This is a genomic window from Nonomuraea sp. NPDC050022 (genome assembly GCF_044460705.1).
Taxonomy (GTDB): domain Bacteria; phylum Actinomycetota; class Actinomycetes; order Streptosporangiales; family Streptosporangiaceae; genus Nonomuraea.
This window is the reverse complement of sequence record NZ_JBITKE010000011.1, coordinates 171,872-226,948: the sequence shown is the minus strand read 5'-3', so window position 1 is coordinate 226,948 and position 55,077 is coordinate 171,872. Positions and strand designations below refer to the sequence as shown.

The 55,077-nt window shown below is 69.2% G+C and carries 55 protein-coding genes (2 of these 55 only partly in view); 28 read left to right on the top strand and 27 right to left on the bottom strand.

Annotated features, from left to right (window positions below):
• Window positions 1–2,792, bottom strand: the 5' portion of a protein-coding gene (locus ACIBO2_RS41625; RefSeq protein WP_358546227.1) for a BTAD domain-containing putative transcriptional regulator. 403 nt of this gene lie to the left of the window's left edge; only the first 2,792 of its 3,195 coding nucleotides appear in the window; it begins with the start codon at window positions 2,790–2,792; the stop codon falls past the left edge of the window.
• A gap of 617 nt (window positions 2,793–3,409) precedes the next feature.
• On the opposite strand from ACIBO2_RS41625, the gene ACIBO2_RS41620 reads away from it, so the two are divergent.
• A complete protein-coding gene (locus ACIBO2_RS41620) occupies window positions 3,410–3,610 on the top strand; it encodes a hypothetical protein (RefSeq protein ID WP_397303943.1) in 201 nt (66 codons plus the stop codon).
• A gap of 160 nt (window positions 3,611–3,770) precedes the next feature.
• Here the strand turns inward: ACIBO2_RS41620 and ACIBO2_RS41615 are convergent, their stop codons facing one another.
• Entirely contained in the window at window positions 3,771–3,995 is a 225-nt protein-coding gene (locus ACIBO2_RS41615; RefSeq protein WP_397303942.1) for a DUF397 domain-containing protein, read from the bottom strand.
• Complete coding sequence (locus ACIBO2_RS41610) at window positions 3,977–4,813, bottom strand: Scr1 family TA system antitoxin-like transcriptional regulator (protein WP_397303941.1); 837 nt, start codon at window positions 4,811–4,813, stop codon at window positions 3,977–3,979. Before ACIBO2_RS41610 ends, ACIBO2_RS41615 begins: the two co-directional genes overlap by 19 nt.
• A 330-nt stretch (window positions 4,814–5,143) precedes the next feature.
• Here ACIBO2_RS41610 and ACIBO2_RS41605 point away from each other — a divergent pair, with 330 nt between their 5' ends.
• From ACIBO2_RS41605 to ACIBO2_RS41590, 4 genes are all read left to right on the top strand, one after another.
• Window positions 5,144–5,641: an ATP-binding protein gene (locus tag ACIBO2_RS41605; protein WP_397303940.1), complete on the top strand. Its 498-nt coding sequence runs from the start codon at window positions 5,144–5,146 to the stop codon at window positions 5,639–5,641.
• 140 nt (window positions 5,642–5,781) lie between these two features.
• Window positions 5,782–5,925 (top strand): hypothetical protein, encoded by a 144-nt coding sequence (locus ACIBO2_RS41600; protein WP_397303939.1) that lies wholly within the window; start codon window positions 5,782–5,784, stop codon window positions 5,923–5,925.
• Between the two features lie 427 nt (window positions 5,926–6,352).
• Window positions 6,353–7,879, top strand: coding sequence for a hypothetical protein (locus tag ACIBO2_RS41595; RefSeq protein WP_397303938.1), 1,527 nt, complete (start codon window positions 6,353–6,355; stop codon window positions 7,877–7,879).
• 215 nt (window positions 7,880–8,094) lie between these two features.
• Window positions 8,095–9,366 (top strand): pentapeptide repeat-containing protein, encoded by a 1,272-nt coding sequence (locus ACIBO2_RS41590; RefSeq protein ID WP_397303937.1) that lies wholly within the window; start codon window positions 8,095–8,097, stop codon window positions 9,364–9,366.
• Between the two features lie 180 nt (window positions 9,367–9,546).
• Here ACIBO2_RS41590 and ACIBO2_RS41585 read toward each other — a convergent pair whose 3' ends face one another.
• The 7 genes from ACIBO2_RS41585 to ACIBO2_RS41555 form a co-directional block, all read right to left on the bottom strand.
• Entirely contained in the window at window positions 9,547–10,080 is a 534-nt protein-coding gene (locus ACIBO2_RS41585) for a 2'-5' RNA ligase family protein (RefSeq protein ID WP_397303936.1), read from the bottom strand.
• The gene (locus ACIBO2_RS41580; RefSeq protein WP_397303935.1) at window positions 10,077–10,754 is read right to left on the bottom strand and encodes a type 1 glutamine amidotransferase; all 678 of its coding nucleotides are present in this window, start codon (window positions 10,752–10,754) and stop codon (window positions 10,077–10,079) included. Before ACIBO2_RS41580 ends, ACIBO2_RS41585 begins: the two co-directional genes overlap by 4 nt.
• Window positions 10,755–10,822: 68 nt before the next feature.
• Window positions 10,823–11,650: a bifunctional 5,10-methylenetetrahydrofolate dehydrogenase/5,10-methenyltetrahydrofolate cyclohydrolase gene (locus ACIBO2_RS41575; protein ID WP_397303934.1), complete on the bottom strand. Its 828-nt coding sequence runs from the start codon at window positions 11,648–11,650 to the stop codon at window positions 10,823–10,825.
• Between the two features lie 70 nt (window positions 11,651–11,720).
• Window positions 11,721–12,329, bottom strand: a complete 609-nt coding sequence (locus ACIBO2_RS41570; protein ID WP_397303933.1) for a cyclodeaminase/cyclohydrolase family protein — start codon at window positions 12,327–12,329, stop codon at window positions 11,721–11,723.
• A gap of 34 nt (window positions 12,330–12,363) precedes the next feature.
• Window positions 12,364–12,858 carry a hypothetical protein gene (locus tag ACIBO2_RS41565; protein WP_358546208.1) on the bottom strand — a complete coding sequence of 165 codons (495 nt, stop codon included), beginning with the start codon at window positions 12,856–12,858 and terminating at the stop codon, window positions 12,364–12,366.
• Window positions 12,859–12,891: 33 nt separating this feature from the next.
• A complete protein-coding gene (locus tag ACIBO2_RS41560; protein WP_358546205.1) occupies window positions 12,892–13,896 on the bottom strand; it encodes a LacI family DNA-binding transcriptional regulator in 1,005 nt (334 codons plus the stop codon).
• Between the two features lie 55 nt (window positions 13,897–13,951).
• Complete coding sequence (locus ACIBO2_RS41555) at window positions 13,952–15,253, bottom strand: rhamnulokinase family protein (protein WP_397304030.1); 1,302 nt, start codon at window positions 15,251–15,253, stop codon at window positions 13,952–13,954.
• Window positions 15,254–15,421: 168 nt separating this feature from the next.
• Here ACIBO2_RS41555 and ACIBO2_RS41550 point away from each other — a divergent pair, with 168 nt between their 5' ends.
• The 9 genes from ACIBO2_RS41550 (at window position 15,422) to ACIBO2_RS41510 (ending at window position 26,223) form a co-directional block, all read left to right on the top strand.
• A complete protein-coding gene (locus tag ACIBO2_RS41550; protein WP_358546199.1) occupies window positions 15,422–16,918 on the top strand; it encodes a sugar ABC transporter ATP-binding protein in 1,497 nt (498 codons plus the stop codon).
• 13 nt (window positions 16,919–16,931) lie between these two features.
• The gene (locus ACIBO2_RS41545) at window positions 16,932–17,963 is read left to right on the top strand and encodes an ABC transporter permease (RefSeq protein WP_358546196.1); all 1,032 of its coding nucleotides are present in this window, start codon (window positions 16,932–16,934) and stop codon (window positions 17,961–17,963) included.
• Window positions 17,956–18,912 carry an ABC transporter permease gene (locus tag ACIBO2_RS41540; protein ID WP_358546193.1) on the top strand — a complete coding sequence of 319 codons (957 nt, stop codon included), beginning with the start codon at window positions 17,956–17,958 and terminating at the stop codon, window positions 18,910–18,912. Before ACIBO2_RS41545 ends, ACIBO2_RS41540 begins: the two co-directional genes overlap by 8 nt.
• On the top strand, window positions 18,909–19,982 hold the full coding sequence (gene rhaS / locus ACIBO2_RS41535) for a rhamnose ABC transporter substrate-binding protein (RefSeq protein WP_358546190.1): 1,074 nt from the start codon (window positions 18,909–18,911) through the stop codon (window positions 19,980–19,982). Before ACIBO2_RS41540 ends, rhaS begins: the two co-directional genes overlap by 4 nt.
• Before the next feature lie 97 nt (window positions 19,983–20,079).
• Window positions 20,080–20,391 carry an L-rhamnose mutarotase gene (locus ACIBO2_RS41530; protein WP_358546187.1) on the top strand — a complete coding sequence of 104 codons (312 nt, stop codon included), beginning with the start codon at window positions 20,080–20,082 and terminating at the stop codon, window positions 20,389–20,391.
• A gap of 15 nt (window positions 20,392–20,406) precedes the next feature.
• On the top strand, window positions 20,407–21,552 hold the full coding sequence (gene rhaI, locus ACIBO2_RS41525; RefSeq protein ID WP_358546184.1) for an L-rhamnose isomerase: 1,146 nt from the start codon (window positions 20,407–20,409) through the stop codon (window positions 21,550–21,552).
• On the top strand, window positions 21,552–23,594 hold the full coding sequence (locus ACIBO2_RS41520) for a bifunctional aldolase/short-chain dehydrogenase (protein WP_358546181.1): 2,043 nt from the start codon (window positions 21,552–21,554) through the stop codon (window positions 23,592–23,594). Before rhaI ends, ACIBO2_RS41520 begins: the two co-directional genes overlap by 1 nt.
• A 123-nt stretch (window positions 23,595–23,717) precedes the next feature.
• A complete protein-coding gene (locus ACIBO2_RS41515) occupies window positions 23,718–25,133 on the top strand; it encodes an L-fucose/L-arabinose isomerase family protein (RefSeq protein WP_225297993.1) in 1,416 nt (471 codons plus the stop codon).
• Between the two features lie 85 nt (window positions 25,134–25,218).
• A complete protein-coding gene (locus tag ACIBO2_RS41510; RefSeq protein WP_397303932.1) occupies window positions 25,219–26,223 on the top strand; it encodes a superoxide dismutase in 1,005 nt (334 codons plus the stop codon).
• Here the strand turns inward: ACIBO2_RS41510 and ACIBO2_RS41505 are convergent.
• On the bottom strand, window positions 26,201–27,232 hold the full coding sequence (locus ACIBO2_RS41505; RefSeq protein ID WP_397303931.1) for a 5'-nucleotidase C-terminal domain-containing protein: 1,032 nt from the start codon (window positions 27,230–27,232) through the stop codon (window positions 26,201–26,203). The genes ACIBO2_RS41510 and ACIBO2_RS41505 overlap by 23 nt on opposite strands.
• Window positions 27,233–27,665: 433 nt before the next feature.
• Here ACIBO2_RS41505 and ACIBO2_RS41500 point away from each other — a divergent pair, with 433 nt between their 5' ends.
• From ACIBO2_RS41500 to ACIBO2_RS41490, 3 genes are read left to right on the top strand one after another with little or no spacing between them, the layout of a single operon-like run.
• Window positions 27,666–28,469 carry an SAM-dependent methyltransferase gene (locus tag ACIBO2_RS41500; RefSeq protein WP_397303930.1) on the top strand — a complete coding sequence of 268 codons (804 nt, stop codon included), beginning with the start codon at window positions 27,666–27,668 and terminating at the stop codon, window positions 28,467–28,469.
• A gap of 42 nt (window positions 28,470–28,511) precedes the next feature.
• On the top strand, window positions 28,512–29,006 hold the full coding sequence (locus tag ACIBO2_RS41495; protein WP_397304029.1) for a hypothetical protein: 495 nt from the start codon (window positions 28,512–28,514) through the stop codon (window positions 29,004–29,006).
• A 27-nt stretch (window positions 29,007–29,033) separates the two neighbouring features.
• Window positions 29,034–29,537 carry a glycoside hydrolase domain-containing protein gene (locus ACIBO2_RS41490; protein WP_358546413.1) on the top strand — a complete coding sequence of 168 codons (504 nt, stop codon included), beginning with the start codon at window positions 29,034–29,036 and terminating at the stop codon, window positions 29,535–29,537.
• 177 nt (window positions 29,538–29,714) lie between these two features.
• On the opposite strand, the gene ACIBO2_RS41485 is transcribed toward ACIBO2_RS41490, so the two are convergent.
• Both ACIBO2_RS41485 and ACIBO2_RS41480 read right to left on the bottom strand, forming a co-directional pair.
• Window positions 29,715–30,080 carry a hypothetical protein gene (locus ACIBO2_RS41485; protein WP_397303929.1) on the bottom strand — a complete coding sequence of 122 codons (366 nt, stop codon included), beginning with the start codon at window positions 30,078–30,080 and terminating at the stop codon, window positions 29,715–29,717.
• A 103-nt stretch (window positions 30,081–30,183) separates the two neighbouring features.
• A complete protein-coding gene (locus ACIBO2_RS41480; protein WP_397303928.1) occupies window positions 30,184–30,693 on the bottom strand; it encodes a TetR/AcrR family transcriptional regulator in 510 nt (169 codons plus the stop codon).
• Between the two features lie 77 nt (window positions 30,694–30,770).
• On the opposite strand from ACIBO2_RS41480, the gene ACIBO2_RS41475 reads away from it, so the two are divergent.
• Window positions 30,771–31,568 (top strand): NAD(P)H-binding protein, encoded by a 798-nt coding sequence (locus tag ACIBO2_RS41475; RefSeq protein WP_397303927.1) that lies wholly within the window; start codon window positions 30,771–30,773, stop codon window positions 31,566–31,568.
• A gap of 21 nt (window positions 31,569–31,589) precedes the next feature.
• Here the strand turns inward: ACIBO2_RS41475 and ACIBO2_RS41470 are convergent, their stop codons facing one another.
• The gene (locus tag ACIBO2_RS41470; protein WP_397303926.1) at window positions 31,590–32,096 is read right to left on the bottom strand and encodes a DoxX family protein; all 507 of its coding nucleotides are present in this window, start codon (window positions 32,094–32,096) and stop codon (window positions 31,590–31,592) included.
• Between the two features lie 321 nt (window positions 32,097–32,417).
• On the opposite strand from ACIBO2_RS41470, the gene ACIBO2_RS41465 reads away from it, so the two are divergent.
• Window positions 32,418–32,747, top strand: a complete 330-nt coding sequence (locus ACIBO2_RS41465) for a helix-turn-helix transcriptional regulator (RefSeq protein WP_358546156.1) — start codon at window positions 32,418–32,420, stop codon at window positions 32,745–32,747.
• A complete protein-coding gene (locus ACIBO2_RS41460) occupies window positions 32,744–33,712 on the top strand; it encodes an HD domain-containing protein (protein WP_397303925.1) in 969 nt (322 codons plus the stop codon). Before ACIBO2_RS41465 ends, ACIBO2_RS41460 begins: the two co-directional genes overlap by 4 nt.
• Window positions 33,713–33,755: 43 nt before the next feature.
• On the opposite strand, the gene ACIBO2_RS41455 is transcribed toward ACIBO2_RS41460, so the two are convergent.
• A complete protein-coding gene (locus ACIBO2_RS41455; protein WP_358546150.1) occupies window positions 33,756–34,481 on the bottom strand; it encodes an alpha/beta fold hydrolase in 726 nt (241 codons plus the stop codon).
• A gap of 160 nt (window positions 34,482–34,641) precedes the next feature.
• Between ACIBO2_RS41455 and ACIBO2_RS41450 the strand changes: the two genes are divergently transcribed.
• The 3 genes from ACIBO2_RS41450 (at window position 34,642) to ACIBO2_RS41440 (ending at window position 38,054) form a co-directional block, all read left to right on the top strand.
• On the top strand, window positions 34,642–35,463 hold the full coding sequence (locus ACIBO2_RS41450; RefSeq protein WP_358546148.1) for a helix-turn-helix transcriptional regulator: 822 nt from the start codon (window positions 34,642–34,644) through the stop codon (window positions 35,461–35,463).
• Between the two features lie 297 nt (window positions 35,464–35,760).
• Window positions 35,761–37,251, top strand: a complete 1,491-nt coding sequence (locus ACIBO2_RS41445) for a hypothetical protein (RefSeq protein ID WP_358546146.1) — start codon at window positions 35,761–35,763, stop codon at window positions 37,249–37,251.
• A gap of 98 nt (window positions 37,252–37,349) precedes the next feature.
• Entirely contained in the window at window positions 37,350–38,054 is a 705-nt protein-coding gene (locus ACIBO2_RS41440) for a hypothetical protein (protein ID WP_358546143.1), read from the top strand.
• A gap of 244 nt (window positions 38,055–38,298) precedes the next feature.
• Here ACIBO2_RS41440 and ACIBO2_RS41435 read toward each other — a convergent pair whose 3' ends face one another.
• Window positions 38,299–39,753: a carboxylesterase family protein gene (locus tag ACIBO2_RS41435; protein ID WP_358546141.1), complete on the bottom strand. Its 1,455-nt coding sequence runs from the start codon at window positions 39,751–39,753 to the stop codon at window positions 38,299–38,301.
• Between the two features lie 126 nt (window positions 39,754–39,879).
• On the opposite strand from ACIBO2_RS41435, the gene ACIBO2_RS41430 reads away from it, so the two are divergent.
• From ACIBO2_RS41430 to ACIBO2_RS41420, 3 genes are all read left to right on the top strand, one after another.
• Window positions 39,880–40,314 (top strand): SRPBCC domain-containing protein, encoded by a 435-nt coding sequence (locus ACIBO2_RS41430; protein WP_358546138.1) that lies wholly within the window; start codon window positions 39,880–39,882, stop codon window positions 40,312–40,314.
• Window positions 40,301–40,633, top strand: a complete 333-nt coding sequence (locus tag ACIBO2_RS41425) for a metalloregulator ArsR/SmtB family transcription factor (RefSeq protein WP_358187549.1) — start codon at window positions 40,301–40,303, stop codon at window positions 40,631–40,633. Before ACIBO2_RS41430 ends, ACIBO2_RS41425 begins: the two co-directional genes overlap by 14 nt.
• A gap of 88 nt (window positions 40,634–40,721) precedes the next feature.
• Window positions 40,722–41,489 carry a DUF899 domain-containing protein gene (locus ACIBO2_RS41420; RefSeq protein WP_397303924.1) on the top strand — a complete coding sequence of 256 codons (768 nt, stop codon included), beginning with the start codon at window positions 40,722–40,724 and terminating at the stop codon, window positions 41,487–41,489.
• Here the strand turns inward: ACIBO2_RS41420 and ACIBO2_RS41415 are convergent, their stop codons facing one another.
• The 6 genes from ACIBO2_RS41415 to ACIBO2_RS41390 all read right to left on the bottom strand — a co-directional run bounded on the left by ACIBO2_RS41415 (window position 41,490) and on the right by ACIBO2_RS41390 (window position 47,018).
• Complete coding sequence (locus tag ACIBO2_RS41415) at window positions 41,490–42,350, bottom strand: hypothetical protein (RefSeq protein WP_358546134.1); 861 nt, start codon at window positions 42,348–42,350, stop codon at window positions 41,490–41,492.
• Entirely contained in the window at window positions 42,347–42,670 is a 324-nt protein-coding gene (locus ACIBO2_RS41410) for a PadR family transcriptional regulator (RefSeq protein WP_358546131.1), read from the bottom strand. Before ACIBO2_RS41410 ends, ACIBO2_RS41415 begins: the two co-directional genes overlap by 4 nt.
• 217 nt (window positions 42,671–42,887) lie before the next feature.
• Window positions 42,888–43,757, bottom strand: a complete 870-nt coding sequence (locus tag ACIBO2_RS41405) for a carbohydrate ABC transporter permease (protein ID WP_358546128.1) — start codon at window positions 43,755–43,757, stop codon at window positions 42,888–42,890.
• Complete coding sequence (locus tag ACIBO2_RS41400; protein ID WP_397304028.1) at window positions 43,754–44,761, bottom strand: carbohydrate ABC transporter permease; 1,008 nt, start codon at window positions 44,759–44,761, stop codon at window positions 43,754–43,756. The genes ACIBO2_RS41405 and ACIBO2_RS41400 overlap by 4 nt, the downstream gene beginning before the upstream one ends.
• The gene (locus tag ACIBO2_RS41395; protein ID WP_397303923.1) at window positions 44,761–45,987 is read right to left on the bottom strand and encodes an extracellular solute-binding protein; all 1,227 of its coding nucleotides are present in this window, start codon (window positions 45,985–45,987) and stop codon (window positions 44,761–44,763) included. Before ACIBO2_RS41395 ends, ACIBO2_RS41400 begins: the two co-directional genes overlap by 1 nt.
• Window positions 45,988–45,998: 11 nt before the next feature.
• Window positions 45,999–47,018: a LacI family DNA-binding transcriptional regulator gene (locus ACIBO2_RS41390; RefSeq protein WP_397303922.1), complete on the bottom strand. Its 1,020-nt coding sequence runs from the start codon at window positions 47,016–47,018 to the stop codon at window positions 45,999–46,001.
• Between the two features lie 123 nt (window positions 47,019–47,141).
• Between ACIBO2_RS41390 and ACIBO2_RS41385 the strand changes: the two genes are divergently transcribed.
• Window positions 47,142–49,373 (top strand): glycogen debranching N-terminal domain-containing protein, encoded by a 2,232-nt coding sequence (locus ACIBO2_RS41385; RefSeq protein ID WP_397303921.1) that lies wholly within the window; start codon window positions 47,142–47,144, stop codon window positions 49,371–49,373.
• A gap of 120 nt (window positions 49,374–49,493) precedes the next feature.
• Here the strand turns inward: ACIBO2_RS41385 and ACIBO2_RS41380 are convergent, their stop codons facing one another.
• The 5 genes from ACIBO2_RS41380 to ACIBO2_RS41360 form a co-directional block, all read right to left on the bottom strand.
• A complete protein-coding gene (locus ACIBO2_RS41380) occupies window positions 49,494–50,528 on the bottom strand; it encodes an SDR family NAD(P)-dependent oxidoreductase (RefSeq protein WP_397303920.1) in 1,035 nt (344 codons plus the stop codon).
• Between the two features lie 36 nt (window positions 50,529–50,564).
• A complete protein-coding gene (locus ACIBO2_RS41375) occupies window positions 50,565–51,350 on the bottom strand; it encodes a chitosanase (protein WP_358546116.1) in 786 nt (261 codons plus the stop codon).
• A gap of 91 nt (window positions 51,351–51,441) precedes the next feature.
• The gene (locus ACIBO2_RS41370) at window positions 51,442–52,140 is read right to left on the bottom strand and encodes an FMN reductase (RefSeq protein WP_397303919.1); all 699 of its coding nucleotides are present in this window, start codon (window positions 52,138–52,140) and stop codon (window positions 51,442–51,444) included.
• A 25-nt stretch (window positions 52,141–52,165) separates the two neighbouring features.
• Entirely contained in the window at window positions 52,166–53,239 is a 1,074-nt protein-coding gene (locus tag ACIBO2_RS41365) for an LLM class flavin-dependent oxidoreductase (RefSeq protein WP_397304027.1), read from the bottom strand.
• A gap of 76 nt (window positions 53,240–53,315) precedes the next feature.
• Window positions 53,316–53,972 (bottom strand): NAD-dependent epimerase/dehydratase family protein, encoded by a 657-nt coding sequence (locus ACIBO2_RS41360; RefSeq protein ID WP_358546111.1) that lies wholly within the window; start codon window positions 53,970–53,972, stop codon window positions 53,316–53,318.
• Between the two features lie 315 nt (window positions 53,973–54,287).
• Here ACIBO2_RS41360 and ACIBO2_RS41355 point away from each other — a divergent pair, with 315 nt between their 5' ends.
• A protein-coding gene (locus ACIBO2_RS41355; protein ID WP_397303918.1) for a helix-turn-helix domain-containing protein crosses the window boundary here: on the top strand, window positions 54,288–55,077 show its 5' portion. It continues 53 nt past the right edge of the window; the window shows 790 of its 843 coding nt (coding positions 1–790); its start codon is at window positions 54,288–54,290; its stop codon lies off the right edge, out of view.

The following is a 55,077-nucleotide window of genomic DNA, read 5'->3' as shown; positions in this document are numbered from 1 at the left end:
ACCAGCCGTTGGTAGGTGCCGAGGAACACGAAGGAGAAGTGAGGATCCGCGGCGATCCCACGTTCCGCCGCGCGCAGGGCTCGGACCGGGTCGCCGATGAACGCTTCCGTCCTCGAGGTGTGGGCGGCCCACACAGCGACCGTGAAGGGGGCGTCGCCTGCGGCCTCCAGCATGTCGAGCAACGATCGCGCCCCGTCGACGTCCCCGTGCAGCGCGGTCGTCTCAGCGAGCTTTCCGATCATCAGCAGTTTCAGGTCGTACCAGACGGGGTCCTGCTCGCGCGGGCCGCTGCGGGTCATCAGGATGCGGCCCGCCTCGCTCAGGCAGCGGAAGGCATCCTCGTTATCTCCCTCAGTGAATTGCTGCAGTCCCCACGTCTGCAGGCCGTAGGCGCGCACGAGCGGATCGGAGGACGTCTCGCCCTGCTCCAGCATCCGTCGCGCCAGCGGTCTGCTGTGATCGCGCTCGAGGCCTTGGGCATGCGCCGCCCAGCGGGAGTAGAGGAAGACGGTGGCGTCGAGTTCCCGCCCAAGACCCCTGGCCAGGTGCTCCGCTCGTTCCAGCAGATCGACCGCCGAGGTGCCGTACATCGTGAGCATTCCCCTGATCGCGATCAGCTGGGACAGGGCGGACAACTCCAGCTCGGCCAGACTCGCCGCCCGCGCGACCTGCACGGCGGTCCGCAACTGCCGCTCGGCGGCCTCGAACGCCAACTTGGTCGCGGCCCGGCGGCCCGCGCGCACCAGCGCCGTCACGGTCCGGTGCGGATCGGCGAGCGGGCCGGCCGACCACAGATGGTGGGCGACTCGCTCGGCGGCGTGGTCGCCAAGCGCGTCGGTGCGCTCGAGCGCGTCGGCGACGTGTAGGTGCAGCCGGGATGTGCGCGACTGCGGGGTCGTCCTGGCGACTGCTTCGCGGACCAGGTCGTGCGAGAAGCGCAGGGAGAACGGGTTCCCGGGCGCGGGTTCGAGCAGGCCCAGCGCTTCCCCAGGCCCCAGATGGTCAAGAGAGACCTGGACGTCGAGGCCGGCGACATCGGCCAGCAGGCGGAGGTCGATGTCGCGGCCGATGAGCGCGGCGACCTGCAGCAGCCCCCGGGCGCCGTCGTCGAGGTCGGCCAGCCGGTCGCGCACCACGTCAAGGACGGTGGACGGCACTCCGGCCCGAGCCGATGCCTGGTTCTCGCCGAGCATGCCGCCGGTGCTGAGGAGCAGCGACAGTTCGCGGACGAAGAACGGGTTGCCCGCGGTTCGGGCGTGGATGTCGCGGGCGGTGTCCGGGCTGGGCGCCTGGCCTGTCTCCTCGTGGACGAGTTCGGCCACCTCGGCCTGGCTGAGCGGGCCCAGGCGGAGACGGCGCTGGCCGGAGACCCTGCTGACCGCGGCGAGCATCCGCGACAACTCCGTACCTGGCACGGGCGCACGGTCACGCAGCGCGCCGATGACTGTCGCGCCGGTCGGCAACCGTGCCGCCAGGTGGCTGAACAACTGCAGCGAGGTGACGTCGGCCCATTGCAGGTCGTCGATGACGAGCAGGACCGGCCGCAGCGCGGAGACCTCGCCGATCGCGGCCGCGACCTGTTCGAACAGCCGGAACTGGGCCCTGCCGTCCGGCAGGGCCCGTGGGGCGACGGCTTCGTCGCCCGGGTCGAGCAGGCGGCCGAGTTCGGTGGTCAGCCAGTTCTGCCGTGCTGTGACGGGCAGCGCGTCAAGCACCGTGCCGGCCGCCTGCACCCAGGGCCACATCGAGGGCGTGCCGTCGCCCTCCAGACAGCGGCCCCACACGACGAGCGCACCGCGCCGTTCCGCTTCCGCGGTGTTCTCTTCCAGCAGGCGGGTCTTGCCCACCCCGGGCTCACCCTCGATGATGATGAGCCCTTTGCCGCCGGCCAGTGCCGTCTCGGTCGCCTGCCGCAGCACGGTGAGCTCCGCGGCGCGGCCGACCAGACCCACAGCGGGCGGCTTGCCGGGTGTTCGCCCCCAAGGGGCGGGTGGTTGTCCGTCGGTCATCCGCACCGGCGGGGCCGGGGTGTTGTTCAGTACGCGCTGGTGCGCGGCCCGCAGTGCCGGGCCGGGATCGATGCCGAGTTCCTCGGCCAGGCGGGCTCGGACCGTCTGATACACCGACAGGGCCTGTGCCTGCTGCCCGGTGGCGCCCAGGGTGGTGATCAGGCTCGCCAGTACGGGCTCGTGCAATGGCGACATCGTGGCGGCCAGCTGCAACGGCGGTAGCACGCGCTCAGGCCGGCCGAGCGAGATGGCGAGTTCGGCAGCCGCCACGCACGTGGACAGGAACTCGCTGTCCAGCCCCGCGAAAACCGGCATCGCGGCCGGTCCGTAGGCCAGGCCCTCGCCCGTGGAGCCCTGCCACAATCCCAGCCCCTTCACATAGCACTCCAGCGCCGCCTCACGCTGCTGCCGCGCGACGGCCTGTCCGGCGGCTTGTACGGACTGCCGGAAGACGGCCAGATCCAAGATGCCGTCCCTGGCCACGAACATGTAGCCGTTACTTCGGCGGTGCAGGTAGGAGCCGCCGCCGCGCACCGGCAGCGGGGGCTCCAGCAGGCGCCGCAGCGTGCCGACGTACTTGTGGATGACGTTGACCGCGCTGGCGGGAGCGTCATCGTCCCAGATCAGATCAACCAGCTCGGCCGTGCTGATCAGCCGCCCTTCCCGGGCCAGCAGCAGCGCGAGTAAGAAGGCCTGCTGCCGCGGACCCGCATCGAGCTCCTCATCGCCCCGCCACAGCCGTAACGGACCTAGAATCTGCAGCCGTAGGCCGTTGCCGACCACCGATGCGACCTCGCCACTCCCTGAATGAACTGGCACAGTCACGCCGACCGACCTCCTGGGCTGCTGAAACGGATCGTCACTGTGCGGGCCAGGTCGCACTACCCGCCCTGAGTGAGAGAGTGTACGACTTCGTTGCCTCTGACGAATCCGTTGCTCGTGCGGGCGGCAGACGGTTTCGAGTGCCCAGCCCGACCGGCATTCCACCATCCACCCTCCACCAGGCCGCGGCCCGTGTCGTCATCGAGAGTGGGGGAGCGCACTGCGGGGGCGCACGGCTGTCCCTGTGACAGCCTGAAGACCCGATCTACCGTGTCCTTGGCGAACTCCTGCCCGGTCGCCTGGGTGCGCGGCCGATGCCGACTTCCAGCTCGCCTATCTGGCGACGCAACTCCAAGAGCCGCACGTCGTCCTCGGGGAAGCGGCTCATCTCATTTGCCAGCAGCTCGCGCATGATGTGGAGCGCGAACTCGGGCTCGTCCGCGTGGTGGTGACAGGTAGCTTCCTGCAGCCTGCATTGGGATATGTGCTCGTGGTCAGACTCTGGCTGTCGCGGGATCCGCGGAGCCCAGATCCTCACCCGCTCAGGCCCGGACGGCGCCGACGGCGTCCTGGCGGAGATGGCCGTACGCGACCGCATCGATCTGCGCCTCGAATGGGTCGTTATCGGCTCGGGAGGTGGCTACTTCGCCGGCCTCGTCCCCTGGCTCACCGCCGCCGGCGTCCACGTCACCGTAGTGACGCGCCACCATGTGCTTTGCTCGCGCCTGTACGTGGCGGCCAGCGACATCACTTACCTGGATGCGGCTCTCGCGGCTTGAGAGCCCGCGTCTCGACCTATGCCTTTGACGCCTGGTCCATGACGTAGCAAGCGCCTGATCGGATCATCGGAAGCGGTCAGGCGTTTGCGAATGCGATATGAAAACGGCCAATACCCCTCAAAGGGGATGACAAGAGTCTTGCTGCCTGAAAGCGGTCAGACTATGCGTCGAACTCTCCGAGCTTGACGCCGCCGAGGAAGGCTCGCCACTCGCTCGGGGTGAAGACGAGCGCGGGGCCATTCGGGTTCTTGCTGTCGCGGACGGCGATGATTCCGGGGAGATTGGCGGCGACCTCGACGCAGTTTCCGCCGTTGTTGCCGCTACGGGAACTCTTCTTCCACACGGCCTCGGTGAGGTCTGTGGCGGTCAGGTCTTTCGGCTCCATTGTTCCGCTGCTTCCTTGATCATTATCAGGGATTCGCCTGGGCGGTACGCCTCTGCCCTCAGTCTGTCATAACGGCCCCAGATCAGCGAGACGAGATCATGTTCCGCCGATACTTCGCCTTTGCCCGCGGAGTCTACGGAAACCGTGGTCGGTGCGTTGGGGAGTTCTGCGATGACGAATCCGGACATCAAGCCGTCGGTACAGGGACTGTCGGCGGCCACGATCTGCACTGTCACGCTTTGACGCGCGGCGACGGCGGCCAGGTGGCTGAGTTGGTCGGCCATGACGCGCGGTTCGCCGATGGACCGGCGAAGGACCCATTCATCGATCAGCACCCATAGGACAGGGGGATCGTCTCTTGTCAGGATCAATTGCCGCTGCAGGCGTGCGGTGACCTGCTCCTGCACCTCTGGTTCGAGCATGGCGAGGTGGCCACGGAACACCGCTCGGGCGTAGTCCTCGGTCTGCAGCAAGCCGGGCACGAGAAGGGGGTCCCAGGTGCGGAGCATTATCGCGTTCGGCTCGATCTCGTCCAGCCACCGCATATACCACCCTGGGCCGGAGGGGGACTGATGGATGCGGCGACATAGCCGGATGAAGTAGTCCTTTTCCGGGAGTTCGAAGAATTGGTCGCACCTCTCCGCGAAGTCGAGTTGCGGATTGCGGGTACCGTTTTCGATGTGGCCCACCAAGGATGGTGAGCAGCGTAGGCGGTCGGCCAATCGTCGTTGAGACAGTCCTTTCTCCTTGCGGCATCGTGCCAGCTCACGGCCGAAACGCTCGGCGGGGGACAGGCGGGGATCGAGGTTATTCGCCATAGCGGACTCCAATGCGTCGGGGGGACGCTGGCGAGGTGCGCTGACAATATAACCACACGCGTGTACAGCCGGTGAAGTCTTCTGTGTTCGGACTGTCCGGCAATCTGACGTGCGCCGGAGGCCCATTCACCGGCACTCTGGAGTCGCCCGTGAACAGGCGTTGGGATGGCAATCCGACATTGCGAACAAATCGCTGGAGTGAAATTACAGCCGCGATCTTGGCTGTATTCACTCGCTCCGTCTCCTGCAAATGGCCCAGGTTTTAGTGCATTTCGGGCTGGCTGATGCCTGTGACACGGGATCGACTACGTGGATCTGGGAGGTGGCGTAATGGACAAGCTCTTGTTCGGCGAGATCACATCGGGAGCCGCCCAATCGGTGGAGGCCGCTGTGGCGGCGGAGCACTCAAGCTCTGTTGGGCAGAGCATGGTCTGGCGGCTTCGTGATGACGCTCGGGCGGTGGGTGATGCCCGTGACCTCGTCCAGCGCGCGCTTCTGCTGGTCGGTCTGCGGCGGAATCTGGTTGATGACGCCGTGCTGATGGTCAGCGAGCTGGTCACCAACGCGGTTCTGTACGGTGACGCGCCGTACGAGCTGGTGGTGCGGGTCGATCCGGTCGAAGTGGTCTGCATGGTGGTCGACGCCGGAGCCGCTCGCCCGATGCCGCGGCGTATGGACACTCAAGCCGAGAACGGCCGGGGGCTGCTGATCGTGGCGGAGCTGTCGGCCGGGCTGTATGGCTGCATCCCGTACGGGTTCGCCACGTGCCCTGGACCGGCGGGCAAGGCGACCTGGTTCGCGCTACCTCGTACGGGGGGTCGGCGATGAGCGGGGCACAGGACCCGCTGGAGGAGTATCACGGCCTCCACGTGGCGCCTCTCCGGAGGGATCACGAGCAGCTCACATGGATGAGCCCGGACGCTCGGTGCGGGTGGGTTCGGGTGCGCCGACACACGTGTAGTCATTGCGTGCCCTGGTACGAGTTCTGCGTCGCGGGTGGGCTGGCGTTCGTCCGGCGTTCCACCGATGGCGTGATCCACGAGACGGCGTGGACGATGGCGGCCGAGGCGGAGCGGGTCTGGGGGGCGCTGCTCAGAGGTGCAGCCCGGTGAGTTCGTCTGTGCCTGGGGTGGTGCCAGCCTTGCCAGCGGGGCAGGGGCGGCGAAACCCGCTTGCGCGGGACATCCGGCTCAGTCTTGCAGGCGTCTCATTAACGGGGCACGTGCTTCTCTAGTACCCGTCGGCGAGGGCGGCGCTACCGGCGTTCAGCATGAGCTGGAGGTGGGCTCCTCAGACACTGGACGCCGGGTGACGGCGTACTCCATCGACAAGATCACGAACATGATCCCAGGTGACCCGGACCAGCCATTCGGCGCTCCGGAACCCTTCCTCACGCCGGACGAAGGGCTCTGCGTTGAAGTACTCGAGTTCTTGAGCCCTGCACCCGCTCCCGAGGCCAACCGAATAGCTCTCACTGGGACCGGCCTGCAATCCCATACCCGGCGCCGGAAGCGCTCCAACCGTGCCAGAGTGATCCACATGATCCCCGCACACGTCCCCGACGAGGCACCGCTCACCTACGCCGACAGCTTCGACGTGCCGGTCCTTTTCCGTAACGGGCCTGCGAAGAAGCCTAGGAGGCAGTGGCGGACGGCCAAGGCCGAGCCGTGGACGGGGTTGGGTGGGTTCCCGACGACCGACGGCTGGTACGTCTCGACCACCACCTGGCGGGAGATCATCAAGGCCGCCATTGAAGTCGGCCGCGACGTCACCCCGCACTTGCAGAATCAGCCGCGGTATGCGCATGGGGAACTCGTCGCCCGGGTTTCTCCGCTGTACGCCTATCTCGGCATGCACCCCGTCACGCCTCAGTACCCCGTACCAGGCACCAAGGGCCGGCGCCTGACCCTGAACCCGGTGTACGCGTACGGCACCGAGCGCAGCGCGAAGAACGCAGCCGCCTACCGGCTGGGCATGACGATGACGGAGTGGGCCTGCCGCTCACTGCTGGGCCTCGGTCAGACCGAGCACCTCGAACTTGGTGGCCCGATCCCCGCCCTGCTCAACACGTTCAAGGATCCGAAGGAGAAGCTGCCCGACCTATGGGGGCAGCATCAGGCAGAGGACCTGTACTGGCTGATTGAGGCTAAGGGGGGCGACGTGGGCCTCAGCACGCTCCGCAAGGGGTGGACGCAACTGGCCGCCGGCAGCAAGATTCTCGGCTCGTACTCCCATCGCACCGTCCTGGTCGGAGCGTCCGTGCGGCCTGGAGACGACCTTTTCCTCACCATCGACCACGACCTGCACTTCGGACAGCCGCCGCTCACCCCAGCCGGATTCGACATCGACGACGAGTCAGCGGTCGGCCCAGGCAACCTCGAAGACCGTCTCGGCGACAGCGACGACGCGCTCATCGGCGCGGCCCGCGCCCAAATGCTCGCCTACCTGGCGCTGCGATCCGCTCCCGCCTCCCAACTGCGCACGGTGCCCGTTCTCGCCGATCGCGCGTCCCGTTATCGGCGCTCCGGGCTGACCACGCCCTTGGAAGGCGACGACTTCACCCGCGTCATGCGGGCCGAAGTCCGCGGAGTAGCGCCCCACACCGAGCGGCACACCCTGCGCGCCAGGATCCGTTCCATGGGTCTCGACGACTTCCTCACCTGCCGCATCCCCGGAACCGAGGTTCACCTCGGCATGTCCCGGAAGCTGTTCGCCGCCTGCGAGCGCCTCCACGAGGAAGACCTGGCTATCGCCCAGCGCACCCCGGGGCTGCGCGCGGAGGATCAGCCGGCCGATGTCCGGGAACTCAGCGACGACGCTCAGGAAGAACAGCGACTCACTCAGCGGCGGATCTTCCGCGAGCAGCAGGAGGAAGCCCGACCTCGGCTGCGCCCCCGGCTCCGCGATGCCTATGAGCGGGGAGCGACAAGCGACTGGAGCGATTTGCTGCGCCGTCCCCAGGAGCCAGAACTCGATCTGGAAGGCGATGAGGGGCTCCTCGAAGCGGCGACGCCGGAGACGTACCTGGCCGTCAGCCGCTACGGCCTGCCCCCGGCACGCGCCTAGCTATTAGAGCTCGCATTCGATCAGGGTGCCCTCAGGTTAAGTGCCCGGAGCACGGGAAAGCTCAGGTGAAGCTGCCCGGCGGAAAGCGAGCAGAGACTCGTGCGCCGACGGCCGGCGGAAACTGCGCGCCGGAATTGCGCGGCGTTCGCGGTCGGGTCATCATGCGATGACAGATTCTCGTCCCAACCCCCACGGCCGCGCGCTCCAATGAGGATATGACGGCCACAATCTCCAGGGTGCTGCGTGCGGCTGCGCCACCGGTTGCGCTCATCGCATCCGCCGCCGTTGCGGCCCTGGCATGCGCCCGCCTCTCACCACCTGCCGCGCTGGCAGGTACACCGCCGGGGCCCGCGCACGACCCGCCACCGGATCACCAGCCAACTTCTTCGGCGCCGCCACGACGCACGCGTCGATTATTCCGCTCGCTCGGCCTCATCCTGTTCCTGGCCGTCATCGCCGCGGCAACCTGGAGCGCTCTCAACCCTCTTCTCCCGGCCTGGGGGCGCTGGACGGCCGGCGGTCTGGCTATGGCCGCCACGACTTGTCTTGTGATCGGGCTGCTGATCGGCCCCGCCGCCCGCTACCTGTCCGGCGAACGCACCCCGATCACTGACACTGAGCGCCAGCAGATGACTGCCACCGAGCGCATCGAAGCACTCAACGCCGCCCGCCATACCCTGATCCAGGCGGCCACCGGCCTCGTCGTCATCGGCGGTGTCGCCTTCACCGCCCTCGGCCTGTGGTACACCGCCCGTACGGTCGAGACCGCCCAGGAAGGCCAGATCACAGACCGCTACACCAAAGCCGTGGAACAACTGGGCCACGCCCGACAGGACGTGCGCCTGGGCGGCATTTACGCGCTCCAGCGTCTGGCCGACGACTCCCCCCGTGACAAAGACACCATCCGCAATGTGCTGTCGGCGTACGTCCGCAGCCATGATTCCTGCACCGTGCGACCTGAGCAGAAGAAGCCTCCTCGGGTGTGTGCTTCAGAGGTTGAGGAACTGCGCCTACCTGAAGCGAGTATCACGCCGGGAGCGGACGTCATTGCAGCGCTCTCCATCGCCTCAGATTTGGGTTCTCGCGCAGCTGCCGCTGATCTCTCCAGGGTGCGATTCCCCACCACAATCCTGAGATCCGCACACATGCCCCATGCGTACCTGGTCAGCGCGGACCTACGTGGCGCGGACCTGGTCGACGCAGACCTACGCGGCGTGAATCTGCGCGGCGCGGACCTGCGTAGCGCAGGCCTGGCCAGCGCGGACCTGCGTGGCGCGGATCTGCGCGCCGCCTACCTGAGGCACGCGGACCTGGGCGGCGCGGACCTGCGGGGCGCGAACCTTCGTGGTGCGAATCTGAGCGGTGCGGCCCTGGGCAGGGCGGACCTACGGGGCGCGGACCTGCGGGCTATTCTTGGCAAGACTGTGCAGGAAATACGCGAGGCAGCCGTAGTGGATTCGAACACGCTGATTGATCCCCTGCTGTGACATGACGGGCGCTCTTGCTGACCACGGGTGCATCGCGGTGATGACCAGACGCGCTAGGGCGGGTGGGACTTGAACCCCCGACCCAAGGATTATGAGTCCGTAGGTGGGCTGGTGGGTCAGGGAGCGCGAGGCCGTACGTGAGCTGACGCGCCTGTGCGGTGTCGGTGGCCTGATATGTGCCTAGGGAGGCGAGCTCGCCGCCGTCAATGGGAAGTCCTCGACCACCTGCCAGGCCGTGCCGTCGTACGCCACCAGTTGGACCGCTCCCACCCGTGCCGTGACGGGCAGCTCTCGCTCGATCGCCGTCTCCGCTTTGTCGAGGGCGGCGCCGTCGCTCTCGTACCCGACCGAGAGGTGCGGCAGCACCGCGCCGTACTTCCCTCCGTACGGCCGGGCCTCGGGCCAGCGCCCGGTCACCGCGTGCGCGAGCTGGACGAACGGCTCGCCGGGCGCCGGCTCCAGATACAGCAACTCGGGCAGCCGCCCACACCTGGCGAACACCACCTCGAAAGGCGCATACCCGGCGAAGAGCTCAGCCAGCGCCTCCCGGTCGACGGCGTCGAGCGGCAGGAACGGGTACATCACCGTCACGTGCGCCGGAACCCCGTACGCCGCGGCCGGGTCGAGCGCGGCCCGCCAGCGGCCCACGACCGGCTCGGCCTCCGGCACCGGCACCACCAGCGCCGTGAGCCCGGCCGGGTAGCGGCCGGTCATACGAGCTTGGCGAAGCGGGTGGCCACCTCGCGCCAGACCGGCGTCGACACCGGCTCGTCGGCCACCGCCCGCGCATAGACCTCGTCCGGGTCGAAGCCGTCGACCCGCCACTCGCGGATGCGCGCCGGCAGCACCTCCGGATGGAACTGCACCCCCCACGCCTGCTCCCCGACCCGGAACGCCTGGTACGGGCAGGCCGTGGTCTGCGCCAGCCAGACCGCCCCCGGCGGCAGGGCGGTGACCGCGTCGACGTGGTGCTCGATGGCGGGCACCACCTCGGGCAGGCTGTGGAAGAGCGTGTCGTCGGCGGCTTCGGGCCGCAGCGTCACGGGGAGGCTGCCGTTCTCCGGAGCGCCCGCGTCAGGGGTCACCTCGCCGCCCGCGACCTCGGCCAGCATCTGACCGCCCAGGCAGATGCCGAACAGTGGCACGCCCTCGTCCAGCGCCTGCGCGAACAGGCTCCTGGCCGTGGCCAGCCACGGCGCACGGTCGTCGTCGCTCGGCAGGAAGCCGCCGCCCAGCATGATCATGGCATCGTGCGACAGCCTGACAGGAAGGGGGGCGCCGTCATAGGCGGGTACGACGTCCAGCCGCAGCCCTGCCTCCTCCAGCCAGCCGCCGAGGCGGCCGGGGCCGCCACTCCTGCTGTTCTGCACGATCAGCACGTCACGCATCGACACCCTCCAGCGTCGCCATCTCGGTTTCCTTCTACTTCACGCGTCGATTCCGGTCGTCCACGCGCTCACATCAGGCCCGCCGCCTGCGCGGTGTGCCGCAGCAGGAGCGCTGTCGTCACCGGGCCCACGCCGCCCGGGACCGGCGTCAGCGCCCCGGCCCGGTCCGCGACCGCGGTGAAGTCCACGTCGCCGGCCAGCCCCCCGTCCTCGGTCGGGTTGGTGCCGACGTCGATGACGACCGCGCCGGGCGCCACGTGCTCCGCCCCGATCAGCCCGGCCCGGCCCACGGCCGCGACCAGCACCTCGGCCGTGGACGTGACGGCCGGCAGGTCGCGGGTACGCGAGTGGCAGACGGTCACCGTCGCATTCCGGTCGAGCAGCAGGTGCGCCAGGGGCTTGCCGACCACGGTCGAACGGCCGACGACCACGGCCCGGCGGCCCGCCAGTTCGACGTCGTAGTGGTCGAGGAGGGCCAGCACGGCGGCCGCGGTGGCCGGGGCGAACGCGGGCAGCCCGGCGGCCAGCCGGCCCAGGGACAGCGGGTTCGCGCCGTCCACGTCCTTGGCCGGGTCGATGGCGGCGGCCAGCTCCTGCGCCGACGCGCCCTGGGGGAGCGGGGTCTGCAGCATGACGCCGTGCACATCGGGGTCGGCGCTGAGCCGTTCGAGCGTCTCGCGGATGCCGGTGGCCGTGGCTTCGGGGCCGAGGTCGGCGAGGTCGAAGGCGATGCCCACGCCTGCGGCGGCCTTGGCGATCGAGCGTACGTACCACAGGCTCGCCTCGTCGGCGGTCGCGACGACGACGGCCAGCTTCGGCTGCGGCCCGGTCGCTACCCGCGCCGCCGTCTCCGCCCTGATGGCGGCGGCCAGTTCCTTACCCGTGAGCGTCTTCACCCATAGATCCTCTCGTACGGCTCGCCGACCTCGTGACCATCCCCCGGCACAGCACGGCTCGCCGACCCGGTCACGTGGTGGTGAGGCCCTCGCGGACCCTGGCCGTCACCCACTCCGCTCTGGCCACCGTCGCGTCCACGTCGGCCAGCCGGGCCCGGAGCCCATGGAGGGCCTTCTCGTCCTTGATGCCGCCCAGATTGACCTCGACGTTCACCCGTGCGGTCGTGAGCGCGGCGCGCGCCGCCTCGGCCGCCGCCGCCACGTCCGTGACCACGTTGGGGTTGCCGATCGGCAGGAGCTGTTCGCAGAGGTCGACCAGTCGCGTGGCCGTCTCGACGACCCTGGCGGGCGGCTCGGCCGCGCCGATGAGGGCCGTGGCGATGGCCGCGCTGCGCTCGGGGCCCTTCGGCAGCCGGTAGGCGTCCGTGACGGCGGTGAAGGCCGCCGCGTCCTCCTCCAGCAGGCGCAGCGCCCGCGCGCGCATCGTGTCGGTCTCGGCGATCAGCGCGACGATGGTCTCGGCGTGGTCGGTGTACTTCTCCCCGGTGGTGTAGCGGGCGACCATGCCGAGCAGCGCGGCGGCCTGCGCCGCGTGCAGGGCCGCCGTGGCGCCTCCTCCCGGCGCAGGCACGTGTGCGGCGAGCTGGGCGAGGAAGTCGGTGATCCTGGAGTCGCGCATGGCGGCATTCTGCCAGGCCACGATCCCGTACCGCTCACTCGCGGTGGATCGGCCGCGTCGCGTCCTCCGGTCCCCGGTACGGCGGGATCACGCCGTACGTGGGCCCGGCCGGAAGGGGGCGCGGCGTCGACCGCCAGCGCGAAGGGAAGGCCGAACCCACCAGCAGCAGCACGCCGATCATCAGCAGCACCCCGGAGTAGGTCAGGGTCAGGAACCCGTTCCAGAGGACCGCGGAGAAAATCCGCTCAGGCATCAAGTGGAGGCCGACGGTGTCCAGAATCGGCAGGAGTCCGAACGCGGTGAACTCCAGCCCGCCCACCAGCGAGGCGACGGGCGACAGCCGCGAGGCGAGCAGCGGCGCGAGCAGGCCCCCCGAGGCCACGATCGCGCCGATCCCGGCCCAGGAGATGGTGAACTGCTGGTAGTTGAGGCTGAACTCACCGACGCCGTAGAACAGTCCGACGGCGATCAGCGGAGGGAGGAGCAGCCCCGCGACCAGCCCGAGCGCATGACGGGCACCATTTGGCATGATCAACCCCGTTTGTCGGTTTTGCGGGACAACCTACCGCGTGGACTCCCTGACGACGAGATCCGGTTGGAACATGATCTGCTGGTGCGCGTGCGTCCCCGGGTTGTCGCACTCGTCGAGCAGCAGTTCGGTGGCCACCCGGCCGAGCTGGTACGTGGGCTGCCGGACCGAGGTCAGCGACACCGTGGAGGCCGAGGCGAAGTCGATGTCGTCATAGCCGATCAGCGACACGTCCTGAGGCACCCGTACACCCGCCTGGAGCAGGCCGCGCAGCATGCCGAGCGCGAGCAGGTCGTTGGCGCAGAACAGCGCGTCCGGAAGCGTCCCCTCAGCGAGCAGATTCTCGGCCGCCTGCTGGCCCGCCTTTGCCGTCATTGCGGGCATCGAGACCTCGAGCAGTTCGCGCGGCTCGCGCCCGGCGGCGGCCATCGCCTGTTCGGCGCCGCGTTTGCGGTCCTGGCACTGGCGGATCACGGGGGGCCCGGTGACGTAGCCGAGGCTGCCCGCGCCGCCCTCCAGCAGGTGGGCGACGGCCATCGAGCCGCCGGTCACGTCGTTCACGGCGACCGCGCACTGGTCGGAGCGCTCGGCCGGATGGTCGACGAGCACCACGCAGATGCCGCGTCCCCGCAACTGGTCGAGCCGGCCGGGGTCCTCGTCGGACGGTGTGATGAGCACCCCGCGCACCCGCTGCTCGGCGAACACCAGCAGGTTGCGCTCCTCCTTCATCCGGCTGCCCGAGGAGTTGCCGAGGATGACGGCGTAGCCGCGCTCGCTCGCCACGTCCTCCACCCCGGCGGCCACGTCGGTGAAGAACGGGTTGCCGATGTCGATCACGGACAGGCCGACCGTGCGGCTGTGGCCGGCCCGCAGCGTCGAGGCGGAGCCGTGCCTGACGAAGCCGAGCTCCCTGATGGTCGACTCGACCCGGATCCGGGTGGAGTCGGCCACCTTCTCCGGACGGTTGAGCACGTTGGACACCGTGCCGGGCGACACGCCCGCCCGGGCCGCGACATCCTTGATGCTCACCGTGGTCACGACCCCTCCTCCATCCCTCTCATGGGAGCAAGCTCGGTCAGGGGAGCAAGCTCGGTCATGGGTGCCCCCGTGGCTCGTAGGTGCGCAGGCTCTCACTTCGTCGTACCAGAGCCCGCATGTCGGCCAGGTCGCCGACCAGGTCGCGCGCCCGCGCCTGGACCAGCGCGTTCCCCAGGGCGGCCGCCTCGACGGGCCCCGCGACGACCGGCAGGCCGGTGGCGTCGGCGGTGAGCTGGCACAGCAACGCGTTGCGCGATCCGCCGCCCACCAGGTGGACGACCTCGACCGGCCGCCCGCTCAACCGGACGGCGTCGGCGACGGCCCGCTGGTAGGCGAGGGCGAGGCTCTGCAGGATGCATCGTACGGCCTGCGCCCGATCCTCCGGCGCCGCCTGCCCGGTACGCGCGCAGTAGTCCGCGATCCGGGCGGGCATGTCGCCCGGCGGCAGGAACGACGGATCATCCGGATCGATGACCGCCTCGGTCCTGGCCTCGGCGGCGGCGGCGAGCAACGGCTCCAGCGCCGGGTCGCCCCACACGCGCAGGCACTCCTGCAGGATCCACAGGCCCATGACGTTGCGCAGGTAGCGGGTGGTGCCGTCGATGCCGGCCTCGTTGGTGAAGTTGGCCAGGCGGCTCTCCTCCGTGAGCACCGGGCCGGGCAGCTCCACGCCGACCAGGGACCAGGTGCCGCAGGAGATGTAGGCGAAGCGGTCCCCGGTGGCGGGCACGCCGACCACGGCCGAGGCGGTGTCGTGCGAGCCCACCTGGGCCAGGGAGGTGGTGTAGCCGATCTCGGCGGCCACGTCGGGCCGCAGCTCCGCGACGCCGCCATCCGAAATTTCGGGAAAAATCCGGCTGGGGAGGCCGAGGCGGTCGATCAGGTCCCAGGCCCAGTCCCGCTTGGTGACGTCGTACAGGCCGGTCGTCGAGGCGTTGGTGCGCTCGGCGCCGCGTTCGCCGGTCAGCCAGTAGCCCAGGAGGTCGGGGATCAGCAGCATCGTCTCGGCCCGGTCCAGCCGGTCGCAGGCGAGCTGGTTGATCGTGTTGAACCGGAGGAACTGCAGCCCGGTCACCTCGTACGGGTCGACCCGCTCGGTCACCTTCTCGGTGCGCCCGTCGCGGTAGTGCACCGGGTTGCCGATCAGCGCCCCGTCACGGTCGAGCAGGCCGTAGTCGATGGCCCACGCGTCGATGCCGACCGACTCGGCGGGCCCGGCTCTGCGCAGCCCGTCGAGCACCCCCTGGTAGAGGGAGAGGATGTCCCAGTGCAGCGTCCCGGCCACGCGTACGGGCCGGTTGACGAAGCGGTGTTCCTCTACGAGCCGCACGCTGTCGGCCGAGACGTCGGCACTCATGACCCGCCCGCTGGAGGCGCCAAGGTCCACTGCAGTGAATCGCACCCCCCGATTAAAACGTAACAATCACAAAGACGCCAGAAGACGCGTGAAGGCATTGACGCCTGCTGGTCCAGCGCTTAGATTCCGGGTTCGTCGCGATTAAAACGTTTGTTGTCCGGAGGATGCATGAGCGGTGCCCCCACCCTCGCGCTCGCGAACGTCAGCAAGTCGTTCGGAGCCGTCAGAGCGCTGCGCGACGTCTCACTCGAACTGTTCGCCGGCGAAGCGCACGCGCTCGCGGGCGAGAACGGCGCGGGCAAGTCCACCCTGGTCAAGACGCTCGCCGGCGTCCACCGGCCGGACACCGGCCAGGTCCTGCTGAACGGCGAGCCGGTCGTCTTCGCCGGACCGGCCGACGCTCAGCAGGCCGGCGTGGCGGTCATCTACCAGGAGCCCACGCTCTTCCCCGACCTGTCCGTGGCCGAGAACATCTTCATGGGCCGCCAGCCCCGCCGCACCCTGGGCCGCATCGACCGCAAGGAGATGCACGGCCAGGCACGGCGGCTGTTCGAACGGCTGGGCGTCGCGCTCGATCCCGAGCAGCCCTCGCGCGGCCTGTCCATCGCCGACCAGCAGCTCGTCGAGATCGCCAAGGCCCTGTCCCGCGAGGCTCGCGTCCTGGTGATGGACGAGCCGACGGCCGCGCTGTCCGGCAACGAGGTGGCGCGGCTGTTCTCGGTGGTCGAGGCGCTGCGCGAGCACGGCTGCGCGATCCTGTTCATCTCGCACCGGCTGGACGAGATCTTCTCGCTCTGTCAGCGGGTCACGACGCTGCGCGACGGCGCGTGGATCGCCAGCGAGCCGGTCGCCGGGCTCACCCACGACGACCTGGTACGGCGCATGGTGGGCCGCGAACTCGGCACCCTCTACCCCAAGGAGGAGGCCACCCTCGGCGAGGTCGCCCTCCAGGTGGACCGGCTGACCCGCGAAGGCGTCTTCACCGACGTCTCCTTCCAGGTACGGCGGGGCGAGATCGTCGCGCTGGCCGGGCTGGTGGGCGCCGGGCGCAGTGAGGTGGCCAGGGCGGTGTTCGGGGTGGACCGCTGGGACGCGGGCTCGGTCTCGGTGGACGGCCGGCCGCTGCCCGCCGGGAGTCCCACGGCGGCGATGGGCGCGGGCCTGGCCCTGGTGCCGGAGGACCGCCGTCAGCAGGGGCTGGTCATGGAGCTGTCGATCGAGCGCAACATCGGCCTGACCGGGCTGGGCTCGCTGCGCAGGGGACTGACGATCTCCCGTACGGCCGAGCGCGACCGGGCCAAGGACTGGGCGGTGCGGCTGCGACTGAAGTTCGCCCGGCTGAGCGACGGGGTGGGCGTGCTGTCCGGCGGCAACCAGCAGAAGGTCGTGCTGGCCAAATGGCTGGCCACGAAGCCGTCCGTACTGATCGTGGACGAGCCGACCCGCGGCATCGACGTCGGCACCAAGGCGGAGGTGCACCGGCTGCTGTCGGAGCTGGCCGGGCAGGGCATCGCGGTGCTCATGATCTCCTCCGACCTGCCGGAGGTGCTGGGCATGGCCGACCGCGTGCTGGTCATGCACGAGGGGCGGCTGACCGCCGAACTCTCGCGCGCCGACGCGACCGAGGAGAGCGTGATGAGCGCAGCCACCGGGAGGGCCGCATGACTGGGGGAGCGGCATGACGACCGCCACCGCGCCACCCGAGCAGACGACGCCCGCGCGCAGCGCCCGCGGTCTCGTGGACCTGGTGTTCCGGGCCCGCGAGCTGAGCCTGGTCATCGCGCTGGCCGCGCTGGTCGGCGTCACAGCCAGCGTCAACGGCAACTTCCTGTCCGGGCAGGGAGTCGAGGACATCCTGCTCAACACCGCCACCCTCGCGCTGCTGGCCGTCGGCCAGTCCATGGTGGTGATCACCCGCAACCTCGACCTGTCTGTCGGCTCGGTGGTGGGGCTGGTCGCCTTCGTGACCGGCGACCAGCTGGCGAGCGGCATGGGCATCCTGCCCGCCGTCCTGCTCGGGGTGGCGATCGGCGCGGCCTGCGGGCTGATCAACGGCCTGCTGGTCAGCTTCTGCCGGGTCCCCGCCCTGGTGGTGACGCTCGGCACCCTCTACGTGATCCAGGGGATCGACCACTACATCGCCCACGGGCGGCAGATCAACGCGGTCAACCTGCCGCCGGGGCTGCTGTCGCTGGGCAACGGCTCGGTGCTCGGGGTGCCGTACCTGCCGCTCATCACGCTGGTGATCATGGTGGCGATCGGTTACTACCTGCGGTCGTACCCGAGCGGCCGGGAGTTCTACGCGATCGGCTCCAGCCCGGAGGCCGCCCGGCTGGCCGGCGTGCCCGTCAGGCGGCGGGTCCTGCTCGCCTACCTGGTCAGCGGCTGCCTCGCGGGGCTGGCGGGGGTGCTCTGGCTGGCCAGGTTCGGCACGGTCATCGCCGACTCCGCGCACGGCTGGGAGCTGCTCGTGGTCAGCGCGGTCGTGGTCGGCGGCGTCGCGATCACCGGCGGCGTCGGCAGCGTGTACGGAGCGGCGCTCGGCGCCCTCCTGCTCACCACGATCGGCAGCGCGCTGGTCGTGCTCCGGGTCAACCCGTTCTGGCAGCAGGCCATCACCGGCGCGCTGCTCCTGCTGGCGATCAGCGTCGACCGGGTGCTCGCCCTCAGATTGGCCCGCCTGCTCAGGAACAGGAGCCGTCATGGCTAAGGTCTTGCGCTGGGACGTGCTGGTCGGCGCGCTCCTGATCGCCGTGTTCGCGGCCGGCTCGCTCACCTCGCCCGGCTTCGCGACCGTCGACAACCTGTCGTTCGCGCTCGGGGACCTGGGCGAGATCGCGCTCATCGCGCTGGCCATGACCATGCTGGTGGTGGCCGCCGAGGTGGACCTGTCGGTCGCCTCCGTGCTCGGGCTCTCCAGCGCGCTGGTCGGCTCGCTCTGGGACGGCGGCATGGCCATCGAGGCGATCATCCCGATCGCCGTACTGACCGGGGCCGTGTGCGGGCTGGTCAACGGCCTGCTGGTGACCCGGCTCGGGCTGCCGTCGCTGGCCGTCACGATCGGCACGCTCGCCCTCTACCGCGGCCTCGCCTACGTCGTGCTCGGGGACCGGGCGGTCGCCCAGTTCCCGCCGGACTACACCGCGCTCGCCGTCAATGACGTGCCCGGGACGCCCATCCCGTACCCGATAGCGGTGTTCGTCCTGCTCGCCGCCATCGTGGGCGTGGTCCTGCACGCCACCGGCTTCGGCCGGGCGCTGTACGCGATCGGCGCCCAAGAGCAGGCCGCGTTCTTCGCCGGGATCCGCGTCAAGCGCATCAAACTGCTGCTCTTCGTCATCTCCGGCACCGTCGCCGCCTTCGCCGGCGTCGTCTTCACGCTCAGGTACGGCTCCGCCCGCGCCGACAACGGCGTGGGCATCGAACTCGCCGTCATCGCCGCCGTCCTGCTGGGCGGCGTCGACTTCGACGGCGGCAAGGGCACGCTCGGCGGCGTCATCGCCGGCGTGCTGCTCATCGGATTGCTGCGCAATCTGCTCATGCTCGGCGACGTCTCGACCGAGATCCAGTCGATCGTCACTGGACTGCTCCTCATCGTCTCGGTGCTCACCCCCCGTCTCGTCTCGCTCGTCAGGCCAGCTCTGAAAGGATCCCCATGACCCCGATGCGCCTGACCGCTGTGACCGCGCTGCTTGCTCTTGGCGTGGCGGCTTGCAGCGGTACGACCAAGTCGAACGTGACCTCCGCGCCCGCGCCGGCGCCCGCCTCCTCTTCCGCCGCCGCCAAGGCCGACCCGAACGCCCCGATCAAGCAGGGACTGAAGATCGCCTTCCTTCCCAAGGCGATCAACAACCCCTACGAGACGATCGTCGACAACGCCGGCATCGAGGCGGCCAAGGAGTATCAGGGCGAGGCCAAGGAGGTCGGCCCGTCCGACGCCTCCGCCTCGTCGCAGATCTCCTACATCAACACGCTCACCCAGCAGGGCCACGACGCGATCCTCATCGCCGCCAACGACGCCAACGCCGTCTGCGGGCCGCTCCAGCAGGCCCGCGCCAAGGGCATCAAGATCGTCGCGTACGACTCGGACGCCGCCCCTGAGTGCCGTGACCTGTTCATCAACCAGGCCAGCTCGGAGGAGGTCGGCCGCAGCCAGGTCAAGCTGCTCGCCGGGATGATCGGCAACAAGGGCGACATCGCCATCCTGTCGGCCACCGCGAACGCCACGAACCAGAACACCTGGATCAAGTTCATGAAGGACGAGCTCGGCAAGCCCGAGTACAAGGACATGAAGCTGGTCAAGGTGGCCTACGGCGATGACGACGACCAGAAATCGTTCACCCAGACGCAGGGCCTGCTGCAGGCGTACCCGAACCTGAAGGGGATCATCTCCCCGACCACGGTCGGCATCTCGGCCGCGGCCCGGTACATCTCCGGCTCCAAGTACAAGGGCAAGGTCGTGCTCACGGGGCTCGGGACGCCGAACCAGATGCGGCAGTTCGTCAAGGACAAGACCGTGGCGAAGTTCGCGTTGTGGAACCCGAAGGACCTCGGCTACCTGGCCTCCTACGCCGCCGCGGCGCTGGTGTCGGGGCAGATCACGGGGGCTGAGGGGGAGACGTTCAAGGCGGGCAAGCTGGGCGAGCGGACGATCGGCAAGCAGGGCGAGGTCATCCTGGGCCCGCCGTTCACGTTCGAGGCGGCGAACATCGACCAGTTCGACTACTGACGGTTTTTGATTCCTAGTCGGCCCGGCGCCGTTGTGGGCGCCGGGCCCCCCGGCGCCGCGAGGGTCCGTGCGGGGTGGATATGAGAGGAGGTTGGTTATGGAGCGGGTGTGTTTCGTGTTGAAGGTCCGGCCCGAGCGGCTCGACGAATACACCGAGCGGCACCAGGCCGTCTGGCCGGAGATGCTCGAAGCGCTGACGAAGGCCGGGTGGCGCAACTACTCGTTGTTCCTGAGCGACGACGGACTGCTGGTGGGCTACCTGGAGACCGACGACTTCAAGGCGGCTCAGCAGGCGATGGCCGAGACCGGTGTCAACGCGCGCTGGCAGGCGGAGATGGCTCCCTTCTTCGAGGCCGGACGGCCCGACGAGGGGCTGCTCACGCTGGCCGAAGTTTTCCATCTGGCTTGAAATCGGGGAAAAAAGATGATCAAGGATCAGCTGCGGCAGCAGCGCATCGAGACGCCGTCCTGGGCGTACGGTAACTCCGGCACGAGGTTCAAGGTGTTCGCCCAGCAGGGCGTGCCGCGCGACCCGTACGAGAAGCTGGCCGACGCGGCCCAGGTGCACCGCTACACCGGCGTCGCGCCGACCGTGGCGCTGCACATCCCGTGGGACAAGGTCGACGACTACGCCGACCTCGCCCGGCACGCGACCGAGCAGGGGGTGACCATCGGGGCCATCAACTCCAACGTGTTCCAGGACAACGACTACATGCTCGGCAGCGTCACCCACCCCGACCCCGAGGTGCGGCGCAAAGCATTGCGGCACCTGCTCGACTGCGTCGACATCATGGACGCCACCGGGTCCGACACGCTCAAGCTGTGGTTCTCCGACGGCACCAACTACCCGGGCCAGGACGACATCAGGGCCCGTCAGGACCGGCTCGCCGAAGCGCTCGCCGCGGTCTACGAGCGGCTGGGCGAGGAGCAGCGGTTCCTCCTGGAGTACAAGCTGTTCGAGCCCGCCTTCTACATGACCGACCTGCCCGACTGGGGCACCGCCTACGCGCACTGCCTCAAGCTCGGCGATAAGGCGCAGGTCGTGGTCGACACCGGGCACCACGCGCCCGGCACCAACATCGAGTTCATCGTGGCGTTCCTGCTGCGTGAGGGCAAGCTCGGCGGCTTCGACTTCAACTCGCGCTTCTACGCCGACGACGACCTGATGGTGGGCGCGGCCGACCCGTTCCAGCTGTTCCGCATCATGTTCGAGGTCATCGGCGGCGGTGGCTACACCACCGAGACCGCCTTCATGCTCGACCAGTGCCACAACATCGAGCCCAAGATCCCCGGCCAGATCCGCTCGGTGATGAACGTCCAGGAGGCCACCGCCAAGGCGCTGCTCGTCGACCGCGACGCGCTGGCCGCCGCCCAGCGGGAAGGTGACGTGCTCGGCGCCAACGCCGTGCTCATGGACGCCTACAACACCGATGTCCGCCCGCTGCTCGGTGAGCTGCGGGAGGAGATGGGGCTCGCGCCCGACCCGATGGCCGCCTACGCCAAGTCCGGATACTTCGAGAAGATCGCCGCCGACCGTGTCGGCGGTAACCAGGCAGGCTGGGGGGCCTGATGTCGAACGCCAAGAACGAACTGCTCGAAAGAGCGCACACGCTCGGCTCCGATCCGCGCAACACCAACTTCGCCGGCGGCAACGCCTCCGCCAAGGGCACCGAGAACGACCCGGTCACCGGCCAGGACGTGGAGCTGCTCTGGGTGAAGGGCTCCGGCGGCGACCTGGGCACGCTCACCGCCGGCGGCCTGGCCGTCCTGCGCCTGGACCGGTTCAGGGCGCTGACCGGCGTCTACCCGGGCGAGGAGCGCGAGGACGAGATGGTGGCGGCCTTCGACTTCTGCCTGCACGGCAAGGGCGGCGCCGCACCGTCGATCGACACCGCCATGCACGCCCTGGTCGACTCCGCCCACGTCGACCACCTCCACCCCGACTCCGGCATCGCGATCGCCACCGCCGCCGACGGCCCCGAGCTGACCGCGCGCATCTTCGGCGACCGGGTCGTCTGGGTGCCGTGGCGGCGGCCCGGCTTCCAGCTCGGCCTCGACATCTCCGCGATCAAGGCCGCCAACCCGCAGGCCATCGGCTGCATCCTGGGCGGCCACGGCATCACCGCCTGGGGCGAGACGAGCGCCGAGTGCCAGGCGAACTCCCTGGAGATCATCCGTACCGCCGAGCAGTACATCGCCGACCACGGCCGCCCGGACCCGTTCGGCGCCGTCGTCCACGAACCCCTGCTGGAGGAGGCCAGGCACCGGCGCGCGGCCGAGCTCTTCCCCGCGATCCGCGGCCTGGCCAGCACCGACGCCCGCCAGGTCGGTCACTACACCGACTCGCCCGAGGTGCTCGACTTCCTGGCCCGCGCCGAGCATCCCAGGCTCGCCGCGCTCGGCACCTCCTGCCCCGACCACTTCCTGCGCACCAAGGTCGCCCCCCTCGTCGTGGACCTGCCGCCGGACGCGCCGCTCGCGGACGTCCTGACCCGGCTGGGCGAGCTGCACACCCAGTACCGCGCGGAGTACGCCGCCTACTACCAGCGTCACGCGGCCCCCGACTCGCCCCCGATGCGCGGCGCCGACCCGGCGATCGTGCTGGTGCCCGGGGTCGGCATGTTCAGCTTCGGCAAGGACAAGCAGACCGCCCGGGTCGCCGGGGAGTTCTACGTCAACGCGATCAACGTGATGCGCGGCGCCGAGGCGCTGTCCAGCTACCAGCCGATCGAGGAGTCGGAGAAGTTCCGCATCGAGTACTGGGAGCTGGAGGAGGCCAAGCTGCGCCGCCTGCCCGCGCCCAAGCGGCTGGCCGGGCGCGTCGCGTTCGTGACCGGCGGCGGCTCCGGCATCGGCGCCGCCACTGCTAGGCGGCTGGCGGCCGAGGGCGCGTGCGTGGTGGTCGCCGACCGCGACCTGGGCGCCGCGGACAAGGTGGCCGCCGAACTCGGCGGCGCCGCCTACCGGCCGCAGGACGTCGCGATCGCCGTGGGCGTGGACGTGACGTCCGAGGAGCAGATCGCCGAGGCGGTACGCCAGGCGGTCCTCGCCTTCGGCGGCGTCGACCTGGTGGTCAACAACGCGGGCCTGTCCCTGTCGCGCTCGCTGCTGGAGACCACGCTCGACGACTGGAACCTGCAGCACGACGTGATGGCCCGCGGCTCGTTCCTGGTCTCCAGGGAGGCCGCGCGGGTCCTGCTGAGCCAGGCCATGGGCGGCGACATCGTCTACATCTCCTCCAAGAACGCCGTCTTCGCCGGGCCGAACAACGTCGCCTATGGCGCGGCCAAGGCCGACCAGGCCCACCAGGTACGCCTGCTCGCGGCCGAGCTGGGCCCGCACGGCATCCGGGTCAACGGGGTCAACCCCGACGGCGTCGTACGCGGCTCGGGGATCTTCGCCTCCGGCTGGGGCGCCAACCGGGCGGCCGTCTACGGGGTGGAGGAGGAGCGCCTGGGCGAGTTCTACGCGCAGCGGACGCTGCTCAAGCAGGAGGTACTGCCGGAGCACGTGGCCGCGGCGGTGTTCGCGCTCACGGGCGGGGAACTGTCGCTGACGACCGGGCTGCACATCCCGGTCGACGCGGGAGTGGCCGCCGCCTTCCTGCGCTGACGCTCGTACGCCGGGAAATGCGCCCCCTCCGCTCTGGGGGCGCGTTTCCCGCCGAAGCCCCGACCTGTCACGGCGGCATACCCCGCCCACGACCGAAAGACCGGAAGAGGAGACCAAGAAGACATGACGCTCGAACGGATCCCCGCGCGGCCCACCAAGGTCGGGCTCGTGGCGGGCGGGCTCGGCGCGTACTGGCCGCAGTTCCCCGACCTGCTGCCGCAACTGGAGCGCTCGTCCGCGCGAGTCTCCGAGCGCATGGGCACGCTCGGCTGCGAAGTGGTCGACGTCGGCTTCATCTCCGACGCCCAGCAGGGCGCGGCCGCGGCCGAACGGCTGCGGGAGGCGGGCTGCGACCTCATCGTCGGCTTCCTCACCACCTACATGACCGCCACCATGCTGCTGCCGATCGCCCAGCGCAGCGGCGCGCCGGTGCTGCTGATCAACCTGCAGCCGTCGGAGTCGATGGACCACGAGACGTTCGACACCGGGCAGTGGCTGGCCTACTGCGGCGCGTGCCCGCTGCCGGAGATGGCCAACACCTTCACCAGGGCCGGGATCCCGTTCCGTTCGGTGTCCGGCTACCTGGAGGACGAGCGGGCCTGGGCGCGGATCGAGCGGTGGGTGAAGGCGGCGGGCGTACGGGCCACGCTGCGCGACGGGCGGCACGGGCTGATGGGCCACCTCTACCCGGGCATGCTCGACGTCGCCACCGACCTGACGCTGGTGCCGGTCAACCTGGGCGGGCACGTGGAGGTGCTGGAGTTCGACGACCTGCGGGTACGCGTCGAGAAGGTCACCGACACCCAGGTCAAGGAGCGGATGGAGCTCGCGCGGGAGGTGTTCGAGCTGGCCGACACGGTCGTGCCCGAGGACTTCGAGTGGGCGGCCCGCGTCTCGGCCGGGCTGGACCAGCTGGTGGCCGACTTCGAGCTGGACAGCCTCGCCTACTACCACCGCGGGCTCGACGGCGAGATCCACGAACGGCTCGGCGCGGGCATGATCCTCGGCTCGTCCCTGCTCACCGCGCGGGGCGTCCCGGCGGCGGGGGAGTACGAGCTGCGGACCTCGCTGGCCATGCTGATCATGGATCGGCTGGGCGGCGGCGGCTCGTTCACCGAGCTGCAGGCGCTCGACTTCCTGCGCGGCCATGTCGAGATGGGCCACGACGGGCCCGCCCACCTGGCGATCAGCTCGCGCAAGCCGCTGCTGCGCGGCCTGGGCGTCTTCCACGGCAAGCGCGGATGGGGCGTGTCGGTCGAGTTCGACGTCGCGCACGGGCCGGTGACGGCGTTCGGGCTGCTTCAGCGGCGTGACGGCCGGTTCGGCTTCGCCGTGTCGGAGGGTGAGACCGTGGACGGGCCGCACCTCAAGATCGGCAACACCACGTCGCGCGTCGACTTCGGCCGCGATCCGGGGGAGTGGACGGACGACTGGAGCGCCACCGGCATCTCCCACCACTGGTCCCTCGGCACCGGCCACCGCGCCGCCGAACTGCGCGCCCTGGCCGACCTCATGGGCGTGGAAGTAGTCGAAGTCTGACATTTCGCATTATTTCCTCAGAAATAGCTGTGAACCGGCTCTTTGGGCCTTTGCCGGGCTGGGGCGCGGGGGCATCGTGGGCCGCATGAGATCAGCGATCCTCACGACCGCGCTCTGCGCCCTGCTCGCTACCTTGCCCGGCGCGCCCGCGTCGGCGGCCACGCAGCCCGGCATGTCGGCGGCCACGCAGCCTGACACGTTGGCGCAGGTGGCGACGTTGCCCGGCACGTTGGCGCAGGCGGCCACGCTACCCGGCACGATCGCGCTCCCCAACGGCTTCCGGCCGGAGGGGATAGCGATCGGCAGCCGGCCTTTGGCCTACCTCGGCTCCCTGGCGAACGGCGACATCTACCGCGCCGACCTGCGCACCGGCCAGGGCGCCGTCGTCAGCAAGGGCCCCGGCACCCCTTCGGTCGGGCTCAAGCTCGACTCGCGGAACCGCCTGTTCGTCTCCGGTGGCGCCGCCGGGAACGCCCGGGTGGTCGACGTCCGTACCGGAGCGGTGCTCAAGTCGTACTCGCTGGCCAACGGGGCGTCGTTCGTCAACGACGTCGTGCTCACGCGGGACGCGGCCTGGTTCACCGACTCCACCAACCCCGTCCTGTACAAGCTGGCGCTCGGCCGGCACGGCGCACTGCCCGACCAGGCGGTATCGGTGCCGCTCACGGGCGCCATCCAGTACACGACCGGCAACAACGCCAACGGCATAGCCCCGACCCCCGACCGCAAGGGCCTGCTCATCGTCCAGTCCAACGTCGGCAAGCTCTTCAAGACCGACCCCGCCACCGGCGTCACCACGGAGGTGAACCTGGGCGGCGAGTCCCTGGTCAACGGCGACGGCCTGCTGCTGGGTGGCCGGACACTGTACGTGGTGCAGAACCGGCTCAACACGGTCACCGTCATCCGCCTGACCGCCGACGGCTCGTCCGGCCAGGTCGTGAACCGGCTGACGGACCCGCGCTTCGACGTCCCCAGCACCATGGCGTCGTTCGGCAACCGCCTCTACCTGCCCAACGCCCGCTTCACCACGACTCCCGCCCCCGACACGACGTACACGGTGAACGCGATCACGGCCCCACGCAACCACTGACCTGGCCGTACGCGCTGCGGGTGCACGGCCAGGCCCCTGGCTGGCGGACGGTGACGCGGTCGCCCGGCGGCGCCGTCACCGGCGAGTGGGCGACCAGGTAGGACGCGAGCGCCCCGGTGTCGTCGGCACCGCTCGTGTACGTGGTCGTCCCCTCCCAGCGCGGCCAGCCGTCGAAGCCGGCGATGAGGCTCCAGCCGCCCGCGACCTTGATCTCCTGCGCGGCCCTCACCGGAACCCCGTCGAGCGTCATCGACAGGACCTTCCCGCTACCGAGGGTGTAGCGCAGCCCGGCAGACGGGGTCAGCACCGTGCCCGCCGCGTTGGGTGCGGCCAGCAGCTTCTTGAGCTGGCCGCCGGTCATCGTCTGCACGTTGATGGCCAGCCCGGCGGGTTGCGCGTTCCACAGCTGCTCGAAGCCGATCGGTCCGGCGGGCAGGTCCGCTCTGACGACGTACCTGTTGACGAGCGCGACCTGCGCGCCGGACCTGGCCCGCACCGACGCGAGCTGCGCGTCGGCCACCAGTTCGGCCAGCGGGCCGCCGCTCGCCGTGCGGGTGATGTCCTCGGCGGCGACACCGAACGTCTCACCGGATGGCGGAGTGCCGCACTTGAAGTAGTAGAGGGCGTTGGACCGCAGGCCGTCGGGCTGGTTGATCTCGATCTGGACCGCGTAGTCACGCGAGTCCCACGCCGATTCCCACGTGACGGTCTCCAGCACGGCCTGGTAGACGGCGTCGCGTTCGGCGGGAATGACGAGCGTCTTCCACTCCTGGGCGCCGACGAGGCGGTACTCGATCGTCTGCGCGCCCGAGGGCAGCCCCTCGAAGTAGCCGTGGACGTCGAAGGTGACCGGGCACTTCGACGCGGTGGTGCGCTCGAAGACGATGTCCAGCTTGCTCACCACGTTCGTCGTGGTGGCTTCTGCCCCCGTGGCGAGGACGCCGAGAGCCAGGGCCACGACGGCCACCAGCCCCCCGAGACGACGTCCTGCCGAAGTCCATAAACCCACAGGCATTCCTTTCTCGTGATCTTCGTAGCGGACAGGCGACATGTGTCGCGGGCTTGATCGTCCACGCCTTCGCCGAAACCGACAGGGGATTCGATCACACTTTCCCTGTCAGACTCGAAATCGGCACAGCGGTGGATGTGATCAGCGGTTGAATCGAACACTATATCGAGATCATTCCCGTGCGCCAGCCCCAAAGTGGCGATGTCCACGATGGTGGCCGCTCGTGGGCGGCGAGTGGAATCGACCTGACGATCTCAGCGAGACGGCTGAAGCTTCTGACTCGATTCACATGCGTTGTGTAAAGATATTGGTCAATGTCCTCTACGTCCTGGTCGAGAAGATCGATATGCTTCGACGGTCGATCAGCGCTTGGCGCGCTCTGCCGGTGTTTGCGCTAATTTCAGGGAAATGATCTAGGCGATGGAGGCCGTTCATGACGGAGCACGGCGCAAGCGGACCTAGCGGCATCGACGTCACCAGGCCGAGCGTCGCCCGGATGTACGACTACTACCTGGGGGGCAAGGACAACTTCGAGATCGACCGGGATGCCGTACGCCGAGTCGAGAAGGCCATGCCAGAGGTCCGCCAGCTGGCCCTGGAGAACCGGGCGTTCCTGCGCCGCGCCGTACGCCACATGGCAAGGCAGGGGATTCGGCAGTTCATCGACATCGGTTCCGGCCTGCCCACGGTCGGCAACACGCACGAGATCGCCCAGGAGATCATCCCCGACGCCCGCGTTGTCTACGTCGACAACGACCCCGTCGTGCTGCAACACGGCCGCGCCCTGCTCGCGACCGACGAGAACACCACCGTGGCCGCCGCCGACATGCGGCGCCCCTCCGAGGTCCTCGACCATCCGCAAACCGTCAAGATCCTCGACTTCACCCAGCCGATCGGCGTCCTGATGATCGCTATGGTGCACTTCCTGACCATGGATGAGCGGGGCGCGGTCATGACTCAGCTGCGCGACGCCCTGCCGTCCGGCAGCTACCTCACGCTGACCCACGTCACCCGCGATGGCCACCAGGCGGATGCGGTGGCCGCGATCGAGGCTGCTTACGCGGCCACGCCGACGCCGATCTACTTCCGCGAGCACGCCGAGGTCGCACGCTTCTTCGACGGATTCGAGCTGGTTCCTCCGGGCCTGGTCACCATCGACACCTGGCACCCCGACCCAGACGACTTGGCCCCCGAGGCCACACGATGGCTCTACGGGGGCGTCGGCCGCAAGCCGTAACCCGCGCCCAGGGCGTACCGGTGAAGCCTTCTTCCGCCCGGGATTATTTGTCCGGACTTCCAGGCTTTCCCGGCAGCCGCAACCTACTCTCCCGCCAAGGTCACCGATCCCGTACGTCACGTCGATCCGCTGATCGGATCGGCCAACGGCGGCAACACCTACCCCGGCGCCGTCCTGCCGTTCGGGATGATCTCGTGGAGCCCGACCAACACGGCGGGTGACCAGACCAACGCCGCGGGCGCCAACGGCTACTCCTACAACACCCCCCGCGTGAGAGGCTTCGCGCTCACCCACGTCAACGGCGCGGGGTGCCATCCGGGGGCCGTGGGCGACATCCCGATCATGCCGTTCGCCGGCCCGATCACGTCGTCACCGACCGCGGACACGACCGACGCGATCTACGCGAGCACCTTCAGCCACGACAACGAGAGCGCACGGCCCGGCCGATACACGGTCACGCTGGACTCCGGCGTCAAGACCGACCTCGCGGTCACCACACGTTCCACCAGCACAGCACGGACTACGGGCCCAGAGTAGAATCCCAGGTTTTCCTAGCGAATATGAATAACGGTTCATACCAAGGGCTGCCCCGGACAATGCGAGGGCCAGCGCCCCAACCTCGCCGAATACCTGCGGCTCGGCTACGCCCCCCAGGACACCTGCCACTGCTGGGGCGGCGCGGCGGAGACACTCGAGGACGCGACCGCCGACTTCGCGCTCGCGGACTGGGCACGACGGCTCGGCCGCGACCGCGAACACGACGTGCTGATGCCCCGGGCCGGCTGGTGGCGCAACACGTTCAACCCGTCGGCCGGCCAGGAGGGCGGCTACCAGCAGGCACGCAAGGCCGACGGCACCTGGCTGTGGCCGTTCTCGGCCACCTCCGACGCCGGATTCGCCCAAGGCACCAGCGCCACCTACACCTGGACGCGACCCGCGAGGCGGTCTCGTTCACCAGCCCCACGGCGCCGAACGTCAAGATCTTCGCACTCACGACCCGCACGTGATCAGGCCGGCAGGACCGGCGCCGAGTTGGAGCGGGCCCGCGCCGGGCAGCAGGTGGCGTAGCGGTTCCGGCTGAGTGATCTGCTGGAGGACGATCCGGCTCCGGAAGTCGAACCGCGGGTACTGGTGGCGACGTTCAGTCCCCAGTGGTTCATGGCGCGACGTGGGAAAGGCCGGGGCGTTGACAGGCCCGCAGCGAACTGCGGGCCTGTCACGTGCACGACCGCCGCGCTCCTACCCTTACTGCGGCCTGACCGCCACGGGTTTCTCGGTCGCGGTATTTACTACGACCCGGTTGCCCAGCGGTGCCTTCAACTGGAGTTGCACCCGATGCCAATACGCGGTCAACATGCTGTACGTCGGTTCTTCCCATGGCCACGGCCGATCGCAGATGTCCTCGTCTACGAGAACACCGATGACGACCGTCGACGCGGATTCCTCCACCGAGGTGTCGGCCACACGCTCGCACTGCTCGGGATCCGAGGGAGGGCGGCTGAACGCGACCTGCACGGTCAGCATCCGTCCGTCGGGTGCCAGCGTCACGTTTTCAACCTCGCGCCACGCCGATGTACCGCATCCCGCCGAAACCAGCAAGAGGCCGGCCACCGCGAGTACTCTGCTCCCCAGGCCGGCCCTGTGCATGCTCATCGACTCCGCTCTCGCTTACTCGCGTTTCATGACATCGCCTTTCCCCGCTGCGGCGGTAAGGCTAACGCCGGTCGAGGCCGTCGAGCATGAGGGGGAGGAAGCGCTTCGGGATGACGTCGGGGTGACAGGCGAACACGTTGAGCAACTCCATGAGGTCATCGGTGCCGACATCTGGTCGCAGCGCGCCGTCCGCCTGCGCCAGTCGTACCAGCTCATCAAGCCGACGCACCAGCGCCTGCCTCGCCTGCGGCGCGGTGGTCCCGGCCAGCGCGGCCGCGATGGCGCCGCGGCCCTTCTCCACGCTGTAGACGACGAAGGTGCGAATGGCCGACCAGGCGCCAGGTTCGGCCGCCACGGCGCGGTCCAGGGCGTCCATGAGCTCGTGAACATACTGCTCCGCCAGGGCCGCGAGCAGCACACCGCGGTCGGGGAAGCGGCGGTAGAGCGTGCCGACGCCGACCCCGGCCCGGCGGGCGATCAGCTCCATCGGCGCGTCCGCGCCGCGCTCGGCCACAGCCTCGCGGGCCGCCTCCAAGATCCTGTCCCGATTGCGGCGGGCATCGGCGCGCATTGAACTCCCGTTGAAGTGGACGACAGGCTTCCGCTTAGTATACAACCGGAATCTGACATTCCACTTAGGAGGTTGCGATGATCATGGTGGCGGGTGCGACGGGCACGATCGGGCGCGCGCTGGTCGAGGAACTCGGCGGTGCGGTGCGAGCCGTGGTACGGCGCGCGGAACAGGGCGAGGAGCTGGGCTGCGGGTACGTGGTCGGCGACCTGGAGCGGCCGGAGAGCATCCCGCTCGAGCCGGGTGACAGGCTTTTTCTCAACAGCGGGTTGTGGCCGGGCTTCGTGGCAGCACACAAGGCGGTCATCGATCACGCGGCGGCGGCGGGTGTGGCGCAGGTGGTGACCGTGTCCGTGTACGGCGTGACGTCGGGCAGCCTGCTCGGGTTCGGCATGCACGGGCAGGTCGACGAGCATCTGAAGGCGTCGGGGGTGCCGTGGTCGATCCTGGCGCCCGTCGGCTTCATGCAGAATCTCGCGGGCGACGTCGACGAGGAGGGGCGGATCTTCGGCTCGTACGGCAGAGGGAGGGTCGGCTACATCGACGCGCGGGACATCGCGGCGGTGGCGGCCGCGTTGCTCACGCGTCCCGTCGGCACCGACGCCACGTACGAGCTCACCGGCCCGGTGGCGCCTACGCACGACGAGATCGCCGCCGAGCTCACCCGAGCACTCGGCCGGACCGTACGTTACGTGGACCAGCCGGTCGAGGAGGCCGCCGTTCGCCTGGAGAAGCGCGGCATGCCCGCCCCAGCGGCCCGTGACCTGGCCGAACTCATGGCCCAGATCGGGGATGGGCGCTGGGCGAGCACGACCACGACCGTGGCCGACATCCTGGGCCGCGAACCGCGATCGCTACGGGAGTTCCTCGGGTAGACGTGCGCCCCGGCGGAGCGATCAGAATTGGACGTTGGTCATCGTGTACCACGTCGGAGCGAAAGCCAGCAGGGCCAGCACGCCGAGGACCGCCAACGACTTGAGTACGCGTGAGGTGGTGATGGTCGCGGGCGCGACGGGCCGCAGTTTCCCCCGTCCGACCGCGATGAACGCCGAAACGCCGCCCAGCAAGACATTCGCCGGCACCAATGCGTATTCGCCGCGCGTGATGTGAAAACCAGCCGCGAGGATCATTGTCAGCGTCAGGCCGGCGGCGGCGAGTGGCGTCAGCTTCGGTTTGACTCCCGTCATCGCCGGCAGGATCAGGCCGACGCCGCCAAGCACCTCACAGACTCCGATGAAGACGATCAGGGGCTGCGGCACGGCGGCGTACCACGCCACGGCCCGGGGCGCCGCCGCATACAGAGCTCCGTCGTACAGCAGCACCTTGCCGAAACCGCTGCCGGCGAAGAAGAAGCCGAACAACGCTTGAAGCGACCAGAGTGCGCCGTTGAGCGTGAACCTCATTCCGCGCCCCTTGGGCTGCTGCTCGACGTCCTTAACACCGTCGTCCTTAACGCCGTCGCTTACGTGCTGGCCCATGTCCTGTCACTGCCTTTCTCATCGGATTGGTGCTGGTACGTGGTGACAGGACTCATCCGACCACCGCAGCAAGGTCGGGCGCGGCGTCCGTGGGACACGGTGGGACACGCGAGACGCGGTCCAGCTGCGAAAACAGGAATTTGTGCCGTGGCCGCGGGCTGGGACGGCTCTCGTGGCGCGCGCGGTACATGGTTGTCACCCGCGAGGTAATGTCACGGTCCGTGTTGGATATCTAGAGTTCTACACATGACGGATGGTCCGCGGATGACCCTGCAGACGATGCTCGTGCTGGAAGAGATGCTGTCCGACCCGACCAAGCGCCGCTACGGGCTGGAACTGTGCGAGAAGACCGCTCAGCCCAGCGGCACCATTTACCCGATCCTGGCCAGGCTGGAGCGCGAATTCGGCTGGATCGAGCGCCACAAGGAGTCTGCGGCCGAGCACCTGGCGCAGGGCCGCCGCGCCCGCTACTACTACACGCTGACCGAGGAGGGCGCTCTCCGGGCTCGCGCCGCCCTCGAGCGAGCCGAGCGGTCCCGCGGACCCGCCGTGAACCTCCGGCCGGTGACGTCATGACCGGCTTGCTGGAGCCGCTGCTGGCTCGGCTGCCCGCCGAATCGACGGCTGTGGAGCGTGGCCGGATTCAGCGTGCTTACGAGTTCGCCGCCCGTTGCCATGAGGGCCAGGTGCGCAAGAGCGGTGACCCGTACATCACCCACCCCGTCGCCGTGGCGGAGATCGCGATCGACGCCGGTCTGGACTGCGCCACTGTCTGCGCCGCCCTGCTCCACGATGTCATCGAGGACACCGGATGTGACGCCGCACAGCTCCGCGCGGAGTTCGGCGACGAGATCACCACGCTGGTCCAGAGCATGACCGAGCTCGACCACAGGCACGATCAGGCGCCCATCGACGCCGCGGACAACCGCGTCCTCGCCCTGAAGGTGCTCGACCGGCTGCACAACATGCGCACCATCCAGCACCTCGACCAGGACAAACAGCGGCTGAAGAGCAAGCAGACGCTGGACATCATCGCACCGCTCGCCGGGCACCTCGGCCTGCGCGCCATCGCGGACGAACTCGAATCGATCGCCCGCGGCCGCCTGACCCACCTGCTCGGGGACACCGGCGCGACGTACCAGGTGCTCGTCCTCGGCGCGCTGCTTCTCCCGGCGGCGGTGAGAGCGAGCTATGTGGACGAATGGCTCGGCGAGCTCGACGTGCTGGGGGACCCGCGGGCCCGCACCCGCTTCGCGCTCAGGCTGGCTCTCGGCATGCCCGCTCTGGCTCTGACCCTGCGCCGCCCCATACGGCACATGCCGGCCGATCATCTGCTGTCCGTTCTCCGTTGGATCCTACGGACGGACCTGCGCACCTGGACCCCACTGACCGTCTTGCTCGGCTGGATGATCGTGGAAACCGCCCGGAACAGCCTCGGCGCCACCATAGCCATCCTGATCACGGTGCCCCCCGCCCTCCACGCCGGCGTCACCCGCCTACGCACGAAGCTCGGTCTTGATCAACCGGCCGAGCCCACCTAAGGGCGGTTATCGCTCTGCCCGCATCTACCGTCTGCGGGGCGGGTCAGCCGAGCTTGAGCAGCAGTTCGGTGAGCTCGGCCGGCATGGTGATCATGCAATCGTGGCCCGTCTCCAGTTCCCACACCTGTGCCGGGCTGCCGTTGGGCTGGATCGCTGGGACGGGCCGCCGCTTGATGCCCTCCGGTGCGCGGGCGACGCAGTGAATGTGCGTCCGCGCGATCGTGCGTACGGCCGGATTGTCCAGCCGTACCGGTTGCCGGAAGCAGAGCACCGGCTGATCCGACAACATCATCCGCAGCCACGCCACGTCCGCCGGTTCGGTGACCCCGAACAGACCAAGGGGCGGCGGCAACTCGGGCATCGGCGGGATCCGCCACCCGACCCCGGACTCCGCGGCACGGTCGATGAGGGCCTGGGTCATGGGATGCACATCCATCGCGCTCTCGCCGTCCTCCGGGACCATCGCGTCGAGATAGACCAGATGGGTGATCCGATCCGGGATCCGATTGGCGGCGGACGAGATGACCAGCCCGGCGTAGCTGTGGCCCACCAGGATCACGTCGGTGAGGCCCTCCTCGGTGATCACCCTGACGATGTCGTCGACGTGCGTGTCCAGCCCCACCTCGGGGCCGAGCAGATGCGCCTTGTCGCCGAAGCCGGTCAGCGACGGCGTGAGCACCCGATGCCCGGCCGACGCCAGCAACGGGACCACCCGCTCCCAGCATTGCCCGCTGTGCCAGGCCCCGTGTACCAGCAAATATGTTGACATGGTGTAGCTCCTTGCTCGCGGGAGGGACCACCGGCCGATATCGCCGGTGTTCGTGCCGGAAGCGAGATTTCCGCTCACCCGCCGACGGAGCCAGCGCCCCCGCGATCCTGGGGGTGACAGGACCAGGCACGCACGAAGGTGCGCGAACTACCTTGGGGACATGAGCGACGAATCCAACCTTCTTGGCGATTACGTACGCGCCCGCCGGGAGCTCGTCACTCCTGACCAGGCCGGTATTCGCTCCGTGGGCGTACGGCGCGTGTCGGGCCTGCGCCGGGAGGAGGTCGCGATGCTCGCCGGCATCAGCGCCGACTACTACCTACGCCTGGAGCAGGGCCGCGACCGCAACCCCTCCGCGCAGGTCCTCGAGTCGCTCGCCCGCGTGCTGCTGCTCGACGACGACGCGACGGCCTACTTGCTACGCCTCGGGGCGGACAAGCCCCGGCGGCGTCGGCGGCGCTCCCGGAAGGAGACTGTCCCTCCGGGCGTCGCCAAGCTCGTTGACACGCTTGCGCTCCCCGCGTACGTGGAGGGCCGCTACTTCGACGTCCTCGCCGCCAACGCGCTGGCGACCGCTCTGTCACCGCGGCTCGTGGCGGGGGGCAACCGCCTGCGGGACGTGTTCCTCGACCCCGCCGAGCAGGCCCTTTACCCGGACTGGGAGGACGCCGCGCAGGGCATGGTCGCCGGCTTCCGCGAGTCCGTCGGCACCGACACGGACGACCCCCGATTCATCGAGCTCGTCGGCGAGCTCTCCCTCGCCAGCCCTCGCTTCAGCAGGCTCTGGGCCCGCCACGACGTGAACACGTGCGAAGGCACACCTAAGCACATCGACCACCCCCAGCTCGGTGGCCTGAGGCTGAACCGGGAGAGACTGGTCGTCAGCGGCGCGACAGGCCAGACACTGGTGGTCCTCCACCCGGACCCCGGCACCGACAGCGCCGACAAGCTGGCGCTCCTCGCGTCCGTCATGCGGACATGACCCCGACTGTGCCCAGTCGCTTGGCCGGGTGGAGGCGATGTCACTTTCCGCACAGGCGTCCTAAGCTTTCGGGAATCTGGGCAGAGGACGGTAGCACCAGCTTGTCCGTCCTCTGCGCTACCGTGCGTCTTGTTCCGTACTCGTGTGCGCGACGGTGAGGTCCTGGCATGGATGGAGGTGTTCTCTGTCGCACGCGCCACTGTTGACCGGGTGCTGGACCGCGAACATCCAATCACGCACCCGGAAGGTCAGTGACATGGCCGGCCACGCCGTCATCACCCCAGGGGTCCACGTCTGATGTACTTCATCCATCGCGACTGGGAAGCCGGGCCGCTGTGCAAGAGAGTCCAGCACGTGCCCGGCCCCACCGTCTTTGAGTGGTTTCGCGGCTTGTGGGAGCCGGACGGCCTCGACCGGGCGCACTCCGACCTGAACGACGCACCCTACGCGTTGGAATGGCTGAGGGAATGCGGCGACACCCCTCCTGAGGACATGGTCGAACTACGCCGCCGGATTCGGATGCAGCTGTGGGCCGACAATGAGCTGCACATCGATGCCCACAGCATCCGCATCAGCAGCATGGGCACGAATCTGGAGGAAGCGTTCTACTTCGTCGACGACGCCCGTGTCGCTGAGCAGCCGGACCGCTGGGCCTACCCCGTCCACCCCTCTTGGCCGCTGCCCGACGCCGTTGCTCCCGGCCCGACGCCGTTCGTCGCGCCCTTCCCCTGCGCGGAGCTCGCCGCCTCAACAGCTGGCGATGTTGGCACCACTTACTTGCTGTTCACTGCTCTAAATGCCAGGCACGACACCCTTGGCTGGGATCGGACTTACGCTTTTCCCGGTGTGCGACTGCCTCAACTCGGCGCCGCACTGCGCCGGCCCATCCAGAATCTGGACACCTGGCCCGGCCACCTCCTCGATCTCAGAGCATTGGTAGCCCCGGACGAAGACGGCATCGCACCTGCCCTCGAACGTCTCAACCGTTTTGCCGGCGAAGCCAGAGATGTCCCTGAGCCGCACGACCAGGCGCACCAGACGGCGCTGGAACACCTGCGCAGCTTCACCCCCGACAACGGTCGTCTGCCCGAGCGGACACTCATCCAGGTCGGCGAGCACCTGGCGCAGATGGCCCTTCACACGGACTTCAACGGCCATCGGCCCTGGTACATCTTCGACGACATCTGGGCCAGTGCCCACCCCGACCTGGCCGCCTCTCTTATCCACTACGCCTACCACTGGGATCCCGGCTGCACGCGTAAGCACGGGTGGATGATGCCCTGCGCGCACGAGGAGTACCTGGATCTCCACCTGCGTTGGGCAGACCGCGTTCGCGACTACGAGCCCTACGACGAACCGTTGGTGACCGAGCTGACCGGCTTGCGCAGCGTGGCTGAACTACGCCATCAAATCTTCCAGAACACCGGCACCGGCAAGCAGCGCCTCCTGCTGGTCCTCGATCAGGACCATCGGCGCGAGCTGTTCGGTGTCATCGGCGCCGTTCTGGGGCATCCGACCCCCGACGTCTGCGAACTCCGCTATATCCACCTGGTCGAACCCCGCCACCATGCGGAGCTGTCCGCTCGGCTGATCAAGGCGCTCTGCTTCGAACTGCGGAAAGAGGGCTACACCAGCCTCGTTCTCAGGCAACCCTCGACCGCGTTGTGCCAGAAGCGGCTGGGGCTGGTCACCTCGCGCGGCACGTCGCCCACCAGCCAAGTGATCCCCTTGACCGACATCCACCTACCCGAGGAGTACGCCTGGCGGGCGGATCCGTTCCTCCTCTGAATCCGACGAAGGACCGTCCGAGCGCGGCTCCTGCCGGGAGGGTAAGGTAGTGATCTTCGGCTGGCTCATGCTTCCGGAGCCCTCCAAGGCGTACGCCCATGAAGCACCTCTCTCAAACGCTCACCGGCCTTCGCCTCGACGCGGCGCTGAAGGGCGTGGCCACCACCTTTCGTGGCATGACCGCCCGCCCCGACGAGCACAACTGCGAGTGCCATTGGGGCAGCGCGGAAGACCTCGCTCGTCTGAAGGTGCCGGACGTGTGGCTGAGCCTCGACCTTCTGGGGCGCACCTTGAGGGCCACCGACTGGGATGACCATGGATCGGTGCTGCGCCGCATCCTGCCCCAGCTGGCGTCCGACCTCGTCGACGGTTACGTGGAGAATTTGTCCGGCATGGAGGAGGTTGGTCGCTCATTCGTTCGTGGTCAGTGGCGGGATTGGCCCGCGGAGCAGGTGTCGGCGATCTGGGCATTCCTGCACGCGTGGTGGACGTACAGCCTCACCACATCCGAGATCGCCGTGCCCGCGCATGAGGTGCTCGTGCTGTGCACCGAGGCGTCTGGCACGCTCGACCCGTGGCTGGCCGCTTGGGAGGCGGTGGCCCACCCCGTCGCCGACCAGCGCCTGGCTGAAGCGGTGGCCCACTGGGAGTCCGACCTGCCGGCAGACCGGCTCCCTTGGGACGCCTGGGATGAGGAGGAGGACAAGCGCGCCAAACTGTCCGCCTGGCTGGCCCGCCACGCCCCCGCGCGACTGCGAGCCTATGGCGCCCCGAGCAACTGGTTCACTGTGTACGACTGCTGACAGAGGGTCGTCCATCGGCGCCGGGTCGGACGGGACCGTCGCCATAATGGGCGAGCATAGCCGGTGACCTGGGCTGATCTCTCATTTCATGGACGCCGCGCTTTCCTGCGCTATAACGTCCCGTGTTATGGGGAGAGGCGAGCGCAAGGCATGGATCGACAAGCGCGCCGAAATCATGAGCCGTCCGGGCGCCGGAGCCGCTTACGAAGCCGCTCGGATCCGCTTCGAGCTGGGTGAGACCGTCTCAGGTGAGGCCGTCGAGGCGCCACCAGGTGCCTGAAGGCCAGGTGCGGCCGTTCCAGGCGCGGCGCTCGAGCGGTCGGGGATCGGGTTCGACTCGGCTCTGGCCGGCGTCGAAGATCATGGTCTGGCGGTGTTCGGCGTCGTAGGGTGCCCAGCCGGGCGCGGCACCCCGGGCGAAGTGCCCCCAGGTGTCGTGCAGTTCTGCCGACAGGGCCTGGTCGGCGGGTTCGGTGAGTGGGGTCGACTGCCAGATCATCGGTGCGTCCGCGCTGTGCCCGCCCCGTAGCAGCCTGCCCAGGGGAGTCGTGGCGGGTACCCCGGGAAAGGGGCCGTCGTAACGGGATCGCCACACCGGGGCGTGTCGCGCCTGCGCTTCGGCCAGCCGGGTTGTGGGGATGCCGTACCGCTCGTCGCTCAGGATGGCCAGGCCGAGCGCGGTGTCGTCGAGTTCGGGTCGGCTCTCGCGGTACGCGGCCAGCATCGTGTCCGCCTCGGCCGCGCCGAACAGCTCGGCCAGCACCCTCGGTGCCTGCTCGGCAGTACTGGCGTCCAGCATTTGGAAGGTGCCGCCCTCGTTCCCGCAGGTCTGGGCGAGCAGTGGGATACCGGCGGCGGCACCCGCGGCGATGGCGTCGATGGGCCTGCCGGACAGCACGGTCCCGTCGATGACGGGCCGCCAGATCCAGAGGGCCTTCGCTCCGGTGGCGATGGCGTCCTGCGCCGCGAGCATCTCGGCGGCGGGCACCTCGCGCACTCGGTCGGCGCTCACACCGAGCTCCCGAAGGAACCGTACGGTCACGGCCTTGGCCTGCGCCGGGGTGGCGACGTGGTCGCCGCCGCCGCTGCTGGACGCGGCCCGGTGGATCAGCCCTCGGGTGAGCGGGGTGGCCAGCAGGTTGGCCACGCTCTTGGCGCCGGCGGACAGCCCGTACAGGGTCACTCGCTCCGGGTCGCCGCCGAATGCCGCGATGTTCTCCCGTACCCAGCGCAACGCCTGAATTTGGTCGAGCAGTCCTGAGACGCTTGAGGAGTCGCCGATGTCGAGGAAGCCCAGGCTGCCCAGCCGGTAGTTGAAGCTGACCACGACGAGATCATGGGTGCGGGCGAAGAGCGCCCCGTCACCGTACATGTCGGTACCGTTGCCGGCGAGATAGCCACCTCCGTGCACCCACACCAGCACCGGCCTCAACCGGCCGTTCGGGGGAGGAGCCGCCACGTTCGCGTACAGGCAGTCCTCGTCCATGGCCGGCGCCGGTAGACCGGGCAGGACGGACTGCGTGGCCGCGTTTCCCGGCGCGGTGGCATCCCGCACTCCCTGCCAGGGCGCCGGTGGCTGCGGTGGCCGCAACCGGAGCTCGCCCACGGGGGGAGCGGCATAGGGGATCCCCTGCCAGACGAGCACATCACCGAGATCGACGCCACGGACCGTACCAGCACGAGTCTCAACAAGGGTCACGGCGACCTTCATAGCAGTCGACGAAGGGCCATCGGAAGTCGGCCCACCCCGCCGGCCGGTTGACGCAACCGAATGGTTGCCATAGTGTTGTGGCAACCGAATGGTTGCAACAGATGGAGGTGTGTCATGGGTTTTCCCGATCGCATCGAGCGCAGCATCAGCGTCGCCCACCCGCCCGCGAAGGTGTGGGAAGCGATCACGACGGCTGAGGGGTTGGGCACGTGGTTCGGTCACAAGGCGACCGTCGACCTGCGTGTCGGCGGCCTCGCCCAGCTGACCTTCGAGGGTGGCCACAACGCCTACCTGCGCATCGAGCGCCTTGAGCCGCCGCATGTGTTCGGCTACACGTGGGGCATCAACGGCCTGCCGGCTGAGGATCCGCGCCGTACCTATGTCGAGTTCACCCTTGAGCCGGAGGCCGAAGGGACCCGGCTCACCGTGGTCGAATCCGGCTTCGCGCAACTGCCCGACGACCTCTACTCCGGCGCGTACGGCGGCAACGTCAAGGGATGGCAGAGCGAGCTGGACGAGCTCGTCGAATACCTCGATGCCCGAGCGTGAGCCGGAGGCCGTCGCGGAAGAGGTCTTCGCCGCGCTGGCCGATCCCAGCCGGCGGAGCATCCTGGCCGCGCTCGCGTCCCGCGGGCCGGCCACAGCGACGGACCTGGCGGCCGGCCTGCCGATCACCCGGCAGGCGATCGCCAAGCACCTCGGCCTGCTCGCCGAGGCCGGGCTGGTCATCGCCGAGCCCGGCGAGCGGCGCCGCGTCCGCTACCGGCTCCAGTCAGCCCCCATCCAGGTCGCGCAGCAGTTTCTCGCCGCGCTGGCCCGTGACTGGGACTCCAGTCTCGACGCCCTCAGGCGGCATCTGGGTACGTGAGGGGCAGGGGGAGTCGTGACGACATCGGATCGTGTCGCGGGCGCCGGTGCCCGTGACTTGATCGCGTGGTAACGACAAGGAGAAGACAATGATCGATCACAAGACCGGAACGCGTGAAGAGTGGCTCGCGGCCCGGCTGGAGCTGCTCGAGGCCGAGAAGGCCCTGACGCGGCAGGGTGACCAAGTGGCGCGGCAGCGGCAGGAGCTGCCCTGGGTCCGCGTCGACAAGGAGTACCGCTTCGAGACCGATGAGGGCACAGCGTCCCTCGCCGACCTCTTCGAGGGACGCTCGCAGCTGCTCATCTACCACTTCATGTTCGGTCCTGACTATCAGGCGGGATGCCCGTCCTGCTCGGCGATCGCCGACGGCTTCAACGGCTCCGTCGTCCACCTCGCCAACCACGACGTCACGCTCTGCGCGGTGTCGCAGGCCCCGCTCGCCAAGCTGCAGGCGTACAAGCGGCGGATGGGCTGGAGCTTCCCCTGGGCCTCATCGTTCGGAAGCGACTTCAACTACGACTTCCGGGTGACGCACACCAAGGAGGAGTGGCAGTCGGGAGCCGTCGAGTACAACTTCCGCCCGATGGACGTCCGGCCGCCGGAGTCGGGTGAGGAGAATCCCGTCCGCGTCGAGTTCGCGTCGAGCGTGGGCACGGACTGGCCGACGTACCGGCAGCAAGGGCCCGGTATGAGCGCGTTCGTGCTCGATGATGACGTCGTTTATCACACCTACTCGACGTACGAGCGCGGGGTGGACGGTCTCTGGGGCATGTTCCAGTGGCTCGACCGCGCGCCACTCGGCCGCAACGAGACCGGCTTCTGGTGGCGCCGCCATGACGAGTACGACAGCCAGTGATCACTGTCTGGCTTTGGCCGCGCGCCTCCATCCCGTCGCGGCCATGATCAGCAGGAGCGTCGCAAGGGCCGACCAATAGGCCGTGTACCGCAGGCTCGACGGTGGGTTGGTGAGCGCGGATGCCAAGCCCGGCAGGACGTAGATCGCCGCCGCCAACGCCCAGCGCGGGCTGCGCGCGACAGTGGTGGCCCACACCCCTGTCAAGAGCAGGACGCCTTCCATGCCCGCCCTGACCAGCTGCCAGGTCTCGCCGTACTCCACGAAACCGGGCGCGTAGGTGAGGACGAAGGCGGCCGCCGGGATCGCCAGCCACCACCACGGTCGCGTGCGCAGGCCGCGCGACCTCCTGCTGACCGCGAGGACCACGGCCCCGGCCGCCAGCAGGCCGTAGGGCGTCAACGAGACCCAGTTGTGGTACGCCGGGCCCAAGAACGGCGCCCATCCCGTCGCCTCGGTCCCGAGGAGCATGGCCCGGCCGGTCGAGAGCGCGACGGCCAAGGCCAAAGGCAGTGCCGCCCGCGCCCAGCCGCGCAGCAGCGCGACCACCAGCGCCGCCGACGTGGCCAGCCACCAGGGGGAGGCGTGGTCGGCGATGTTGTACGACAGATTGGCCAGGGCCAGCGTCAGGAGGCCGAGATGTACGCCGTCGGCCCACCATGGTGCGGGTCCCTCGGCGGCCTTGCGGGTCCTGGCCGCGAAGCCCGCCGTGACGAGGGCGGCCGTCTCCCGCGGCGAGGGGAGGCGGCGCGGCGAGTCGTTCATCAACGTGCCGAGGATCTCGGCGCCGTATTCGGCACGGTGACCGGAGGGGAAGGCCCGCAGGAACAGCCGGTACCAGCTTTCGGTGAACGCCTCGCTCATGCCCGTGCCGTCCCCAACGCCGGGGCGATCCGTCCCGTGACGACCCGGGCGGCCTGCTCCATCCGCGCCGCCTCCTTGATGACAGCCGCACGTCCGTCCTCGGTCAGCCGGTAGTAGCGGCGGGGGCGGCCCTGGACGGTCTCCTCGCGGTCCACGGCGATCAGTCCGTCGCCCGCCAACCGGTCCAGCGCGCCGTAAAGGGTGCCGACGGCGAGCCGCACCCGCCCACCGGACTGCTCCTCGGCCCGCTTGATGATCCCGTAGCCGTGCGAAGGCCCATCGAGTAACGCGGCCAGTACGAAGTACGTGGGCTCGCTCATCACTGGCGATCTTTTAACCATACGGGCGACGATATATCGGGCAGCGAAGTATGTGAAGCCTTGAAACCACCCAGATGGTGCCCGTGCGCGCGTAACGGCGCCCGGCGCCGTGCGGGTTCAGCGGCCGTATTCCTGGAGGTCCTGAGCCATGTGCGGCGGGTGGCGGTGGGGGCGGCTGTGCCGTACGAGAAGAGAAGGGTTTGTGCTTGTCGATTGGTCAGCCCTTGTCGCTGCCCTCGTTGGCGCCGCGGACGAAGCGGCGCTGGAATATCACGAAGATCACCGCCACCGGGATCGTCGCGAGCAGCGCCGCCCCCAGCTTGAGCGGGTACTGCGTGCCGCCTCCCAGCGACCCGCTGACCAGGTCGGCCAGCCCCCGGGGCAGCGTGAACAGCGCCGGGTTCTGGACGGCCACCAGCGTGTGCGGGAACTCGTTCCACGCGCTCTGGAACGAGATGATCGTCAGCGTGATCAGCGCAGGCCGCGCCATCGGCAGCACTACCGACCAGAACGTGCGGAACGCGCCCGCCCCGTCGATCCGGGCCGCCTCCTCCACGCCCGCCGGGATCGAGTCGAAGAACTGCTTCATGATGAACACCCCCGCCGCGTCCACGAGGACCGGCAGGATCAACGCCAGATAGCTGTCATACATCCCCAACTGCTTGAGGACCAGAAATTTCGGGATAAAGAGGACTACGCCCGGAACGGCCATCACCGCGATGATCGCCCCGAAGAGCGCCGCCCGCCCGCGGAACCTCAGCCTGGACAGCGCGTACCCGGCCAGCGAGTCGAGGAACACCCGCCCGACCGTCAGCACGAGCGTCACCAGCAGCGAGTTGCCCAGCCACACCGGCATGTCGGTGCCGCTGAACACTCGCTCGAACCCCGCCAGCGTCAGCGGCTGCGGGATGGGCGACAGCGGTGAGGCGGCCGCGTCCGGCTCGGTCTTGAACGAGTTCGCGATCTGGATGACGAACGGGTAGATGAACACCAGCGCGAAGAAGATCAGGATCGCGTAGCCGGTGAAGGTGCTCGCGAGCCTGCGCACCCCACCCCCCGCCGTCCTGTCCCGAATCGGGAGCGTCACGAGATCCTCCTCTCCCGCATAACGCGCCGCTGGAACAGCGTCAGCAGCACGATGATGAGGAACAGCACGAACGAGATCGCCGTCCCAGCCCCGTAGTCGAAGTCCCGGAACGCCGTCCGGTACGACAGGAACGCCGGGGTCAGCGTGGTCTTGGCCGGAGCGCCCTTGCTCATGACGTAGATCTGGTCGAACACCTGCCAGCTCCCGATCGTCCCGAGCGTCAGCACCAGGAACATCGTCGGCCTGAGCATCGGCAGCGTCACGTACCGGAAGCGCTGCCACCGCCCCGCCCCGTCGAGCACGGCCGCCTCCTCCAGCGTCACCGGGATGTCCTGCAACGCCGCCAGGAACATCAGCATGAACGTGCCCGACGTCGTCCACACCACCAGCGCGATGATCGCGCACATCGCCACGCTCGGCCCGGACAGCCACTCCCACCACGACAGGCCGAACGGCCCCGCCCCGGCGAGCGCCGCCGGCGGCGTGTCCATGCCGAGCAGCAGGTGGATGATCCCTCTGGCGTCGGAGAACCACTGCGGCCCCTGGATGCCGAAGAAGCCGAGCAGCTGCGTGAGCGCCCCGGAGTTGCTGAAGATGAACAGGAACACCACGCTGATCGCCACCGAGCTGGTGACCGACGGGAAGTAGAACGCGCTCCTGAAGAACGACTTGCCCTTGAGCAGGCGGCTGTTCACGATCAGGGCCAGGCCCAGCGCCAGCGCCGTCTGCAGCGGTACGACGATCGCCACGTAGTAGGCGTTGTTCCGGACGCTGATCATGAAGTTCTCGCGGGCCAGGTCGTCACGGGTGAACAGCCGGCCGTAGTTCTCCAGCCCGACGAACGGCACGCCGCTCTTGAACGGGCTGCCCTGGCCGTTCCACGAGGTGAGGCTGACCCACATCGCCATCAGGATCGGCAGCAGCAGGAACACCCCGAGGATCACCACGACCGGCGCGACGAACAGCCACCCCGTCACGTCGTCCTTGGCCCGGTTGCGGCGCATCACTCGCCCAGCGCGGACTGCGTGTTCTTCTGCAGTCTGGCCAGCAGCGCCTTCGGGTCCTGCGAGGTGAGCTGCTGGAGCCCGGCGTCGAAGTCGGACAGGACGCTGTCCATCTTGGCGGCGTTGACCGGGCCCTGGGCGTAGGCGGCGCCGTCCACGAACGCCGTGTCCGCGGGGAACTCCTTGACGTAGGCGTCCTTGGCCGACTGCCGCGACGGCATGACCCCGAACGCCTTGGCGAACGCGAGTTGCTGGTCGGCCTTGGTCATCGCCTCGACGAAGGCGATCGCGGCCGTCTTGTTGGCGCTCTTGGCCGCGATGCCCCAGCAGTTCGTGAACGACAGCGTGCCCTGCTTGGCCCCGGCGGGCAGCGGGTGGGCCGTGTACTGGATGTCGGGGTAGTCGGCCTTCAGCGCGCCCTTGATCCAGTTGCCCTCGATCGTCATCGCGGCCTTGCCCTTGCCGAACGCCTCACCGGCCCACTCCGCGCCGAGCTGCTTGGGGGACTGGGCCAGCTTGTCCTTGAGCAGGGTCTTGACGTACTCCAGGGCCTTGAGGTTCTCCGGGCTGTCGCCGGTGGCCTGCTTGCCGTCGGCGCTGGTGATCCAGCCGCCCGCCTGCACCATGAACGCGCCGATCCGGTCGCGGGTGTCGCCGATCGCCAGCGGGGTGATGCCCTTGGCTTTGAGCTTGCCGGCCGCCTCGGTGAGCTGTTCCCACGTGGTCGGCACGTCGGCCGCCGCCAGGCCCGCCTTCTTCCACAGGCCGTCGTTGACGATCAGCGCCAGCGTGGAGAAGTCCTTCGGCGCGCAGTAGAACTTGCCGTCCCGGGTGAAGGTGGTGCGCAGGCTCGGGTAGAAGTCGTCCGGGTTCGAGATCTTGTCCCCGTACGGCTCCAGCGCGCCGACACTGGCGTAGTCGGCGAACCGCGAGGCGTCCACATAGAAGACGTCGGGCGGGGTGCCGCCGGCGAACGCCTGGCCGAGCTGCTGGTGGATGTCCTGCGCCGGGGTGACCGTGGCCTGGTTGCCGCTCGCCTTCGCCCACGCGTCCGCGGCCTGCTTGACCGCCGTCGTCTCCGGGTCGCCGGAGGAGGCGATGAGGATCTTCAGCGAGGCCGGGCCGCTGCTCTGCGGCGCGGCCGACGGCTTGTCCTCGAAGCCGCTGCCGCACGCGGTCGCGGCCAGCGCCAGTACGGCGAGCGTCGCCAGGGGGAGGTGTTTCATCGCGTTTCCTTTCACGCTGTACGCCGGATGACCAGGGAGGGTTGAAGCAGTACGTGATCCGGCTTGTCCGGGCTGTCGTCTTCGAGGAGCCGGGTCAGCACGCGGACACAGCGCACGGCGGCGTCCGACAGCGGCTGGCTCAGGCTGGTCAGGCCGATCGCGGCCGCCACGGGCGTGTCGTCGAACCCGATCACGGGCACCGGCCCGGCCTGCATGGCGCCCAGGGCGACGGAGTCGCTCACGCACACCAGGGCGGTGGCGCCGGCGGCGATCAGCTCCCGCGCCGCAGTCTCACCCTCGGCCGCCGACCCATCGGTCCGCCGCTCCAGGACGCCCGCCTCGCCATCTTTTGTGCGCGCTTCGGAGTTTTTCGCGCGCGGCGTCAGGCTCGCGGCTTCGAGTGCCCGGGCCCAGCCGCTCCTGCGGTCGTCGCCCACGCCGGAGCCCTCTGGCCAGCCGATGAAACCGATCCGCCCGTGACCCGCGTCGAGCAGGTGCCGGGTGGCGGCGGCCGTACCGGCCGCGCCGTCGACGTCCACCCACGGATGGTCGCCGCCCTCCGGCATGCCCCACGGCCGCCCGAACGTGACGAACGCCAGCTCCCGCTCGGCCAGCCACGAGGTGCGCACATCGCCGTAATGGGTGCCGGTCAGGACGAACGCATCCGGTTCGTACGCCCCGAGCAGGTCGTCGAACGTGGCGATCTCCGACTGGTCATCGTCGGCCGAGTAGAGGATCACCCGATACCCCGCCTTGGCCGCCGACTCGGTCAGCCCGTGCAGGAACCGGTCGAACACGTTCATGCCATCCTGGGTCTGCTCGATCCGGACGGCCAGGAGCCGTGACCGGCCGGTCCGCATGCGGCGCGCGGCCTGGTTCACCCGGTAGCCGAGCTCCTCGACCGCCTGCCGTACGCGCTCACGCGTCTCCTCGCGGACGAGGTCGGGGGAGTTCAGGACGTTCGAGACGGTCTGCCGGGAGACGTTGGCACGCCGCGCGACGTCGGCGATCGTCACCTTTTCGGGCATCATGTCGCTTTCTAATGGTTTGAACGTTCAAACGGCGGTATGGCAGGATTGGATCGTTCAAGTAAACGGAGTGTTACGAACTATCTCCCTTGGATGATTCGCCTGTCAAGATTTTGGGGGCCGCTCGTGCTCGACCAAGCCACGCACCGCCTGCAACCGCTGCTGCACGACCTCGTGAGCACCGTCCTGGCACCGACGACCGCGCTGAGCGGGACCGACGGGCAGATCAGGGCGGCCGGGGTGCAGGGCCTCTTCCATGCGGACGCGAGGGCGTTGTCGCAGGTGAAGCTGGCCGTGGACGGCAGGGAACCGGAGGCGGTGGGGCACGCGGCGCAGGCCGCCGGCCGTACCAGGTTCGTGTCGCTGGTCCGCTGGCTGGGCGACCCGATCGCCGACCCCACGGTCCGCGTCGACCGTACCCGCGAGGTCGCGCCCGGACGGATGGCGGAGCTCATCGAGATCGCCTCCACCGCCACCCGCCCGGTGACGGCCACCGTCACCCTCGACCTGAGCTGCGACTTCGCCCCGATCGAGCTGGTGAAGTCCGGCGGCAGCGCCCCTCCGGCCGCCGTCACGCCCGCCTCGTCAACCGATGGCGCTTGCCTGGAGTGGCGGTCCGGCCGCATCCGCGTACGGGCGACCGCCGAGAACGCCACGGCCGAGCCGGAGACCGAAGGGCGGTTTCGGTGGGAGGTCGCGCTGGCGCCCGGCGAGCGCGTCACGCTGCGGTGGGCCGTCGTGATCGACGACCCCGAGGCGGTGGTGACCGCGCCGGTCAAGCCGCTGGAGTGGAACGTCCCGCAGGTGACGGCCGACGACGCCCGCCTCGTACGGCTGGCGGCCCGCTCGCTCGAAGACCTGCGCTCCCTCCGGCTGGCCGAGACCGGTGAGCCGGGTGACACGTTCCTGGGGGCGGGGGTGCCGTGGTTCCTGACGCTGTTCGGGCGCGACAGCCTCTGGGCCGCCAGGATGCTCCTGCCCCTGGGCACCGACCTGGCGGCGAGCACTCTGCGCGTACTGGCCAGACGACAGGGCACCCACGTCGGCCCGGCCACCGGTGAGGCGCCCGGCAAGATCATGCATGAGCTGCGCCGCCACGAGCACAGCGGCGGCGACCTGCGGCTGCCCGCCGCCTACTACGGCACCATCGACGCCACCCCGCTCTGGATCGGCCTGCTGCACGACGCCTGGCGCTGGGGCATGCCCACCGCCCAGATCGAGCCCCTGCTCCCCGCTCTGGAGGCGGCGCTCGGCTGGCTCGGCGACCACGCGGACCCGGACGGGGACGGCTTCCTGGAGTACATCGACTCCACCGGCCACGGCCTGGCCAACCAGGGGTGGAAGGACTCGGGCGACGCCGTTCGCTTCCGCGACGGCCGCCAGGCGGAGCCGCCCATCGCGCTGGCCGAGGTCCAGGGGTACGCCTGCGCCGCCGCCCACCAGGGGGCCGCCCTGCTGACGGCGTTCGGGCGGAAGGGGGCTGAGCGGTGGCTGGACTACGCGGGCACGATGGCCGACCGCTTCCGCGCCCGCTTCTGGGTCACCCACCCCGCGCCTGCCACCGAGCGGGGGAGTGGTCATCTCGCGCCTGGGGGAAGTGGCCATCCCACGTCGGTCAGGAGCTGGGAGAGCGGTCCTCCCGCGTCGGTGGCGGGCCGGGAGAGCGGTTTTCCCGCGCTGGCCCTTGACCGCGACAAACGGCCGGTCGACTCGCTGACCAGCAACATCGGCCACCTCCTCGGCACCGGACTGCTGTCGCCGGGGGAGGAGGCGAGGGTGGCGGAGCTGCTGGGCACCCCGGCGATGTCCGGCGCCTTCGGGCTGCGGACGATGTCGGCGGACGACGGCGCGTTCAGCCCGCTGTCCTACCACTGCGGGTCCGTCTGGTCGCACGACACCGCCATCGTCATCGCCGGACTCGCCAGGACCGGTCATGGCCGGCTGGCGGCGGAGCTGGCGCGGGGCCTGCTGACGGCGGCGGAGGGCTTCGACTACCGCCTGCCCGAGCTGCACGCGGGCGACGACCGGGACACGGTCGGCCAGCCGGTGGCCTACCCGGCCGCCTGCCGTCCCCAGGCGTGGTCGGCCGCCGCAGCCGTGACGCTGCTGCACACGGCTGTGGGCCTGTATCCGGACGTGCCGGGCGGCAAGGTCCTGGTGCGTCCTCTGGCGGGGGCCCCGCTCGGCGCGGTCACGGTGCGCGGCCTGCGGGTGGCGGGCGCCGACGTCACCGTGTCGATCGACCGGTCAGGCGGAGTCCAGGTAACGGGCCTCCCACCTGGCCTGTCGGTCGAGGTGGCCGACCCCGAACTGTCGGTCGAAGTCACCGAGCCCGGCCTGCCGGTCAGGGGGCTGTGAGGGGGCAGTGGGCCTTGAGGGGTCGGTGGGGCTGCGGTTCCCTCGCCGACCGGCGGCTGCGTCCGGTCCGGCCGCGTCCTTGACGGTCAGTGGGCCCAGAGGGGCCAGTGGGCCAGAGAGTCAGGGGGCCGGGAGGACGGAGAGCTCTGCGAGGTGGGCTCGCGGTGGGGCGGTGAGGGCCGTCAGGACCATGGAGGCGACCGCGGCCGGGGGTAGGCACCGGTCGGGGTCGTACGGCGAGCCGAAGTCGGTCCGGACCTTGCGCAGCAGTTCGGTGGCCGTGGCCCCCGGGTAGATCGTGGTGACCCGGATGCCATGGGGCTGTTCCTCGTCCCGTACGGCGTCGCCCAGCTCGCGCAGTGCCGCCTTGCTGGCCGCGTAGGCAGGCCAGCCGGTGGGGCTCAGACCGGGCGCGGCGTTGATGAGGACCACCCGGCCGCGGCTCCTGCGCAGGGCGGGCAGGAGGAGGCGCAGCAGTTCGGCGGCCGAGGCGACGTTGACGTTCAACGTGTCGCGCCACAGCTCCACCGTGCTGTCCGCGGTCGTCGTCACCTCGGCGATGGCCGCGCAGTGTACGAACCCGTCCAACTCCCCGATGGGCGGCAGCGCGGCGGCCAGCGTCTCCGGCCGGGCCAGGTCCGCCACGATGGCGATGACACTGCCGGGGGTGAAACCGGCGGGCGTTACATCGAGGTGCGTGATGGTGGTGGGCCTGACCTCGGCGGGAGTGACCTCGGCGGGTGTGACCGTGGGGGTGGCCGCTGCGGGAGCGCTCCCGGCAGCGGCGACGGCGGCGGACGGTACGGCCGGGGTCATGATCTCCGGCCACGGGAGATTCGCCGCGACCGGGGTGATCTCGCCCAGCCCTGCGATCCCATCCATGGCATCAGGCCCGGCGATCCGGTCCGTGCCGTCAGGTCCGGTGACCTCGTCCATGGCATTGGGCCCGGCCGGTCGGTCCACGGTGGCGAGTTCGCCCGATGTGGCGAGTCCGCCCGATGTGGCGAGTTCGCCTGAGGCGGCGAGTTCGCTCAGGCGGGCCGGGTCGCGTACCAGGGCCAGGACCCGGTAGCCCGCGTCCAGCAGCGTCGTGGCGATGGCCGAGCCGATGCCGCCCGTCGCCCCTGTCAATAAGATCGTCCCAGCACGGGTCATGATCAGAGCGTGGCAGAGGCGCGGGCCGTACGTCTATTAGCTCTTGATCGTGTAGCTGTCGCCGTACACCTTCCAGGTCAGCGGCGGATTCAGGTCGAGGTTGCCGTTCTTGAGGAAGACCCGCTGCTCGGTGTCGACGCGGGTGGTGTCCTCGTGCGCCTCCTCGGCCTTCATCGCGGCCTTTCGGGCGTCCAGGAACGCGTTGAGGTACGTCGTCTCGTTGCCGCCCTGCGCGGGGGTCTTGGCCTTGGACATCGCGGTCTTCCTGATGCCGCCGAAGCTCAGCTTGTCGGTGCCGGGGCCGTGCATGACGATCGCGTCGTAGTAGATGAACTGGCCCAGCGCCCGCAGTCCGTCCGTCTTGGCCTGGCTGACCGACGGGTTGAAGTAGACGCGGTCGCGCTCGTCGTTCTGCGCCGTCTGGAAGGCGGTGTCCTTGGCGGCGGTCTTCCAGTCCTTGGTGAAGTTCGGGTCGAGGCCCGCGTGCGAGTCGCTGCCGTTGACCTTGCGGAGGGCGGGGAGGTACTTGGCCAGGACATTGCCCGGCTTGCGGTTGGTGTAGAGCTCGACGAGCGCCAGCATGTCGCTGGTGCCGGAGCAGAATCCGATGATCCCGGCCGTGTAGCCGCGGCCGTCGTCGATGTCCTCGATGTAGCCGTACTGGGACTTCCAGTCGAGCGTGGAGTTCTCGGCACTGGACACCAGCTGCATGGCGATGTCCTTCTTGTGCGGATCGGTGAGGTCGACCGCGGCCTGGCTGGTGCCCGTGAGCGCGAGAGTGGTGGCTAAGGTGACCAGTGTGACGAGAGTGGTTCGGAGCAACGTGATCTCCTGCTCTTCGTTAGGAAAGCTTCCTAACGAACCATACTCACAGGAGTCAACGTTCGGGGCTTTTGTTGTGAAATTGGGCCCCTTATCGGCGTAGTGCGGCGAGTTGCTGCTCGAACGGCACGACATCCAGCTCCGGCTCCGGCTGGCGGCCCGGCCCTCGGCGCGGCCTGCTGCTGACCGTGTCGCCGACCGTGTCGCCGACCGCGTCGCCGAGCGCGGTCCCAGTGGGTGCCGGCGTACGGCTGCTCAGCAGGTCGGCCAGTTCGGTCGCGGCGCGGTCGATCCGCTCCGCCAGGCCGTCCGCGAAGTCGTCACCGCCGCCGCCCCAGTCCTCCGACGCCGCGTAGACGCCGGTCGGCGCCACCATGGCCCTCAGGTACGCGAACAGCGGCCGCAGCGCGTGGTCCAATACCAGCGAGTGCCGTGGCGTGCCGCCAGTCGCCGCGATGAGCGTCGGCTTGCCCACCAGCGAGGCAGGGTCCATGATGTCGAAGAACGACTTGAACAGGCCGCTGTAGGAGGCGCTGAAGACGGGCGTGACCGCGATCAGGCCGTCGGCCTCCGTCACCGCCTCGATCGCCGCGCGCAGCCGGGCGCCGGGGAAGCCGGTGACGAAGTTGTTCGCGATGTCGACCGCGAGATCACGCAACTCGATCACCCGCACAGTCACCTCAGTCGGCCGCTCGGCGAGTCGCCGCACGGTCGCCTCGGTCAGGCGGTCGGCGAGCAGGCGGGTGGACGACGGCTGGGTCAGACCCGCCGTGACGACGACGAGCTTCATGGACTCTCCTCCGATCTTCTCCATGTCAGGCGGTCTGACGGTCGCGGGTGGTGTGGACGGGACCGTCGGGCACGTCGGCGGGCCGGTTCGCCGCGAACTCGCGGCGCAGCACCGGCACGACCTCCTCCCCGAGGATGTCGAGTTGCTCCAGGACCGTCTTCAGCGGCAGCCCCGCGTGGTCCATCAGGAACAACTGCCGCTGATAGTCACCGAACGACTCCCGGAACGTCAGCGTCCGGTCGATGACCTGCTGCGGGCTGCCCACCGTGAGCGGCGTCTCCTCGGTGAACTCCTCCAGCGACGGGCCGTGCCCGTACACGGGGGCGTTGTCGAAGTACGGGCGGAACTCGCGCACCGCGTCCTGCGAGTTCTTCCGCATGAACACCTGCCCGCCGAGCCCCACGATGGCCTGCTCCGGCGTGCCGTGCCCGTAATGGGCGTACCGCTGGCGGTAGAGGGTGATCAGCCGGATGAAGTGCTCCTTCGGCCAGAAGATGTTGTTGGCGAAGAACCCGTCACCGTAGTAGGCGGCCTGCTCGGCGATCTCCGGGCTGCGGATCGAGCCGTGCCACACGAAGGGCGGCACCCCGTTCAGCGGCCGGGGCGTGGCCGTGAAACCCTGCAGCGGCGTGCGGAAACGGCCCTCCCAGTCGACGACGTCCTCGCGCCAGAGCCGGTGGAGCAGCGCGTAGTTCTCGACGGCCAGCGGGATGCCCTGCCGGATGTCCTGCCCGAACCACGGGTAGACGGGCCCGGTGTTGCCCCGGCCCAGCATCAGGTCGACCCGGCCGTCGGACAGGTGCTGCAGCATCGCGAAGTCCTCGGCGATCTTGACCGGGTCGTTGGTCGTGATCAGCGTCGTGGCCGTGGACAGCGTGAGCCGCTCGGTCTTGGCCGCGATGTAGCCCAGCATGGTGGTTGGGGAGGACGGCACGAACGGCGGGTTGTGATGCTCGCCGGTCGCGAACACGTCCAGCCCCACCTCCTCGGCCTTGACCGCGATGGCCACCATCGCCTTGATGCGCTCATGCTCCGTCGGCGTCCTGCCGGTGGTGGGGTCCGTGGTCACGTCGCCCACGCTGAAGATCCCGAACTGCATATCGTTCATCTCCTCTTACTATTGAAAGTTCAACGACCACCCAAGCAGCGGACGGTCCGAGGTTATTCCGCGCGGGTCAGCCTTGGAGGGCGTTGATCTCCAGCGGCCCGAGGATCCGCTTCGGCGCACCCTGGGCCGCGACGGTGATCATGGCCCGGCCGATCCGCTCGGTCGTGGTCACCGCCGTGGGGAAGAGCAGCCGCAGTATCGGGTAGAAGGGCGCCGTCACCACGTACGCCAGCCGATACCAGGTCGTCCGCGAGGTGACGCCGTGCATGGGCTGGATGTAGCCGGGCCGGAACACGTACGCCTTGAACGGCAGGGCCAGCAGCGCGTTCTCTGTCTGGCCCTTGACCCGGGCCCACATCGCCCGCCCGTGCGCGTCGGTGCCCACCCCGGACACGTAGACGAACGCCGAGCCGGGGTTGAGCCTGGCCAGCGTCTCGCCGGCCGCCAGCGTGAAGCCGTACGTGACGCGCCGGTAGTCCTTCTCGCTCATGCCCGCCGAGGAGACACCGAGGCAGAAGAAGCACGCGTCGTAGCCGGACAACTCGGCCTCGATCGGCGTGAGGTCGAGCAGATCCGGATGCGCGAGCTCGCGCAGCTTGTCATGGGCATGCCCGGTGGGGGTGCGGCCGACCGTGAGCACGGCCGTCACCCGGTCGTCGGCCAGGCACTCCCGGAGTACGCCCTGCCCGACCATGCCGGTGGCGCCGAAGATGATGACTTTCATGCGAATTCCGTTCCCAGCCCGAATGCTATCGGCCGGCCGGAGCCAGACCGGCAGTGGTCAGGGGCCGGTCCGGCCGCGGTCAAACGGTGGCCAGAAGGTAGCCAGGCGCTGTGCCCATCCCGTGACCTGGTATTTCCGCTATTAACCTGGCTCGTGGCGGCGGAGCTGGCTAGCGTGGCAGGATTGTCGATGCGTCAGACTGCCACAGTTTCCGATCTAGGAGCGTATATGCCGAATGCTCGGAATATTGACGACCTGACCGAAATTCCAGGTTGGGAGACTCGTCAGTCCGGGCCGACAGCGCTGCGGATATTGGTGGGGAGGCAACTACGCCGGCTGCGCGAGTCGCGGGAGATCACGCGTGAAGCCGCGGGATACGCCATCCGGGGTTCGCATTCCAAAATCAGCCGCCTGGAATGCGGGCGGACCAGTTTCAAGCTGCGCGACGTGGCCGACCTGCTCACCCTCTACGGCGTGGTCGAGGAGGCCGAGCGCGAGGCCGTGCTCTCGCTGACCAAGCAGGCCAACGCGCCCGGCTGGTGGCACGAATACCGCGATGTGGTGCCCGACTGGTTCGAGGACTACCTCGGGCTGGAGCAGGACGCGGCGATGATCCGTACGTACGAGGTCCAATACGTCCCCGGCCTGCTCCAGACCGAGGACTACGCCCGCGCGGTGATCACCTGCGGACACCCGGGCTGCCCGCCCGAGGCGATCGAGCGCCGGCTCGCGCTCCGGACGCGCCGCCGGCGGATCCTGTCGCGGCCCATGGCGCCCAAGCTCTGGGTGGTGCTGGACGAGGCGGCCCTGCGCCGGCGGGTCGGAGACGGCGCCACGATGCGCGGGCAACTCGAGCACCTCAAGGAGATGGCGAAGCTGCCGCACGTCACCATCCAGGTGCTTCCGTTCAGCTACTGCGGTCACATCGGCGGGGTCGGTCCGATCACCATGCTGCGCTTCGCCCAGGCCGAGCTCGACGACGTGGTCTACCTCGAGCAGATCGCCAGCGCGCAATATCTCACCAGGGCATCCGACGTGCACCCGTACCAGCACCTGATGGACGAGCTGGGCATCCACGCGCAGCCGTCGGCCGCGACCCCGAGGA

Coding starts and splice junctions, on each gene's coding strand:
- ACIBO2_RS41580 (WP_397303935.1), bottom strand. CDS start 10,754: ATGCGTGACGTGCTGATCGTGCAGAACAGCAGGAGTGGCGGCCCCGGC.
- ACIBO2_RS41520 (WP_358546181.1), top strand. CDS start 21,552: ATGTCGAACGCCAAGAACGAACTGCTCGAAAGAGCGCACACGCTCGGC.
- ACIBO2_RS41615 (WP_397303942.1), bottom strand. CDS start 3,995: ATGGAGCCGAAAGACCTGACCGCCACAGACCTCACCGAGGCCGTGTGG.
- ACIBO2_RS41420 (WP_397303924.1), top strand. CDS start 40,722: ATGATCGATCACAAGACCGGAACGCGTGAAGAGTGGCTCGCGGCCCGG.
- rhaI (WP_358546184.1), top strand. CDS start 20,407: ATGATCAAGGATCAGCTGCGGCAGCAGCGCATCGAGACGCCGTCCTGG.
- ACIBO2_RS41620 (WP_397303943.1), top strand. CDS start 3,410: ATGGCCGTACGCGACCGCATCGATCTGCGCCTCGAATGGGTCGTTATC.
- ACIBO2_RS41380 (WP_397303920.1), bottom strand. CDS start 50,528: ATGACCCGTGCTGGGACGATCTTATTGACAGGGGCGACGGGCGGCATC.
- ACIBO2_RS41595 (WP_397303938.1), top strand. CDS start 6,353: ATGATCCCCGCACACGTCCCCGACGAGGCACCGCTCACCTACGCCGAC.
- ACIBO2_RS41585 (WP_397303936.1), bottom strand. CDS start 10,080: ATGACCGGCCGCTACCCGGCCGGGCTCACGGCGCTGGTGGTGCCGGTG.
- ACIBO2_RS41480 (WP_397303928.1), bottom strand. CDS start 30,693: ATGCGCGCCGATGCCCGCCGCAATCGGGACAGGATCTTGGAGGCGGCC.
- ACIBO2_RS41395 (WP_397303923.1), bottom strand. CDS start 45,987: ATGAAACACCTCCCCCTGGCGACGCTCGCCGTACTGGCGCTGGCCGCG.
- ACIBO2_RS41540 (WP_358546193.1), top strand. CDS start 17,956: ATGGCTAAGGTCTTGCGCTGGGACGTGCTGGTCGGCGCGCTCCTGATC.
- ACIBO2_RS41610 (WP_397303941.1), bottom strand. CDS start 4,813: ATGGCGAATAACCTCGATCCCCGCCTGTCCCCCGCCGAGCGTTTCGGC.
- ACIBO2_RS41545 (WP_358546196.1), top strand. CDS start 16,932: ATGACGACCGCCACCGCGCCACCCGAGCAGACGACGCCCGCGCGCAGC.
- ACIBO2_RS41460 (WP_397303925.1), top strand. CDS start 32,744: ATGACCGGCTTGCTGGAGCCGCTGCTGGCTCGGCTGCCCGCCGAATCG.
- ACIBO2_RS41455 (WP_358546150.1), bottom strand. CDS start 34,481: ATGTCAACATATTTGCTGGTACACGGGGCCTGGCACAGCGGGCAATGC.
- ACIBO2_RS41515 (WP_225297993.1), top strand. CDS start 23,718: ATGACGCTCGAACGGATCCCCGCGCGGCCCACCAAGGTCGGGCTCGTG.
- ACIBO2_RS41360 (WP_358546111.1), bottom strand. CDS start 53,972: ATGAAAGTCATCATCTTCGGCGCCACCGGCATGGTCGGGCAGGGCGTA.
- ACIBO2_RS41365 (WP_397304027.1), bottom strand. CDS start 53,239: ATGCAGTTCGGGATCTTCAGCGTGGGCGACGTGACCACGGACCCCACC.
- ACIBO2_RS41440 (WP_358546143.1), top strand. CDS start 37,350: ATGAAGCACCTCTCTCAAACGCTCACCGGCCTTCGCCTCGACGCGGCG.
- ACIBO2_RS41605 (WP_397303940.1), top strand. CDS start 5,144: ATGGACAAGCTCTTGTTCGGCGAGATCACATCGGGAGCCGCCCAATCG.
- ACIBO2_RS41565 (WP_358546208.1), bottom strand. CDS start 12,858: ATGCCAAATGGTGCCCGTCATGCGCTCGGGCTGGTCGCGGGGCTGCTC.
- ACIBO2_RS41370 (WP_397303919.1), bottom strand. CDS start 52,140: ATGAAGCTCGTCGTCGTCACGGCGGGTCTGACCCAGCCGTCGTCCACC.
- ACIBO2_RS41510 (WP_397303932.1), top strand. CDS start 25,219: ATGAGATCAGCGATCCTCACGACCGCGCTCTGCGCCCTGCTCGCTACC.
- ACIBO2_RS41530 (WP_358546187.1), top strand. CDS start 20,080: ATGGAGCGGGTGTGTTTCGTGTTGAAGGTCCGGCCCGAGCGGCTCGAC.
- ACIBO2_RS41400 (WP_397304028.1), bottom strand. CDS start 44,761: ATGCGCCGCAACCGGGCCAAGGACGACGTGACGGGGTGGCTGTTCGTC.
- rhaS (WP_358546190.1), top strand. CDS start 18,909: ATGACCCCGATGCGCCTGACCGCTGTGACCGCGCTGCTTGCTCTTGGC.
- ACIBO2_RS41465 (WP_358546156.1), top strand. CDS start 32,418: ATGACGGATGGTCCGCGGATGACCCTGCAGACGATGCTCGTGCTGGAA.
- ACIBO2_RS41445 (WP_358546146.1), top strand. CDS start 35,761: ATGTACTTCATCCATCGCGACTGGGAAGCCGGGCCGCTGTGCAAGAGA.
- ACIBO2_RS41390 (WP_397303922.1), bottom strand. CDS start 47,018: ATGATGCCCGAAAAGGTGACGATCGCCGACGTCGCGCGGCGTGCCAAC.
- ACIBO2_RS41590 (WP_397303937.1), top strand. CDS start 8,095: ATGACGGCCACAATCTCCAGGGTGCTGCGTGCGGCTGCGCCACCGGTT.
- ACIBO2_RS41570 (WP_397303933.1), bottom strand. CDS start 12,329: ATGCGCGACTCCAGGATCACCGACTTCCTCGCCCAGCTCGCCGCACAC.
- ACIBO2_RS41470 (WP_397303926.1), bottom strand. CDS start 32,096: ATGAGGTTCACGCTCAACGGCGCACTCTGGTCGCTTCAAGCGTTGTTC.
- ACIBO2_RS41410 (WP_358546131.1), bottom strand. CDS start 42,670: ATGAGCGAGCCCACGTACTTCGTACTGGCCGCGTTACTCGATGGGCCT.
- ACIBO2_RS41425 (WP_358187549.1), top strand. CDS start 40,301: ATGCCCGAGCGTGAGCCGGAGGCCGTCGCGGAAGAGGTCTTCGCCGCG.
- ACIBO2_RS41450 (WP_358546148.1), top strand. CDS start 34,642: ATGAGCGACGAATCCAACCTTCTTGGCGATTACGTACGCGCCCGCCGG.
- ACIBO2_RS41430 (WP_358546138.1), top strand. CDS start 39,880: ATGGGTTTTCCCGATCGCATCGAGCGCAGCATCAGCGTCGCCCACCCG.
- ACIBO2_RS41555 (WP_397304030.1), bottom strand. CDS start 15,253: ATGAGTGCCGACGTCTCGGCCGACAGCGTGCGGCTCGTAGAGGAACAC.
- ACIBO2_RS41500 (WP_397303930.1), top strand. CDS start 27,666: ATGACGGAGCACGGCGCAAGCGGACCTAGCGGCATCGACGTCACCAGG.
- ACIBO2_RS41475 (WP_397303927.1), top strand. CDS start 30,771: ATGATCATGGTGGCGGGTGCGACGGGCACGATCGGGCGCGCGCTGGTC.
- ACIBO2_RS41415 (WP_358546134.1), bottom strand. CDS start 42,350: ATGAGCGAGGCGTTCACCGAAAGCTGGTACCGGCTGTTCCTGCGGGCC.
- ACIBO2_RS41550 (WP_358546199.1), top strand. CDS start 15,422: ATGAGCGGTGCCCCCACCCTCGCGCTCGCGAACGTCAGCAAGTCGTTC.